Source organism: Sphingobium phenoxybenzoativorans, assembly GCF_018286635.1.
GTDB classification, from domain to species: Bacteria; Pseudomonadota; Alphaproteobacteria; order Sphingomonadales; family Sphingomonadaceae; genus Sphingobium; species Sphingobium phenoxybenzoativorans.
Genome location: NZ_CP073910.1, coordinates 2,040,876 through 2,095,942, shown reverse-complemented (window position 1 = coordinate 2,095,942; position 55,067 = coordinate 2,040,876). Strand labels below are relative to the sequence as shown.

The 55,067-nt window shown below is 63.4% G+C and carries 58 protein-coding genes, 1 tRNA gene, 1 other RNA gene and 1 pseudogene (2 of these 61 cut by a window edge); 33 read left to right on the top strand and 28 right to left on the bottom strand.

Translation table 11 applies throughout. The features are described 5' to 3' along the window. The 3 genes from gspE to KFK14_RS10200 all read right to left on the bottom strand — a co-directional run. A protein-coding gene (gene gspE / locus KFK14_RS10210) for a type II secretion system ATPase GspE (RefSeq protein WP_246524984.1) crosses the window boundary here: on the bottom strand, window positions 1-1,533 show its 5' portion. Its footprint begins 51 nt before the window's first position; only the first 1,533 of its 1,584 coding nucleotides appear in the window; it begins with the start codon at window positions 1,531-1,533; its stop codon lies off the left edge, out of view. A 151-nt stretch (window positions 1,534-1,684) separates the two neighbouring features. Further along, the gene (gene gspD / locus KFK14_RS10205) at window positions 1,685-3,964 is read right to left on the bottom strand and encodes a type II secretion system secretin GspD (protein WP_212610706.1); all 2,280 of its coding nucleotides are present in this window, start codon (window positions 3,962-3,964) and stop codon (window positions 1,685-1,687) included. Beyond that, window positions 3,961-4,833, bottom strand: a complete 873-nt coding sequence (locus KFK14_RS10200; protein ID WP_212610705.1) for a type II secretion system protein N — start codon at window positions 4,831-4,833, stop codon at window positions 3,961-3,963. Before KFK14_RS10200 ends, gspD begins: the two co-directional genes overlap by 4 nt. 170 nt (window positions 4,834-5,003) lie before the next feature. On the opposite strand from KFK14_RS10200, the gene KFK14_RS10195 reads away from it, so the two are divergent. Then, window positions 5,004-5,648, top strand: coding sequence for a prolyl hydroxylase family protein (locus KFK14_RS10195; RefSeq protein WP_212610704.1), 645 nt, complete (start codon window positions 5,004-5,006; stop codon window positions 5,646-5,648). Between the two features lie 50 nt (window positions 5,649-5,698). Here the strand turns inward: KFK14_RS10195 and KFK14_RS10190 are convergent, their stop codons facing one another. The 6 genes from KFK14_RS10190 to mscL all read right to left on the bottom strand — a co-directional run bounded on the left by KFK14_RS10190 (window position 5,699) and on the right by mscL (window position 12,414). After that, window positions 5,699-8,431 (bottom strand): TonB-dependent receptor domain-containing protein, encoded by a 2,733-nt coding sequence (locus KFK14_RS10190; protein WP_212610703.1) that lies wholly within the window; start codon window positions 8,429-8,431, stop codon window positions 5,699-5,701. A gap of 81 nt (window positions 8,432-8,512) precedes the next feature. Further along, complete coding sequence (locus KFK14_RS10185) at window positions 8,513-10,105, bottom strand: hypothetical protein (RefSeq protein ID WP_212610702.1); 1,593 nt, start codon at window positions 10,103-10,105, stop codon at window positions 8,513-8,515. 262 nt (window positions 10,106-10,367) lie between these two features. Further along, window positions 10,368-10,751 carry a tetratricopeptide repeat protein gene (locus KFK14_RS10180; protein ID WP_212610701.1) on the bottom strand — a complete coding sequence of 128 codons (384 nt, stop codon included), beginning with the start codon at window positions 10,749-10,751 and terminating at the stop codon, window positions 10,368-10,370. Window positions 10,752-11,069: 318 nt separating this feature from the next. Further along, window positions 11,070-11,413, bottom strand: a transfer-messenger RNA (tmRNA) gene (gene ssrA / locus KFK14_RS10175). 144 nt (window positions 11,414-11,557) lie between these two features. Then, window positions 11,558-11,815, bottom strand: a complete 258-nt coding sequence (locus tag KFK14_RS10170; protein WP_425516686.1) for a hypothetical protein — start codon at window positions 11,813-11,815, stop codon at window positions 11,558-11,560. 170 nt (window positions 11,816-11,985) lie between these two features. Beyond that, a complete protein-coding gene (gene mscL / locus KFK14_RS10165; protein WP_212610700.1) occupies window positions 11,986-12,414 on the bottom strand; it encodes a large conductance mechanosensitive channel protein MscL in 429 nt (142 codons plus the stop codon). 131 nt (window positions 12,415-12,545) lie between these two features. Between mscL and KFK14_RS10160 the strand changes: the two genes are divergently transcribed. From KFK14_RS10160 to KFK14_RS10145, 4 genes are read left to right on the top strand one after another with little or no spacing between them, the layout of a single operon-like run. Then, entirely contained in the window at window positions 12,546-13,169 is a 624-nt protein-coding gene (locus tag KFK14_RS10160) for a LemA family protein (RefSeq protein WP_212610699.1), read from the top strand. 13 nt (window positions 13,170-13,182) lie between these two features. Then, a complete protein-coding gene (locus KFK14_RS10155; protein ID WP_212610698.1) occupies window positions 13,183-13,977 on the top strand; it encodes a TPM domain-containing protein in 795 nt (264 codons plus the stop codon). Beyond that, window positions 13,977-14,660, top strand: a complete 684-nt coding sequence (locus KFK14_RS10150; RefSeq protein WP_212610697.1) for a TPM domain-containing protein — start codon at window positions 13,977-13,979, stop codon at window positions 14,658-14,660. Before KFK14_RS10155 ends, KFK14_RS10150 begins: the two co-directional genes overlap by 1 nt. Continuing rightward, entirely contained in the window at window positions 14,657-15,199 is a 543-nt protein-coding gene (locus tag KFK14_RS10145) for an NUDIX hydrolase (protein ID WP_212610696.1), read from the top strand. Before KFK14_RS10150 ends, KFK14_RS10145 begins: the two co-directional genes overlap by 4 nt. A gap of 147 nt (window positions 15,200-15,346) precedes the next feature. Here KFK14_RS10145 and KFK14_RS10140 read toward each other — a convergent pair whose 3' ends face one another. Genes KFK14_RS10140 through KFK14_RS10125 form a run of 4 tightly spaced genes read right to left on the bottom strand, consistent with a single transcriptional unit; the run spans window position 15,347 to window position 19,623 of the window. Beyond that, window positions 15,347-15,625, bottom strand: a complete 279-nt coding sequence (locus KFK14_RS10140; RefSeq protein WP_070151421.1) for an ETC complex I subunit — start codon at window positions 15,623-15,625, stop codon at window positions 15,347-15,349. A 53-nt stretch (window positions 15,626-15,678) separates the two neighbouring features. Beyond that, the gene (gene hrpB / locus KFK14_RS10135) at window positions 15,679-18,135 is read right to left on the bottom strand and encodes an ATP-dependent helicase HrpB (RefSeq protein ID WP_212610695.1); all 2,457 of its coding nucleotides are present in this window, start codon (window positions 18,133-18,135) and stop codon (window positions 15,679-15,681) included. A gap of 6 nt (window positions 18,136-18,141) precedes the next feature. After that, window positions 18,142-18,549, bottom strand: a complete 408-nt coding sequence (locus KFK14_RS10130; RefSeq protein WP_212610694.1) for a VOC family protein — start codon at window positions 18,547-18,549, stop codon at window positions 18,142-18,144. Between the two features lie 60 nt (window positions 18,550-18,609). Next, entirely contained in the window at window positions 18,610-19,623 is a 1,014-nt protein-coding gene (locus KFK14_RS10125) for a polyprenyl synthetase family protein (RefSeq protein ID WP_212610693.1), read from the bottom strand. Window positions 19,624-19,724: 101 nt separating this feature from the next. On the opposite strand from KFK14_RS10125, the gene KFK14_RS10120 reads away from it, so the two are divergent. Then, window positions 19,725-20,003 carry a chorismate mutase gene (locus KFK14_RS10120; RefSeq protein ID WP_070151178.1) on the top strand — a complete coding sequence of 93 codons (279 nt, stop codon included), beginning with the start codon at window positions 19,725-19,727 and terminating at the stop codon, window positions 20,001-20,003. Window positions 20,004-20,580: 577 nt separating this feature from the next. Then, window positions 20,581-20,850, top strand: a complete 270-nt coding sequence (locus KFK14_RS10115; protein WP_212610692.1) for a hypothetical protein — start codon at window positions 20,581-20,583, stop codon at window positions 20,848-20,850. A gap of 188 nt (window positions 20,851-21,038) precedes the next feature. Here KFK14_RS10115 and KFK14_RS10110 read toward each other — a convergent pair whose 3' ends face one another. From KFK14_RS10110 to KFK14_RS10095, 4 genes are all read right to left on the bottom strand, one after another. Beyond that, a complete protein-coding gene (locus KFK14_RS10110; RefSeq protein WP_212611109.1) occupies window positions 21,039-22,343 on the bottom strand; it encodes a sensor histidine kinase in 1,305 nt (434 codons plus the stop codon). 147 nt (window positions 22,344-22,490) lie between these two features. After that, window positions 22,491-23,156, bottom strand: coding sequence for a response regulator transcription factor (locus KFK14_RS10105; protein WP_070151174.1), 666 nt, complete (start codon window positions 23,154-23,156; stop codon window positions 22,491-22,493). A gap of 36 nt (window positions 23,157-23,192) precedes the next feature. After that, complete coding sequence (locus tag KFK14_RS10100) at window positions 23,193-23,504, bottom strand: hypothetical protein (RefSeq protein WP_070151415.1); 312 nt, start codon at window positions 23,502-23,504, stop codon at window positions 23,193-23,195. Window positions 23,505-23,773: 269 nt separating this feature from the next. Beyond that, a complete protein-coding gene (locus tag KFK14_RS10095; protein WP_212610691.1) occupies window positions 23,774-24,514 on the bottom strand; it encodes an SIMPL domain-containing protein in 741 nt (246 codons plus the stop codon). Between the two features lie 180 nt (window positions 24,515-24,694). On the opposite strand from KFK14_RS10095, the gene KFK14_RS10090 reads away from it, so the two are divergent. Next, complete coding sequence (locus tag KFK14_RS10090; protein WP_212610690.1) at window positions 24,695-26,476, top strand: ABC-F family ATP-binding cassette domain-containing protein; 1,782 nt, start codon at window positions 24,695-24,697, stop codon at window positions 26,474-26,476. Between the two features lie 155 nt (window positions 26,477-26,631). Here KFK14_RS10090 and KFK14_RS10085 read toward each other — a convergent pair whose 3' ends face one another. Continuing rightward, entirely contained in the window at window positions 26,632-27,096 is a 465-nt protein-coding gene (locus KFK14_RS10085; RefSeq protein ID WP_212611108.1) for a DUF6456 domain-containing protein, read from the bottom strand. Between the two features lie 91 nt (window positions 27,097-27,187). Between KFK14_RS10085 and KFK14_RS10080 the strand changes: the two genes are divergently transcribed. Next, the gene (locus KFK14_RS10080) at window positions 27,188-27,751 is read left to right on the top strand and encodes a helix-turn-helix domain-containing protein (protein WP_070151409.1); all 564 of its coding nucleotides are present in this window, start codon (window positions 27,188-27,190) and stop codon (window positions 27,749-27,751) included. Window positions 27,752-27,837: 86 nt separating this feature from the next. Continuing rightward, a complete protein-coding gene (locus KFK14_RS10075; RefSeq protein ID WP_212610689.1) occupies window positions 27,838-29,010 on the top strand; it encodes a glycosyltransferase in 1,173 nt (390 codons plus the stop codon). Between the two features lie 123 nt (window positions 29,011-29,133). Here the strand turns inward: KFK14_RS10075 and KFK14_RS10070 are convergent, their stop codons facing one another. The 3 genes from KFK14_RS10070 to yajC form a co-directional block, all read right to left on the bottom strand. Continuing rightward, the gene (locus KFK14_RS10070; protein WP_246525038.1) at window positions 29,134-29,442 is read right to left on the bottom strand and encodes an MTH938/NDUFAF3 family protein; all 309 of its coding nucleotides are present in this window, start codon (window positions 29,440-29,442) and stop codon (window positions 29,134-29,136) included. Window positions 29,443-29,516: 74 nt separating this feature from the next. Beyond that, a complete protein-coding gene (gene secD / locus KFK14_RS10065) occupies window positions 29,517-32,102 on the bottom strand; it encodes a protein translocase subunit SecD (RefSeq protein WP_212610687.1) in 2,586 nt (861 codons plus the stop codon). A gap of 23 nt (window positions 32,103-32,125) precedes the next feature. After that, window positions 32,126-32,461, bottom strand: coding sequence for a preprotein translocase subunit YajC (gene yajC / locus KFK14_RS10060; protein ID WP_070151166.1), 336 nt, complete (start codon window positions 32,459-32,461; stop codon window positions 32,126-32,128). Window positions 32,462-32,829: 368 nt separating this feature from the next. Here yajC and KFK14_RS10055 point away from each other — a divergent pair, with 368 nt between their 5' ends. From KFK14_RS10055 to KFK14_RS24215, 3 genes are all read left to right on the top strand, one after another. Next, window positions 32,830-32,967 (top strand): hypothetical protein, encoded by a 138-nt coding sequence (locus KFK14_RS10055; protein ID WP_212610686.1) that lies wholly within the window; start codon window positions 32,830-32,832, stop codon window positions 32,965-32,967. Between the two features lie 167 nt (window positions 32,968-33,134). Then, a tRNA-Pro gene (locus KFK14_RS10050) sits at window positions 33,135-33,211 on the top strand. Between the two features lie 255 nt (window positions 33,212-33,466). After that, complete coding sequence (locus KFK14_RS24215; RefSeq protein ID WP_269454155.1) at window positions 33,467-33,595, top strand: hypothetical protein; 129 nt, start codon at window positions 33,467-33,469, stop codon at window positions 33,593-33,595. Between the two features lie 192 nt (window positions 33,596-33,787). Here KFK14_RS24215 and KFK14_RS24330 read toward each other — a convergent pair. The 7 genes and pseudogenes from KFK14_RS24330 to KFK14_RS10010 form a co-directional block, all read right to left on the bottom strand. After that, window positions 33,788-34,723 (bottom strand): annotated as a pseudogene (locus KFK14_RS24330) (recombinase family protein); the annotation flags it as partial. Between the two features lie 306 nt (window positions 34,724-35,029). Then, window positions 35,030-35,299, bottom strand: a complete 270-nt coding sequence (locus KFK14_RS10035) for a hypothetical protein (RefSeq protein ID WP_066766979.1) — start codon at window positions 35,297-35,299, stop codon at window positions 35,030-35,032. 450 nt (window positions 35,300-35,749) lie between these two features. Then, a complete protein-coding gene (locus KFK14_RS10030) occupies window positions 35,750-36,025 on the bottom strand; it encodes an HU family DNA-binding protein (RefSeq protein ID WP_066766969.1) in 276 nt (91 codons plus the stop codon). A 54-nt stretch (window positions 36,026-36,079) separates the two neighbouring features. Beyond that, window positions 36,080-36,577 carry a Ros/MucR family transcriptional regulator gene (locus KFK14_RS10025; protein WP_066766966.1) on the bottom strand — a complete coding sequence of 166 codons (498 nt, stop codon included), beginning with the start codon at window positions 36,575-36,577 and terminating at the stop codon, window positions 36,080-36,082. 133 nt (window positions 36,578-36,710) lie between these two features. Continuing rightward, complete coding sequence (locus KFK14_RS10020; RefSeq protein WP_231736674.1) at window positions 36,711-37,175, bottom strand: MarR family transcriptional regulator; 465 nt, start codon at window positions 37,173-37,175, stop codon at window positions 36,711-36,713. Window positions 37,176-37,437: 262 nt separating this feature from the next. After that, on the bottom strand, window positions 37,438-37,863 hold the full coding sequence (locus KFK14_RS10015) for a helix-turn-helix domain-containing protein (RefSeq protein ID WP_066766963.1): 426 nt from the start codon (window positions 37,861-37,863) through the stop codon (window positions 37,438-37,440). Between the two features lie 95 nt (window positions 37,864-37,958). Continuing rightward, the gene (locus KFK14_RS10010; RefSeq protein WP_066766960.1) at window positions 37,959-38,435 is read right to left on the bottom strand and encodes a hypothetical protein; all 477 of its coding nucleotides are present in this window, start codon (window positions 38,433-38,435) and stop codon (window positions 37,959-37,961) included. A gap of 557 nt (window positions 38,436-38,992) precedes the next feature. Between KFK14_RS10010 and KFK14_RS10005 the strand changes: the two genes are divergently transcribed. The 20 genes from KFK14_RS10005 to KFK14_RS09910 all read left to right on the top strand — a co-directional run. Then, window positions 38,993-39,793 (top strand): DsbC family protein, encoded by an 801-nt coding sequence (locus tag KFK14_RS10005; protein ID WP_066766957.1) that lies wholly within the window; start codon window positions 38,993-38,995, stop codon window positions 39,791-39,793. A 175-nt stretch (window positions 39,794-39,968) separates the two neighbouring features. Next, complete coding sequence (locus KFK14_RS10000; RefSeq protein ID WP_066766954.1) at window positions 39,969-40,283, top strand: hypothetical protein; 315 nt, start codon at window positions 39,969-39,971, stop codon at window positions 40,281-40,283. Between the two features lie 131 nt (window positions 40,284-40,414). After that, complete coding sequence (locus KFK14_RS09995) at window positions 40,415-40,681, top strand: type IV conjugative transfer system protein TraL (protein ID WP_066766951.1); 267 nt, start codon at window positions 40,415-40,417, stop codon at window positions 40,679-40,681. A gap of 8 nt (window positions 40,682-40,689) precedes the next feature. Continuing rightward, window positions 40,690-41,328, top strand: a complete 639-nt coding sequence (locus KFK14_RS09990) for a TraE/TraK family type IV conjugative transfer system protein (RefSeq protein ID WP_066766948.1) — start codon at window positions 40,690-40,692, stop codon at window positions 41,326-41,328. Next, window positions 41,312-42,097: a type-F conjugative transfer system secretin TraK gene (locus KFK14_RS09985; protein ID WP_066766945.1), complete on the top strand. Its 786-nt coding sequence runs from the start codon at window positions 41,312-41,314 to the stop codon at window positions 42,095-42,097. The genes KFK14_RS09990 and KFK14_RS09985 overlap by 17 nt, the downstream gene beginning before the upstream one ends. Further along, window positions 42,094-43,476 (top strand): TraB/VirB10 family protein, encoded by a 1,383-nt coding sequence (locus KFK14_RS09980; RefSeq protein ID WP_246524983.1) that lies wholly within the window; start codon window positions 42,094-42,096, stop codon window positions 43,474-43,476. The genes KFK14_RS09985 and KFK14_RS09980 overlap by 4 nt, the downstream gene beginning before the upstream one ends. A gap of 35 nt (window positions 43,477-43,511) precedes the next feature. After that, window positions 43,512-44,156, top strand: a complete 645-nt coding sequence (locus KFK14_RS09975; protein WP_066768237.1) for a TraV family lipoprotein — start codon at window positions 43,512-43,514, stop codon at window positions 44,154-44,156. Then, window positions 44,153-46,693 carry a TraC family protein gene (locus KFK14_RS09970; RefSeq protein WP_066768225.1) on the top strand — a complete coding sequence of 847 codons (2,541 nt, stop codon included), beginning with the start codon at window positions 44,153-44,155 and terminating at the stop codon, window positions 46,691-46,693. Before KFK14_RS09975 ends, KFK14_RS09970 begins: the two co-directional genes overlap by 4 nt. Beyond that, a complete protein-coding gene (locus tag KFK14_RS09965; protein ID WP_066768222.1) occupies window positions 46,693-47,019 on the top strand; it encodes a hypothetical protein in 327 nt (108 codons plus the stop codon). Before KFK14_RS09970 ends, KFK14_RS09965 begins: the two co-directional genes overlap by 1 nt. Further along, window positions 47,016-47,276, top strand: a complete 261-nt coding sequence (locus KFK14_RS09960) for a hypothetical protein (protein ID WP_066768220.1) — start codon at window positions 47,016-47,018, stop codon at window positions 47,274-47,276. The genes KFK14_RS09965 and KFK14_RS09960 overlap by 4 nt, the downstream gene beginning before the upstream one ends. Beyond that, a complete protein-coding gene (locus tag KFK14_RS09955; protein ID WP_066768215.1) occupies window positions 47,273-47,512 on the top strand; it encodes a hypothetical protein in 240 nt (79 codons plus the stop codon). Before KFK14_RS09960 ends, KFK14_RS09955 begins: the two co-directional genes overlap by 4 nt. Beyond that, window positions 47,502-48,230 (top strand): conjugal transfer protein TraW, encoded by a 729-nt coding sequence (locus tag KFK14_RS09950; RefSeq protein ID WP_066768213.1) that lies wholly within the window; start codon window positions 47,502-47,504, stop codon window positions 48,228-48,230. Before KFK14_RS09955 ends, KFK14_RS09950 begins: the two co-directional genes overlap by 11 nt. Continuing rightward, entirely contained in the window at window positions 48,227-49,243 is a 1,017-nt protein-coding gene (locus KFK14_RS09945) for a TraU family protein (RefSeq protein ID WP_066768210.1), read from the top strand. The genes KFK14_RS09950 and KFK14_RS09945 overlap by 4 nt, the downstream gene beginning before the upstream one ends. Then, on the top strand, window positions 49,240-49,602 hold the full coding sequence (locus tag KFK14_RS09940; RefSeq protein ID WP_156448118.1) for a hypothetical protein: 363 nt from the start codon (window positions 49,240-49,242) through the stop codon (window positions 49,600-49,602). The genes KFK14_RS09945 and KFK14_RS09940 overlap by 4 nt, the downstream gene beginning before the upstream one ends. Beyond that, a complete protein-coding gene (locus KFK14_RS09935; RefSeq protein WP_212610685.1) occupies window positions 49,599-51,533 on the top strand; it encodes a hypothetical protein in 1,935 nt (644 codons plus the stop codon). The genes KFK14_RS09940 and KFK14_RS09935 overlap by 4 nt, the downstream gene beginning before the upstream one ends. Next, window positions 51,530-52,651 carry a conjugal transfer protein TraN gene (gene traN / locus KFK14_RS09930; RefSeq protein WP_082733563.1) on the top strand — a complete coding sequence of 374 codons (1,122 nt, stop codon included), beginning with the start codon at window positions 51,530-51,532 and terminating at the stop codon, window positions 52,649-52,651. The genes KFK14_RS09935 and traN overlap by 4 nt, the downstream gene beginning before the upstream one ends. Beyond that, window positions 52,623-53,516: a type-F conjugative transfer system pilin assembly protein TrbC gene (locus KFK14_RS09925; RefSeq protein ID WP_066768206.1), complete on the top strand. Its 894-nt coding sequence runs from the start codon at window positions 52,623-52,625 to the stop codon at window positions 53,514-53,516. The genes traN and KFK14_RS09925 overlap by 29 nt, the downstream gene beginning before the upstream one ends. Further along, window positions 53,488-54,096 (top strand): S26 family signal peptidase, encoded by a 609-nt coding sequence (locus KFK14_RS09920; protein ID WP_156448117.1) that lies wholly within the window; start codon window positions 53,488-53,490, stop codon window positions 54,094-54,096. The genes KFK14_RS09925 and KFK14_RS09920 overlap by 29 nt, the downstream gene beginning before the upstream one ends. Window positions 54,097-54,125: 29 nt before the next feature. Next, window positions 54,126-55,013 carry a conjugal transfer protein TraF gene (locus tag KFK14_RS09915; protein WP_066768233.1) on the top strand — a complete coding sequence of 296 codons (888 nt, stop codon included), beginning with the start codon at window positions 54,126-54,128 and terminating at the stop codon, window positions 55,011-55,013. Next, on the top strand, window positions 55,013-55,067 hold the 5' end (the start) of the coding sequence (locus KFK14_RS09910) for a hypothetical protein (protein ID WP_066768202.1). It continues 542 nt past the right edge of the window; the window shows 55 of its 597 coding nt (coding positions 1-55); it begins with the start codon at window positions 55,013-55,015; its stop codon lies beyond the right edge, outside the window. Before KFK14_RS09915 ends, KFK14_RS09910 begins: the two co-directional genes overlap by 1 nt.

Sequence of the window (55,067 nt, the reverse complement as noted above, 5' to 3'; positions counted from 1 at the left end):
AATGCGGATGGCTTCCTCCGCTGTGGTCTGCCCATCGCGGACGAGCGCGCGAGCGGCCGAGCCAAGATTGGGCGCATTGAGGAAAGCGTGGCGGGCGATGAGGGATTCGTCTCCGCCGTCATTGATCAGGCGGCGGATGGTATCGTCCACCCGGATCGCTTCGAACACGCCGATGCGGCCTTTATAGCCGGTGCCGTTGCATTCGCCGCAGCCCTTCGCCTGATAGACTATGGTGCCGGGGTCGAAGCCGAGCAGCGCGCTCGCCGACTTGTCCGCCTGATGCGGCTCACGGCAATGCTGGCAGAGGCGGCGGACGAGGCGTTGGGCGACGACGGCGCGCAGGGTGGAGGCGAGCAGGAACGGCTCCACCTTCATATCGCGCATGCGGGTGATCGCGCCCACCGCGTCATTTGTGTGGACGGTCGACAGCACCAGATGGCCAGTGAGCGACGCCTGCACGGCGATTTCGGAGGTTTCGCGGTCGCGGATTTCGCCGACCATCACGACATCGGGGTCCTGACGCAGAATGGCGCGCAGGCCAGCCGCGAAAGTCAGGCCGACCTTGGGATTGACCTGGGTCTGGCCGACGCCCTCAATCGCATATTCCACCGGGTCCTCGACCGTCAGGATGTTGCGGCTACCGTCATTCAGGTTGCGCAGGCCCGCATAGAGGGTCGTGGTCTTGCCCGAACCGGTGGGCCCCGTAACCAGGATGATGCCATTGGGTTCGGCCAGCGCCTCGCGGAAGATGCGGTCCGCAGCGCCTGTCATGCCGAGCACGTCCAGTGAAATGCCCGCATTCTCCTTGTCCAATATACGCAGCACAACGCGCTCGCCCGCGCGGCTGGGGAGCGTGGACACGCGCACGTCGAGCAGCTTGCCGCCAAGCGTCAGGCCGATGCGGCCATCCTGCGGCACGCGCCGCTCGGCAATGTCCAGGCGGGCCATGACCTTGATCCGGCTGACGACGACGGGCGCGACGTGCGGCGGCATGCGCAGCGTCTCGCGCAGCACGCCATCGATGCGCATGCGCACGACAAGGCCGGTCTCATAGGGTTCAATATGGATGTCGGACACACCCTGCCGCGCGGCCTCCGCAATGATGCCATTGATGAGGCGGATGGCGGGCGCGTCATCGGCGCTGTCGAGCAGATCGTCGGCCGTCGGCAGGTCGCTGGCCAGCATGTCCAGCTCATCCGCGCCCACCGCCAGCGTACCAGCGACCGCCGCGGCGCTGCCGTCCATCGCATAATGATCCGACAGATGCCGGTCGAACTGCGCAGCGTCGACAAATTCGATGTCGAAGCTTTGCGCGAGATGGCGTCGCACCTCCAGCAGCACGCGCGGATCGCCTCCCTCCCGCATGGCGACGGCGAGGCGGCCGGTATCCGTGCCATTCAGCAGCACCACTCCGGATTTGCGGGCGAATGCATAGGGGATGTCGATCAGCCGGGGGGCGATATGCGGCGTGATCGCAAAGCCCCCCTCTTGCTCGTTTGGAGCCTCAGGCTCGATTTCGGAGCCTTTTTTCATCAGGGATTACCCCCAGAGAAATGAGAATAGCTTAGTCCGTTCGCCCTGATCCTGCTGAAAGGCAAAGCCGAGCGCAACGAGGCACCTTCGCTTCGCTCAGGAGAAGGCTTCGACAAGCTCAGCCCGAACGGAAAGAGAGACGGCAGCCCGATCATTTCGGTTTCTCGCTGGGCGGAACATCGACCGGGCGAACGACTGTGGAAGATTGGCGTGACTGCGGGGTGATGACCTGCCCCTGCGCCGGCGCAGCGCCGACGGCTGGTGCCGCAGGCGGCGGAGCGACAGCGCCCGGACGAGACACGGGCGGTTCCACGCCCATATAGTCGCGCAACAGTTCATCAATCGTCGGCTCCCGATCCGGGTTGCGCAGCAATTGCTGGTTCTGGATATAGCCGTAACGCTGGGCGGTGAGCGCGCGGGCGTCCTCCCGGCTGCGCAATATGGTCGGGCGGATAAAGACCATCAGGTTGGTCTTGCTGCGGCTGCGGCTGCGCGATTTGAACAGTTCGCCAATGCCGGGAATATCGCTCAGGAGCGGAATGCGCTCTATGGTCTTGCGCTCATTATCGTCGAGCAGGCCGCCAAGGGCGATGATCTCGCCATCGTCGACTGTAACGGTGGTCTCAATCTCGCGCTTGTTGATGATCAGGTCATTGCTGTTGTTCGACACGGGACCGGCGATGCTGGAGACCTCCTGCCGCAAGAACAGCTTGATCGCGCCGCCGGTGTTGATCTGCGGCTTCACGTCGAGCTGGATGCCGACATTCTGGCGCTGGACGGTGCGGAACTGATTGTCGAAATTCTGGCTGAGCGCTTCGCCGGTAGTGACTGGCACTTCCTGCCCGACAAGGATCGACGCCTTCTGATTATCCAGCGTCATGACCGACGGCGTGGACAGAAGGTTGGAGCCGGTGTCCGACTTCACGGCGTTGATGATCGCACCGAAAATGCCGTTCTTGCCGATCTGTCCGCCAAGCCCCGCAATGCCGCCCGTCGCGGAGGTGAGCGAGTTGAACGCCGCCTCCTGCAGATTGGTGGCGAGGTCGCCGCTCTGAGGAACAGTCGTGGTGGTCGTGGTGCCGTCCGCCGCGACGACAGTCGTCGTCTGATTGCCGAGCTTGGTTGCGCCATAGGCCCCGGCCAGCGTCAGCAGGTTCGGCGTGGCGTTGGAGTAATTGGTTGCGGCAAAGCCTGTCTTGGTGCTGCCGATCAGGAACTGGACACCCAGATTCTTGGCGGCGACATCGCCGATCTCAACGATGATCGCCTCGACCAGCACCTGTTCGCGGCGCGTGTCGATCTGACGAATGGTTTCGCCCAGCATCCGTTGCACATCGCTGTTGGCGGCTACGATGATGGCGTTCGCGCCTTCATAGCGCGTGACGACCGCCGGGCCGCGCGTGGCGATGCCGCCGCCTGAACTGCCGGTAGCGGCTGGCGCTGCGGACGGTGCAGCAGATGGCGTAGGAACAGGGCTGGCGTTGCCCGCAGAGCTGCCGCCCATGCCGCGCGCTGCGGATGAGGTGATGAAAGAGGATGCGTCGGAGGAGCTGACGCCGGACACTGTAGGTGTCTGGCCGACAAGCTGTTGAAGGACCGGGAGCAGTTTCTCCGCATCGGCATGTTCAAGCCAATAGACGCGAATTTCCGTTCCACTTGCCGCCTGCTTGTCCAGATCGCGGGCGATGTTCGACAGCCGCGCCACGGTGCCCGCGTCACCACGAATGGCGACGCTGTTGCTGCTGTCGATGGGAACCACGGTTGCGGCGGCGGCAGAACTGCCCGCCTCGCCTGCTCCACCGCCGACCAGCGCCTGCAGGGACTGCGCAATTTCGCGCGCGCCTGCGTTTCGCAACGTCACGATCTGCGTCGAGGAGGAATCCCGGTCAACCCGCGCGATCACCTGACGGATGCGGGCGATATTGTCGGCATAGTCAGCGACGACAATGCTGTTGCCCGCCCGGTTGGCGGTGACGGAGCCGTCCTTACTGACCAGCGGACGCAGCGTTTCAAGAGCAGAGGCGGCGTCGATGGACCGCAGGCGGAAAACCTCTGTCACGAACTGATTGCGCGTCGCGCCCGCGCCGACCGCGCTGGGCTGGCCCGCCGCGCCGTCGGCTGGCTGAATGCGATAGGCTCCGCCCGGCGCGGGCACAGCGATCAGGCCGTTGGCGCGCAGGGTGGACAGCACGATCTCAAAATATTCCGATTTGCTGAGCGGGCGGTCGGTGACGACCGACACCTTCCCCTGCACCCGGTTGTCGATGATGAAGGTGCGGCCGGTGACGCGCGCCGCATCCTGAATGAAGGCGCGGATATCAGCGTCACGCACGTTCAGCGTCTGCTGCGCGAAGGCAGGCGCAGACAGGAACGGCGTCGACAGGATGAGAGCGACGGCAGCGCCGGCGTGAAGAAGGGTTCTGCTTTTCATTGGCCTTGCAGGATGAGAGCGATGGGCACGACGGCGGCGCCGCGCTCAACGGAAAGGGAAATACGCGCGCCTGGAGCAAGCTGCGACTGGAGCGCCTGCACATCAGCGGCCGAAGAAATGGGCCGGCCGTTGACCTGCGCGATGATATCGCCGGGCTGGAACCCCGCCGACTGGAAAGCCGGCCCCTTGGGCGAGAGCACAAGCCCGGTGACCTTGCCATTCTGCAGCCGGGGGGCGAACCCAATATCCGACTTGATCGACGCGACACTGGGGGAACGGCGCGCGCCCTCCGCAGCGACAGGCCCACCACCGCCCGGCGGAATGGGCGGAACGGCCGATTCCGGGGCAGAGGCATCCGAACCCTCCGGGTCGGCGACCGGCGCGGCGACCGACTGGTCCAGGAAGATATTCTCCACCGCCCCGCCCCTGTCGATCACCACATGGTCGAACGCCACATCCTTCAGGATGACGCCCGGCATGATCTCGTCGCCGACGGCGAAGCTGTTCTGTACGCCATCGGGCGTCGCGATGATTGCGGAGCCGATGCCCGACCCCTCATTGACGCGCGTGCCGTACAGCGTGAGGGCAAGCGAGGTCACCACCGAGCCGGGCTGCGCGCCACCCGCCGTGCGGTAAAAGGGATCGAATGCCGCAAACAAAGCCTGACGGGCCGCCGGAGCCGGAATCGCCGCCTGACGCCCGCGCCAGTCGCCGAAACTGCCCACCGGCGTCACAACCGCCCAGACCAGCCGCGCGAGCTGTATCGCCAGAAGCGCCAGCAGCAGCAGTTCGACAAGCGTCAGCCAGCGGCCGGACGCAATCGTCCTGCTTCCCCGGCCACGCAGCGTGTCGATTGTCGGCATGGGCATTGAAATAAAATGTCCCGGTTGATCGGCCCTCCCAGGGCGCGTTCGCATGACGGGGCCTAGGCACGCCTTCTTACGCTTGCATGACCAATTTGTGACGAAAATATTACGTCATGCAAGTGTCGCTTTACCATGTTTGCATAACGGCCGGTCGGCGTTAGGCGTCTTTCATCATGGAAACAGTCATTCCCATTGCAACTGACGCCGACCCCGTTCGCCTTTCCGGCCATGCGCGTGTGCAGCGATTCCCCAGCCGGGACCTGACCCTGTTTATCCAGCGCGATTTTCTGGACGCTGATGAATGCATGGGGCTGATCGAGCGGATCGATGCGAACCGCCGCCCCTCGACAATCGCGGATTCCAACGGCGACCATTATTTCCGCACGAGCGAGACATGCGACCTCAGCATTGACGACCCATTTGTCGCTGCGATCGACGCGAAGATCGCCGCCTATGCCGGGATCGTTCCCGCACATGGCGAACCGATCCAGGGGCAGCACTACGCCCCCGGACAGGAATTCAAGGCGCATACCGACTATTTCGATCCCAAGGGCGAGGATTTTGCGCGCTTCTGTTCGGTCGCGGGCAACCGGACATGGACCTTCATGATCTATCTGAATGAACCCGGCGCTGGCGGCGCGACCCGCTTCACCAAGGTAAACAAGATCATCCAGCCGGAACCGGGCAAGTTGCTGGCGTGGAACAACCGCCTGCCGGGCGGCGAACCCAACCCGGCCTCCATCCATCACGGCATGAAGGTGCGGGCGGGCGCCAAATATATCATCACGAAATGGTTCCGGGAACGGCCCTGGGGCTGAGCAGAGCCACGCCGTCACCCCGGCGCAAGCCGGGATGACGGCAAGGGTCGTTAGAAGTTTACGGACAGCGACGCGGCGTAGGACGTGCCGATGTCATACAGGTTATAATAGACCCGGTTGTCACCAAGGCTCTGGAATTCCTTATATTTCCGGCCAGTGATGTTGCGCGCCTCAACCTTCAGTTCGGCATTCACGCCGCCCAGGACGATGCCCTGACGCGCCACGAAGTCCAGGCTGAGACCCGGCTGTTCGATAATGTCCGGCTGCAGGTTAGGACCACGGCTGGTGACGCGCTTGCTGGCATAGGTCAGAAGCAGGGTCTGCTGCGACAGGCGATCCGTGTCCTCCAGGCCGATCTGCAGATTGACCAGGTGATCGGACTGGCCCGTCATTGGACGGCCATCGATGAAATAGTCGGACGCCAGAGGAGGCGCCGAGCCGTTGGCGGGATCGAAGGTATAAGGGATCGTCGTATCCGTATCCCCAACCTTAATCTTCGACTGGGTGTAGGTATAGTTCGCGATCAGCACTGCGCGGCGGCTGGCGAAGAAGCCGCTGCTCGACCAGTCGGAAAGATCGAAATATTTCTGTGTTTCGATTTCCGCGCCGTACAAGGTTGCCTTCGGTGCGTTGGCGAAGCTGGTCACGACGTCATAGCGATCGTTGATCGTGGTATAGGCTTCGATCGGGTTCTTGATGCTCTTGTAGAAGCCGGCGATCGACACCCGCTGATCACGCGCAAAATACCATTCGTAGCGCGCGTCCGCATTCCACAGGGTGCTGTCGAGCAGATAGGGGTTGCCGCGGAAGGCGCGGCTGGATTCCGTGTCGATATAGATCTGGGCGATTTGCTCACGGAACTGCGGACGGGCGATCGTCTTGGACCCGCTGAAACGCAGTTGCATATTGTCCTGGAATTCCCAGGTCAGCGTCGCCGCAGGCAGCCAATATTCCTTGCTGATCGTGTTGGATGGCACCGTGCCGGTCAGATAGATGTCACGGCCCGTGACCTCCTGACGGCCGGATTCAAAGCGGACGCCGCCGTTCAGCGCGATTTCCGGCGTGATCTGCGCCTGAAGCTGGCCATAGGCGCCATGCACCCGAAGCTTCGCTTCGTAGATCGGATAATTGTCCGAGAAGTCGAGCAGACGGAGGCCGAAATACTGGATCGTATAGTCCGATGTCAGATAATCAGGGCGCTGCTGCTGCACCGGGATCGGCAGATTGGTCGCGTCATAGTGCAGCTCGTAGCGCGAGGAGGTGCGCTCGGTATTCTGATAGGCGTAGCCGACCGTCGCCTTGATGTCCGGGGTCAGTTCGTAGGTAAGGTCTGCGCCGCCATACATCAGGTCTTCATTCAGATCGCTGAACGTGACGGAGGCGTCGCCACGCTGACGGTCCAGGCGGTTGATGAACCGGTTGCCCACCGGATCGATCGCCAGGTCCTGACTGGAGCGGACATATTCGAACTCGCGCTCATAGGGCGCTTCACGCTGCGAATTCGCATAGCTGGCGCGGACGTTGAACGAGAGCGGATCGGACAGCTTGAACTCGCCAGTGAACTGCAGGTCGAGAAGCTGGCGCTCGTACCAGGCGGTGTTCTGCTGCATATAGTCGGCGCCGATGAGGCCGCCGTCATTCTGGCCCACAGCGAGCTGGCCGCGCTTCAACGTGTCGCGAATGTAAAGCGCGGTCCAGCGCGCCTTGGCAACATCCGATTCCAGACCAACGCCGACCAGGCCGTTCACCGTGATCTCATTGTCGGTCGTGACCTGCTCGAACGACTTACCAGCCGGTTGCGTCAGGTCGATCGACGCCTGCTGCAGAGCGTCGCGCGTCCGCCACTTGTTGCTGATCGACGCCGTGGCGATGACGCCCAGGGTCGAGCCGCCCATGTCAAACGAGGTGCCGCCATTCAGGCTCGCCGACCAGTTGACGGGAATATTGTTGTTCTTCTGCAGCAAGGTGGTGCGCGCATTCTTGAACTGCATCGCAATGGCCTGCTGCTCCGTCACGGACAGGTCCGAAAGGCGGACGCGATCGTCGAATACAGACTGAAGCAGCGGCGGCACGTCGCGCGAACCGCTGTCAAAGCCGGTCCAGTCGGAGCCGCTGCCGAAATAGGTGTAGCCAAGCTTGCCGGTCGTCTCGCTGTTGCCGGATACGCCGCCGCTGATCTCCAGATAGCTTTCCGCCGGGATCGCCTTGGTCGTGAGGTTGATCACGCCGCCGCCAAATTCGCCGGGGAAGTTGGGCGAGAAGCTTTTCTGGACCAGGGTCGATGCGATGACGCTGGTCGGGAAGATATCGAGGGGAACAACGCGCTTGAGCGGTTCGGGGCTGGGCAGAGGCGCGCCGTTGAGCAGCGCCAGCGAGTAGCGATCACCAAGACCGCGGACATAGACATAACCGCCGCCAACGACGCTGAGGCCGGTAACGCGCTGGAGCGAGCCGGCGATATCGCCTTCACCCGTGCGCTTGATGTCGGCTGCGGACAGAACGCTGACCACCTGGGGAGCGGCGCGCTCGATATTGGCGCCGCGACGGCCGACCACAACGATGTCCGCGCCCGGAATGGACACGTCGACATTGCCGGACTGGTCTGCAGCCTCCTCCGCCGCCGTCGGCATGCCGGGATTGGCGGCGCCCGTGTTGGTCGTGCCGGTCGCCGCTCCATCGGCGGGCGCGGTGGGCGCAGAGACGTCCGACTGGGCGAGAGCCGCAGGAGCGACCAGCGCAGATGAGAGCAGAAGCAGGCTCGCCAGAGTCAGCGACTTCGACATGGAATTTCCCCCAGAGAGGTTAATAAAAATGGGGGCGGAGCGCCGGTCGTTGCCGCGCGCCCCGCCCTGTCAAACAAGAGTTCAGGTGGTCGGGATGGCCGTGCAGTTGCCGTTGCTGGTCCCGAAGGTCGCGGTGGCCGAGTTGCAGGTCCAGCCGGCATACCAGGTGTCCGTCGCATCCTTCACCGCACCAATATAGTTGGTGGTGTCGAAGTTCGTGTCGATCGTCTTCGGATCGGTCGCGACTACGGCGGTTTCGGTTGCGCCATTGATGAACAGGCTGGTCAGCGACGGCGTGTAGGCGAAGCTGCTGTTCGCGCCGGCGGCGAAGATGGCCTGCACTTCAGCATTGGTGACGCCGCGGGTTCCGAGGAACGGCGTGCTGGAGCACTGCATCACGACCGAGCGATAGCTGGGCGGGCCTGCATCCTGCAGCGCGCCGTCGGCAGCGCGGCTGGTCGTCGTGCTGGCAAGGTTGATGCAGGGATAGCTGGGGCTGACGACAATGCCGTTGACGAGCGTCAGGTCGGCGCCGCCGCGGATCATCATGCTGGCAAGGTCAGCGCCGGTGGTCGAACGCTGAATATGCGTGAAGTTCGCCATCTTCAGATACTGGCGGGGCAGCGCATCTTCACCGGCGTTGGTGTTCACGGTCGAACCGTTGGAGTCGGTCTCCAGGAAGGTGTCGCCGATATTGTTGTTCGCGCGCTGAACCGAGATCACATATTGCACAGTGCCGCGATAGCCGACGTCGCTGTCAAACTGATCGTCTTCGTTGCCGGTCAGCACCAGATATTTCAGGTGGGCGCTGCCGCCGAAAACCTCGATGCCGTCGTCCGAGCTGTTGTGGATCTGGATATGGTCGAGCCGGGTGCCGGTGCCGACGCCGGAGGGGGTCAGGCCCTGAAGCTCCGAATTGTTTGCGAGCACGAAGCCGGAATAGCGGATCTGCACATAGCTCATGCGGCCGCTGTCGTCGGCGTCGTTGGCGCCGCCGTACAGAGCGTTGCTGGTGCCCTCTGTATCGCGTTCGCACGCCGTGGTGCCGGGCGCAGCCGCAGGCGCGAGACAGTCGGTGATACGGGCGCGGCCGAGCAGCACGACGCCGCCCCACTGGCCGGAGGACTGATCATTATTCTGACCGCGGACATTGTCGCGGCTGGTAAAGATGATCGGCTGCGATGCAGTGCCGACGGCATTGATCTTGTTGCCGCGGTTGACGGCAAGATAGGAAGCGCCCGTGCCGCCGAAGATCACGACGCCGGGATCGATGGTCAGGGTCACGACGCTGCTGGTGCTTGCAGCGCCCTGGTCCGTGCCGACATCGACGCGGCCGCCGAGCGAATAGACAACGCCTGCAACCTTGGCCAGCGCGGTCGACGCCGTGAAGCGCGCCGGGAGCTGACAGTTGAGCCACGTGTTCGTGCCGTCGGTGATCGTGCTGAGGTTGGTAAGCTGATCAGGTCCAGCGATGGTCGGGCAGGCCGAAGCAGGCGTTACGCCCGCGCCAGGCGTGGGCGTAGGGGTCGGCGTGGGCGTAGGGGTCGGCGTCGGGGCGGGAATGACGACAGTGCCTTCCCCCGGCGATGCCACATCGTCAGCGCCGCATGCGGCGAGCGCCGCACAGCCGCAGCTTGCGAGCAACATCTTGGAAATGCGCGAAATCTTAGCCATATCTTCTCCGCTCCGGCAGCGCCGGGTTGTGAACAGTGATCGGAGCAAGAGAGGCGAATCGTCGCTGCCCCCCGTTTCCCCTGGGACGGGCCACTAGAGGCGGGGCATGACAATCAGATTGTGTTTGTGCGTCTTTGGAGTGACAGAAAAATTACTGTTTTATGTCATTGATGACGAACATGTGACATGGCCGGATAGGCATCGAGAAAGACACGAAAAAGGGCGGCAAAAGCCGCCCCTCTCCTTACATTACAAAAGCGGCTTAGCGCGCGGCGACCACCGCCCGCACCCGGCTCAGCGCCTTGCGGGCGACGGCGTGCGTGTTGGTTTCCGCGCCGTCCGCCGTCAGAACATCCACAGACTCTGCGTTGAGAGCCGCGACATAGGCCTTTTCAGCGTCGAACATCCGGCCGGTGCCCGCATATACATTGCCGAGATTGATCAGCCGCAGGGGATCACCCGCCGCAACGCCATCCATCCGATTGAGCTGCGCCTCGGCAGTGCGATAGTCAGCGGCGCTGATGGCGGACACGCCCAGCGCGCCCTGGCGATACCCTACCTCACTCGGCCCACCCGCCAGCGCGGGAGTTGCAAAAACCCCTGCAACAAGCAGGATACCCAGAGATGCAGAAACAGCGCGAACCATGTCACCCTCCAACGAAAAAAACTTCTTACTATAGCCAGAAGTATTTCACTTTAATGACATGACGACAAGATGGAGGGACCCAGTGTAACAAAACTAAGTTTTGTTGTTTTTCATAGCCTTAGGATATATTGGGGTTTATGTCATCAAACTGTAACACAAATAACAGGTCATACAAGCATCTGATTCGATGGTCGTAATATGACCGCGATGCGCGCACAAAAGATGCGCCTGCCCGCCAAATAGCGGAAAAACATCGCATAAAGGACAGTGCTTGAAGGGAAGTGGGGAGCTTCTGTTGCCCGGTGCTCCCCGTACCGCTGGAATCCCTTCTGTTGCCCGGTGGGTCCAACCGCGTTCTATTTGTGTAATGTCAGGGCGTGAGCCCCTCAATTACGCAGCAAGAGCAAGAGCCTCGTTATCGTTGGCACTTGTAGGTTTTGAACAGTTTCACGGCTTACTCGGGCCGGGCAAAAACACCGTCTTTGAACACACGTCGATCCTGGTTCGGCCCCGTCAGAGACCCTGATCGCTCAGGGCTTTTGGTGGAGCCGGCGGGTACTGCCCCCGCGTCCGCTGCGTCTATTACACGGCATACTTTATCACCATAGCCGGATTGCTCCGGCACCTTCCTATATAGGCCATTGCGCATGAATGAAAAGTGACCGGCGCAAGGAAAGCTGTCCGGGCGCGGTCCGCGCCACCCCATATCAGCGGCAGGCAGATGACATCGGCAAATGAAAAGGCCCCGCCATTGGCAATGGCGGGGCCTTTTCATGAAGCCTGGCGCCCATGACGGGCGCAAAGGCTTATTTCATCTTGTTTTCGACAGCATCGCCAGCTTTCTCGCCGGCCGCGCGGACGGCGTCGGCCTTATCCTCAAGAGCGTCGGCGGCATTTTCCGCAGCGTCGGCGGCGTTACCGGTCATGTTGTCCGCCATGTCCTCCACATTGTCGGCCTGATTGTCGATGATGGCCGCCTGATTATCATAGGCGTTCTCGACAGCGGTTTCCTGCTTGGAATCGCATGCGGCGAGCACTGCGAGGCTTGAAAGACCAAGCATCATTGCGGTGGTCTTGATGGCGATCTTCACGGCTCATTCTCCTGTTACGCCCCGGTGGGCTGACGATCTGCACACAAGCGGCGCGGGGTAAATCCCAGTCGCCGCTTGACGCCCATCAACCGGCAGGGGGACGGATGGTTCCCCATTTCCGCTCGGCTCGTCGCAACCCTTATCTATTTCTTAAGCGAATCCCGGATTTCGCGGAGCAGCAGAACATCCTCCGGCGTGGCCTCGGCTGCGGGCGCTTCGGGCGGCATCATCTTGTTGATCGCCTTGATCATCAGGAAGATGATGAAGGCCAGGATGACGAAGTTGACAAAGACGGTGAAAAATTCGCCCCACCCCAGCATCGCCACGCCCGCAGCCTTCAAATCGGCATAGCTTGCGGGATTGCCCTTGAAGGTGGCGGGAATTTCGCCAAGGCGGATAAAGTGGCTGGAAAAGTCCACGCCGCCGAAGATCGCCGCCACGACGGGCATGATGATGTCGTCGGTCAAAGACTTGGTGATCGTTCCGAAAGCGCCGCCGATGATAACGCCGACGGCCAGGTCGATAACATTGCCGCGCGCGATGAAAGTCTTGAATTCCGACACGATTCCCATGACCGGCTCCTCCTGTTGAGCCGGTATCTTGGAATGTTAACCCCGCGATGTCCAGTTGCGGGAAGGTCGGCCAATCCCTATTCAATGCGTCACGCACGGCGCCACCGCGCCAAATGGGAGGATGTTCGACCATGACCCAAGCCCACCGCTCCGGCAGATTTTTCCGGCGCTTTGCACCCGCGATATTGGCGGCGATCGCCGCGCTTTCGCTTAGCGCATGCGGCATCAACAGCGTGCCGAAGGCCGAAGAAGAAGTGAAGGCTAAGTGGGCCAATGTAGAGACACAATATCAGCGTAGGGCAAACCTGATCGACAATCTGACAGCCACGGTGAAGGCTGCAGGCAAGCTGGAACAGGGGACGCTCATCGGAGTAACCGAGGCGCGGTCGAAGGCGACCTCAATCCATGTCAGTGGCGACGATCTTTCGGACCCCGCCAAACTGGCGCAATTCCAGCAGGCACAGGCAGGACTCAATCAGTCCTTCGGCCGGTTGATCGCTACGGCGGAAGCTTATCCTGACCTTAAGACAAATGAGAATTTCCTAGAAATGCAATCGCAGATCGAGGGTGCAGAAAATAGAATATCGACCGCCATCATTGACTATAATGAGGCGGTTCGCGCCTATAATACGCGCATACGCACATTCCCCGACGCGATCGGCGCGAAGCTGATCCACGGGGCCAAGCCAATGTCGACCTATCAGGCGACGACGCCGGGCGCGGAGGAAGCGCCGAAAGTTGATTTCGGAAACTGAGGCAAACACCGCCATGATCCGCCGCATGCGCGCTCTATTGGCGTTAGCGGTGCTCCTGTGGGCGCCGCTGGCCGCCGCGCAGACTTTTCCCAAGCTGTCGGGGCAGGTGGTCGATGAGGCCGATCTGCTCAACCCGGCCCAGGAGCAGGCGCTGACCGCGAAACTGGCGGCATTGTCGGCGCAGAGCGGGCGGCAACTGGTCGTGGCGACCATTCCCGATCTCCAGGGCTATGACATATCCGATTATGGGTACCGCCTTGGCCGGGCCTGGGGCATTGGCGACAAGGGGAGAAATGACGGCGCGCTGCTGATCGTAGCGCCAAATGACCGCAAGGTGCGGATAGAGGTTGGCTATGGCGTGGAAGGCGTGCTGACCGACGCCGTGTCCTCCCGCATCATCCGCAACGACATAACGCCGCGTTTCAAAGCGGGCGACTTCCCCGGCGGGATAGACGCAGGCGCGGACCAGATCGGCAAGATACTGACCCTGCCTCCAGACGAAGCCGCCGCCTATGCCCGGCAAGCCGCAGCGGCGGAAAAGCAACGCGGCGACAGCGGTAATTCGGTGATGGTCATTTTCTGGATCGCCATCGCGCTGTTCATCATCCTGCCGATGATCTTCGGACGGCGCGGCGGGCGGCGCTATCGCGGCGGATCGGGGCCAGTGATCATCTGGGGACCGACGATTGGCGGTGGCGGCGGCTCCGGCTGGGGCGGCGGTGGAAGCAGTTGGGGCGGCGGGAGCGGCGGCGGCTTTTCGGGCGGTGGCGGCAGCTTCGGCGGCGGCGGCGCATCGGGGGGCTGGTGATGAGCGCCCTCCCCTCCCTGTCCGAAGCGGATCATGATCTGGTGACGGCCGCCGTGGCGCAGGCGGAGCTTTCGACCGACGGCGAGATCGTGACGATCGTGGCGCGCAGGTCGGATTCCTATCATGACGCCGGGTTGCACTGGGCGATCGGGACGGTCTTTCTCGCCATGTCGGTCTATGCCGCCTTTCCTAGCTTTTACCGGGAACTGATCCTGGCCATCATGGGTGGGTGGGAACATGAGCTGACCGACCGCATGTTCCTGACGGCGCTGCTCTGTGCGCTGATCCTGAAGTTCCTTTTCGTGCGCTACCTGCTGGCCTGGATGCCGCTGCGGATGGCGTTGACGCCGAAATCCACCAAGGCGCGGCGCGTCAGACGGCGGGCGATCACGCTTTTCCGGGCAGCGGCGGAGGGCCGTACGCGCGGCAGCACCGGGGTCCTTATCTACCTTTCGCTCGACGAGCACCGGGCGGAGATTGTGGCGGACGCAGCGATCACATCCAGGGTTGCGCCCGAAATCTGGGGCGACATCATGGCCGCCCTGATCAAACAGGTGCGCGCCGACCGGGCGGGACAGGGACTGGCGCAGGCGGTGACGAGCGTCGGCGCAGTCCTGGCCGAACATTTTCCGCGCAGCGCGGACGATCGCAACGAATTGCCGGACAGGTTGATAGAATTATGAGTGAAGCCGAAATGACCCTGCCTGAAGAAGTGAAGTGGCAGGGCAAGTTCATCGCCGCCAAGCAGCGTGGACGGTGGGAATATGTGGGCCGCAGCCGGGGAATCAGGGCCGCCGTCATCCTGGCCATCGAGGAAACCGCAGATGGCCGCCATGTCATATTGGTCGACCAGTTCCGCGTGCCGCTGGGCAAGCGCTGCATCGAACTGCCTGCAGGTCTCGTCGGCGATCATGGCGAGGATGAGGATGCATCCGTCGCGGCCCTGCGCGAGCTGGAGGAGGAAACCGGGTACAGCGCACAGGCCATGGAAAATCTGGGCGAATATTACAGCTCGCCCGGCATGGTCTCCGAAAGCTTCACCCTGTTTCGCGCATCAGGGCTGACCAAGGTCGGAGATGGCGGCGGTGTCGATGACGAGGATATTCGCGTTCATCGCGTTTCACTGGACGCCCTGCCCGCCTTCCTGTCGCAAAAGCGCGACGAAGGATATGCGATCGACGTCAAGATGCTGCTGATGCTTGGCGCGGGGATGGTGGGTTAGGGCCTACTTACGATTACCGTACCCCACCCCGTTCGTTTCGAGCGTAGTCGAGAAACGGATGCGCGAGGTTTCTCGACTGCGCTCGAAACGAACGGAGGTAGGCGCAACGGGTTTCCCGGGGTGTAGTTTAATGCCGACGCGAAACGCTCACCGGAAATTGTCGGCGTAGGCCTGAATCTTCAGCGTCTTGGGTGCGGCCGCCGTGACAGTGTAGGCAATGCCTTCCTTCTCCGCATAAGCCTTGGCCGCATCGGCGCTGGGAAATGTGAGGCGCAACTGCTGCTTCGTGTCGCCGGATCCGGCCCAGCCGGTCAGCGGATCGGGCTTCTTCGCCTCGGCAGGCACATATTCCAGCACCCATTTGTGGGTCAGCGCCTTGCCCGATTGCATCGCATTCTTCTGAATCTGGTAGATACGGGCGGCCACGGCTGTTCTCCGGTTCTTCGTTGCGCTGCGTTGCATCAAACAGCCGAGTCCCGTCAAGCCTTGCCGGAAAGCCGCGCGTCCGCATTTTTTGTCCGCAGGGTTGCGGACGCCTTCGCGGGATCGTCCGGCCAGGGGTGGCGCGGGTAGCGCCCCCGCATCTCCTTCGCGACCGAAGCCCAGTTCCCGGCCCAGAAACCGGGGAGGTCCCGCGTAGTCTGGATCGGCCGCCCGGCGGGCGAGGTGAGGCTGAGGACAAGGGGAATGCGCGCGCTGCCGACGCAAGGATGCTCGGTCAGCCCGAAAAGCTGCTGCGGGCGCAGCTCGACGCGCGGCCCGCCCTCCGCCGCATAGTCGATGGCGTGGCTGCTCCCGGCCGGCGATGTGAAACTGACGGGGGCGAGCCGGTCCAGTTGCTGTTTGCCATCCCAGCCGATCACGCCTTCCAGCATGTTCGACAAGGCCGAGCGGTCGATGTCCGGTAAGCGGCGGATACCCGCAAGCAAGGGCGGGAGCCATTCCTCCAGCGTTTCCGACAAGCCCTCATCGGACAGGGAGGCTATCCCTGCAAAGGCGGCGCGCATGCGCAGCGACTGGGCCGCTTCCGACCAGGGGAGCAAGTCGATGCCACCGGTTCGTACACCGGACAGCAGCGCGTCCGAAACGGCCTGTGGATCGGGCCTGTCGTCAGACCCGGAGGACAGCCGGATCGCGCCCAGACGCCGCTCCCGCACCGCTTCCACACCCAGTGTTTCCGGGCGAAAGCGGACGATGCGCTTCTCCTCCATACGGCCGGCAAAGAGGGTTTCGACGGCCGCCTGATCCAGCGGCGCGGCCGAGATGATGCGCGCTCCAGCGGCGCTGCCCTGCACCTCGCCAACCGCAAGCCACGCCTCACGGGCGAGAGGATTTAGCGGATCGAGACGGAAGCCCCGGCCGCCAATGCTGATCCAGTCGGCCCCATCGGCGGAACGGCGTTTCGCCACCCGGTCGGGAAAGGCCAGCGCGAGCGCCATGCCTACGCCGTTCGATGTCCAGGCGGCGTCGGCGTTGGGCTGAACGACCATGGCCGCCCAACGCCGGGCAAGACCTCTGCCCGCCTCAGCCCGCTTGCCGCTTTCCCGCCGCCAGCGCTGGAGCCGCGCCGTCAGGTCGGTATCGCTGCCGCCAAGGCCGCGCTCACCAAGCAAGACCGCGACCTCCGCCGCCATTTTGCCAAGACCCATCTCCCCCGCCCGCACCAGCATATGCCCGATGCGCGGTTCAACGGGCAAAGCCGCCAGCGCCCGTCCATGCGCGGTAATGCGGCCATCCGAATCCAGCGCATCGAGCGTTTGCAACCGCGTGCGCGCCTCATCTACGGCGGCGGGCGGCGGGGCATCCAGCCATTTGAGGTTCGCCGGGTCAGCGACGCCCCATCCGGCGCAATCCAGGAGCAGGGCGGACAAGTCGCGCTCCACTATTTCGGGCGGATCATAGGGCGGCATACCGCTGGTCGCCGCCGACTCCCACAGGCGGTAAGCGACGCCCGGCCCCTGCCGCGCAGCACGGCCCGCGCGCTGAGTAGCAGCCGCCTGACTGGCTTTCTCCGTGACAAGACGGGTGACGCCTGCCGCGCGGTCATAGCGGGGACGGCGGGCGAGGCCGCTGTCGACGACGATGCGGACGCCATCGATGGTCAGGCTGGTTTCGGCTATGCTCGTCGCCAATATGACCTTGCGCGCGCTGGGCGCGGCGCGGCGGATCGCAGCGCGCTGATCGGCGGGGTCGAGCGATCCGTGCAGGCGGTGGATAGCGACGGTCGCCGGCAACATGTCCAGACGCTCGGCCGTCCGCTCAATCTCGGCGACGCCGGGCAGGAAGGCGAGAAGGTCGCCCTCCCCTTCCTCGCCCAGCGCGCGGCGGATGGCGGCGGCCATGTCATCCTCTATCCGCTTCTCACCGGCGCGGCCGATATGGCGCAGATCGAGCGGGAAGATGCGGCCTTCGCTCTCCACCACCGGCGCGCCGTCCATCAGCGTGGAGAAACGCGCTCCGTCCAGCGTCGCCGACATGGCGACAAGCCGCAGGTCAGGACGCAGCGCGCCCTGCGCATCCAGCGCCAGCGCAAGGCCGAAATCGCTGTCCAGGCTGCGCTCATGCACTTCGTCGAACAGCACCGCCGAGACGCCGGATAGTTCAGGATCATCCTGTATCCGGTTGCGGAAAATGCCTTCGGTCAGAACGAGGATGCGGGTGCGGGCCGACTGGCGGCTGTCCATCCTTGTGGCATAGCCAACCAGACCCCCAGCCTGTTCGCCCATCTGCTCCGCAATGCGCTCTGCGGCGGCGCGGGCGGCGAGGCGGCGGGGCGAGAGCAGCAGGATTTGCCCCGCACACCACGGCTCCTCCAGCAAGGCCGGGGCGACCGCAGTCGTCTTGCCCGCGCCCGGCGGCGCGACGAGCACGGCGTTCGACCCGGCGCGCAGGACGGACCGGATATCGGGAAGAACGGCCTCTATCGGAAGCGGCATGGCATCCTAACGGAAGTTCAGTTCGACCAGCAGACCATTGGGATCGCGCACGAATATCTGGCGAAGCCCTGCCTGCGGGATGTCATTGAAGCGCAGTTCCCGACCCGACGCCTCAAGGTGCGCGCGGAACGTCTCATAGTCGCCGCAGTCCAGCGCCACATGATGGAGCGGTCCGGTGCCGGTGGCGTCGTCATCATCGACCTCCATGCTGCCGAGCGCGCGCACCGTCTGCCCGGCGGGCACCAGATGGATGATGGGACGGTCGCTCTTGTCGCAGATCCACGCCCCTTCCGAAATATCCGAAACCACCGGCGAGGGCCGGACGGACAGCCCAATCGTGTCCCGATAGAAATCCAGCGTCTCGCCAAAGCGCGTCGTGCGGATGTTGATATGATCGAGGGCGTTTATGCGCATCGGCTCTCCTTCCCCGCCACCTTTAGCGTCAGCGGGAAGCGTAGGCCATCCCGCCGCAGGTCAGTATGCCCGCGCGATCGCGAACTCCACCGCCTCGATCAGCGCCGCCTTCGCCTTGCCATTGCCGAACATGCCGAGTGCGTCGATGGCCCGCTGACCATAGTGACGGGCGCGGGCAAGCGTATCGGCGATAGCGCCCGTGCTGCGCAGCAGGCCGGTGGCGTGGGTAAGATCCTCGTCGGATATGCGATGTCCTGAGATCGCAGCTTTCCAGAACGCCCGGTCATCCGCACTGCCGCGCGCGTAGGCGAGGATGACGGGCAACGTCACCTTGCCATCGCGGAAATCGTCGCCTGCATCCTTACCCATGGTCGCGCCATCCGATTCATAATCGAGCGCGTCGTCGACAAGCTGGAACGCGATGCCGAGGTTGCGGCCATAAGCGTCCAGCGCCTGCTCCTGCTTCTCGTCGCGCTCCGCCACCACGGCGGCGATGCGACAGGCGGCGGCAAAAAGCGCAGCGGTCTTGGCGCCGATAATCTCCAGATACTGTTCCTCATCCGTGTCGATGCGGCGCTGGGCGGTAAGCTGGTTGACCTCCCCCTCCGCGATCACTGCCGAGGCATTGGAGAGGATTTTCAATACCTTGAGAGAGCCGTCCTCGACCATCAGCTCGAAAGAGCGGCTGAACAGGAAATCGCCGACCAGCACGCTGGCGCTGTTGCCCCAGATGATGTTCGCCGTCTTGCGCCCACGGCGCAGGCCCGAACCGTCAACAACATCGTCATGCAGCAGGGTCGCCGTGTGGATGAACTCCACCGCCGCCGACAGCTTGTGATGGCGCGTGCCGGAATAGTCGAGCAGCCGGGCGCTCGCCAGCGTCAGCATCGGCCGCATCCGCTTGCCGCCGCCGGCGATCAGGTGACCGGCCAGTTCGGGAATCAACGGAATGCGCGACTGCATCCTGTCCAGGATGACGGCGTTGACGCTGTTCATATCCTCCGCGACCAGCGCCATCATGGGTTCGAGCGAAGGGGCCTGATCGCGGCCAAGGCGATGGATCGTAGCGGTCATATCGACGCCGATGTGGCGATGCAAAATGCATTAGGCAAGCGGAATAGCTTGCCTGCGCGGCCATATCCGGCAAAAAGCCGGGCGAAACGACGGAGACGGCCTTGGACGAGACGCTGCAACGCTACCGCGAGAGCATCGACAATATCGACGCGGCGCTGGTTTTCATGCTCGCGGAGCGATTCAAGGTCACACAGGCGGTGGGCCAATATAAGGCGACCCATGCCCTGCCCCCCGCCGATCCGGGCCGCGAGGAACGGCAGATCGCGCGCCTGCGGCAACTGGCGCTGGACGCGAAGCTGGACCCGGATTTTACGGAGAAATTCCTGCGCTTCATCATCGATGAGGTGATCCGGCATCATGAGAGGATGCGGGAGGGATAGACGGCGCTTTGCCGGGCGGCGGCGACGCTGTTTGAGGGCGAAGTTGCGGAAGTTGCGGGTTGCGACGTGTTTTTGCCCGGAAGTCGCATGTTGGTCGCACAAAAGTCGCATGTAGGTCTCACCTAAGTCTCATCCACGTCGCACTTGCGTCTCATGTTGGTCTCACTTGCGTCGCATCCACGTCTCATTTGCGTCTCATGTAGGTCGTATGTCCGTCTCATCCGCGTCGCGCCTGCGTCGCAGCCGGGCCGCATCCGGAACAGGCTCCCGGTCATGGGCGTAGGGGAATGCAGGACGGGTCTGGCGTGCGGCTTCATGCGCGGCAGCGAAGCATGAACGCCGGGATGTAGGACAGGGGAATGGCAAGGCCCGCCGCGCAATGGCGGGGTTGTATCGCGACACTATCTTCCGTTCGGGCTGAGCTTGTCGAAGCCCTGTTCTTCTTGAACGGGGGAAGTGCAGCCCTTCGACAAGCTCAGGGCGAACGGCTTGGTGCGACCATTTATGGACGAAAATTGATGTGATGGCGTAAGTCAAAAGCGGTCGCTATTCTCGAGGAGAGCAGCGGGAGGTAGTCGTGTATCGGATCACATTGGAGTGCGATGGCGTGCCTGTCACGGCCGGTCAACAGGCGGCTCAGGACATCACCGAAGAGTTTCGGACGCATTACCATCATGAGAAGAATGTGATTTGTTGGTGGGATGGCAAAATGCTGCGGCTGGTATCGGAGAACGACTACGATCCCAAGAGCCTTAATCTAACTGACGAGTTTTCAGACGTTATCGCTGCATACATCGAACCGTTTGACGGGGACATTAGGTTAGTCAGCATCGAAACTATCGCTTGAACGACCGTAAGCTTTCCCTGTCGCCGCATCCGTAAGCCGCCAGTCCGCTATCCACCCCTTTCGTCATCCCTGCGCAGGCGGGGACCCAATGGGCCTTGGGCATGCAAGGCGTAAGAGGGGAGATGGGTTCCCGCCTGCGAGGGAATGACGGGATAAAAATTGAGGCAGGCAAGCCGCAGCACAAAAACTCACCCCGCAGGCAATCTTAGCCGCACCATCAACCCGCCCAGATCCTCGCTTTCCTCAAGCGTGACAGTTCCGCCGTAGATTTCGGCAACATCGCGCACGATGGCGAGGCCGAGGCCGGTGCCGGGCTTGCCGGAATCCAGCCGCGCGCCGCGGTCGAATATGCGGACGCGGTCGGCGGCGGGGATGCCTGCGCCGTCATCTTCTATCAGTATCTCCACCATATCGTCGGCGGGCGTGACGGTGGCGAACACGCTGCCGCCGCCATATTTTGCGGCATTTTCAATGAGGTTGCCGAGCAGTTCGTCCAAGTCCTGCCGCTCCACGCGGACGCTCGCTTCCTTGTCGCCATCCATGTCGATGCGGGCTTCGGGATAGAGCCGCCCGACGGCGCGCTCGACCGCCTGCAGGCTGGGCCAGACCTCCGCCCGGCTCTGCGCGGCACCTCGGCGGCCGACGGCGCGGGCGCGGGCGAGATGGTGGTCGACCTGCCGCCGCATCGTCGTCGCCTCTCGGATCACGGTGTCGCCAAGATCGGGCGACTGCGCCGTGGCGGCGTTCATGATGACAGTCAGCGGCGTTTTCAGCGCATGGGCGAGGTTGCCCGCATGGGTCCGCGCCTCCTCCGCCTGCCGCTCATTATGGGCGAGCAGCGCGTTCAGTTCCTCGACCATCGGCAACACTTCGGCGGGCATCGGTTCGGTCACGCGGCTTTGCTGACCACCGCGCATACGCACGATTTCCTTGCGCACCTTGCGCAGCGGCAGGAGGCCGTAGACGGTCTGAACCCCGGCGAGAAAGATGAGGCCGAGCGCGAGCAGTGCGAAGCTTTCGAACAGGGTGGAGCGCAGCGCCGCGATCTGATCGTCCAGGCTGGAACGCGCCTGCGCGACCATGAAGGTCCAGCGGGACTGCGACCCCGGGAGGATGATCGTCCGCTCCATGACACGCAGGTCCTCGCCCGGAAACTGCTTGCTGTTATAGGCGTGGAAATCCCGGTCGATATGGTCGGCATTGACCTTCAACGCCCGGTCCCACAGCGAGCGGGAGCGCCAGTCCTCATGCCCCGGCGCGCTGATCTGATAATAAAGGCCGCTGTTCGGCTCCAGAAAGCGCTGGTCGGCAGGGGCGCGATTGAACAGCACCTCTCCATCAGGCCCGATTTCGGCCGAGGCGATCATCGCCGTCAGCACATAATTCATGCCGTCGTCGAAATTGCGGGTGATCGCATCCGCCAGCACCCGGTCCAGCGCCACGCCGCCGCCGATCAGCAGCACGCTGATCCACAGCGCGGCGATGCCGATCATCCGCCGGCTGAGCGAGCCGGTGGATTTGACGGGGGGATTTTCGACGGAATCGTTCATCAAGCCGTTCGTGTCGAGCGAAGTCGAGACACGCTGCGCCTAGTCCCCGTCCCTCGACTTCGCTCGGGACGAACGGGGAAAGGTGGGCGACTAATGCGCCGGTTCTTCCAGGCTGTAGCCGAGGCCGCGGATCGTGGTGATCACGTCCGGCCCCAGCTTCTTGCGGATGCGCGTGACGAACACTTCGATCGTGTTGGAATCGCGATCGAAATCCTGATCGTAAATATGTTCGATCAACTCGGTGCGGCTGACGACCTTGCCCTTGTGGTGGAGCAGGTAGGACAGGAGCTTATATTCCTGCGCGGTCAGCTTTACCGGCTCGCCGTTCAGCGTGACCTTGCCCGACCGGGTGTCGAGGCGCACGTCACCCGCGATCAGCTCGCTCGACGCATTGCCGGAAGCGCGGCGGATGAGGGCGCGCAGACGGGCGATCAGTTCCTCGCTCTGGAACGGCTTGGCGAGATAATCGTCGGCGCCCGCATCAAGCCCCGCCACCTTGTCCGACCAGCTATCGCGCGCCGTCAGGACGAGCACGGGGAAGGTCTTGCCCTCCTTGCGCCAGCGGTCGAGCACGGTCAGGCCGTCAATCTCCGGCAGGCCAAGGTCCAGGACGATGGCGTCGTAATTTTCCGTCGAGCCGAGGAAATGGCCATCCTCTCCGTCCGTCGCCAGGTCGACGGCATAGCCCGCCCCCATCAGCGTGGATTTCAATTGCTGGCCCAGACTGGGCTCATCCTCAACGATCAGCAGCCGCATATGGCCCCTTTTCCTTCAATTTTCACCGGTTCCGCGTCAGCGCGCCCGGCCTATGATATCGCCCGTGCGCCCGTCCACATCAATCCAGACAACCTGGCCGTCCTTCACATATTTGAGGCGGTAGCGGTTATTTGGCAAGAATTCCGGTCCCAGATAGGTGGCGTCACCCATGGCGGCGTCCGCCCTGCGCTTCAGGATGGAAAAGGGCATGATCTGCCCGTCCAGCATCGCGCGGCGCGCTTCATCCTGCTCATCGCGGCGGCCGAGCGCATCCGCCTGCGGCGACACCGCAGTCAGGAAAAGGCCGGCGAAGAAACCGCCAATCAGGAGTTTTCCGGGCATGGACATGGTGAATGGCATAGCCGCGCGGCATTGAACAGGTGGTGAATGGAGCATTGCGCGGGTTGGGTGGTGAGTTTAGCCGACCCGATCCCAACCCCATCATCCCCGCGAAGGATCAAGAAATGCCTCCGTTCGGGCTGAGCTTGTCGAAGCCCTGCACTTCCTTTTCGAAACTACCAAAGAAAGTACGGCCCTTCGACAAGCTCAGGGCGAACGGAAAAAGAGGCCGGCCTTCTTACGAAGGCTCCACGTTCGCGGGGATGACGGTTCTTTCGCTACTTCTCCAGCGCGTATTGCACGGTCAGCGTTACGGACGCCGAAACCTGGCCCGGCTCGATCGGCGTCGAGGCGGCGGCGTCGGCCTTGAAGCTGCGCACCATCATCGGCATGGGCGGATTGCCGCCACTGTTGCTCTCCGAGATGGAAAGCAGGCGCGCGGACCGGTATCCGGCCGCCTGCGCGTAGAAATCGGCCTGCGCCCTGGCGGACTTGAGCGCGGCCCCGCGCGCCTGCACCAGCAGCGGCGCGGGATCGTCGATGGCGAAGTTCGGCCCGCTGATCGTCGTCGCGCCCGCCTCCACCATGCGGTCGAGAAGATCGCCGACCTTCTTCACATCGCGCAGCGTGACCGAAAGCTGGTTCGACGCCTCATAACCGATGAATTTCGGCGGGGCCTGCGTCCCGTCCGGGTTGCGCGGGCTGTAGTCGAACTGCGCGTTCAGGCGCACGCCGCTGGTCTGGATGTCCTTCTTCGCAATCCCGGCTTTCGACAGGGCGGCAATCAGCGCGGTCATTTGCTGCGCATTATCCGCCATCGCCTGCTTCGCGGTCGGGGCGCGGGTCTCTACGCCGGTGCCGACATTGACGACATCGGGCGCGGCCTCCACGCTTTCCGTGACGTTCAGCGTCACGACCGGTCCCTGATCAGCGATGTTGACGCTGGTCTGCGCCATCGCGGCGACCGGAATGGCGGCGCCCAGCGCCGCGGTGCAAAGGGCGAATGCGGCCAGTTTCATGTTCATCGACTCCTTACAGGCTTCCAGCCGCCCGAACCCTCGACCGGCCGTGGAAGTTTCATTGCCATAGCGTCATGACGGCTGAATGGCGGCTGACCCGTCCTTGCAGCATTGCGAAAGCGAAGGGGAATGCGAGGGTGGTACTTGCCCCGCACCGGCCAAACGCCTAGCTGCTCCGGCATGGCGGCACCCATTCTCTCTTTCGAAAATCTCGGCCTTAATCAAGGCAGCCAGTGGCTGTTCAGGGGACTGGACATCTTCATCGGCCAGCGCGACCGGCTGGCGCTGATCGGGCGCAACGGCGCGGGCAAGACGACGCTGTTGAAACTGCTCGCGGGCAGCATAGAGGCGGATGAGGGCACGCGGTCGGTCCAGCCGGGCGCGCGCATCATCACGCTGGAACAGGACCCGGACGTCCGCCCCTTCGCAACGCTGCGCGACTTCACCCTGTCCGGCGACAACGCGCCGCCGCTGCACGAGATTGAGGCGATCGCCGACCAGCTCGGCATCGACCTGTCGCGCGAGGCGGCGACGGCGAGCGGCGGCGAACGGCGGCGGGCGGCGATCTGCCGGGCGCTGGCGAGTGAACCGGACCTGCTGCTGCTCGACGAGCCGACCAACCATCTGGACATTGCGGCGATCGACTGGCTGGAGAGCTGGCTCAACCGCTACACCGGCGCATTCGTCGTCATCAGCCATGACCGGACATTCCTGACGCGGCTGACGAAACAGACGCTGTGGCTGGACCGGGGCAGCATCCGCCGCAACGAGATCGGCTTTGGCGGATTCGAGGCGTGGATGGAGGCCGTCTATGCCGAGGAAGCGCGCGCGGCGGAAAAGCTGGACGCGAAGCTGAAGATCGAGGCGCACTGGCTGGAGCGCGGCGTCACCGCCCGGCGCAAGCGCAACCAGGGGCGATTGTCGAAGCTGTATGAGATGCGGGCCGAACGGGCGGCGATGGTCGGGCCGCAGGGCACGGCGAAGATCGCGGTGGCCAGCGACGGGTCAAAGACCAAGAGCGTCATCACCGCCGAGCATGCGGGCAAGAGTTTCGGAGACCGCACAGTCATTCGCGACTTCAGCCTGCGGGTGCGGCGCGGCGACCGGATCGGCCTGGTGGGCGGCAATGGCGCGGGCAAGACGACTTTGCTGAAGCTGCTGACCGGCGAGCTTGAGCCGGACAGCGGAACCGTCACCCTGTCCAAGACGCTGGACATGATTTTCATCGATCAGCAACGCAGCCTGATGGCCCCGGAAAAGCGGGTGCGCGAGGTGCTGGCCGAGGGCGGCGACTGGATCGACGTGCGCGGCGTACGCAAGCATGTGCACGGTTATCTGAAGGAATTTCTGTTCGATCCGTCGCTGGCCGAAGCGCGGATCGGGACGCTATCGGGCGGCGAGCGGTCGCGGCTGCTGTTCGCGCGGGAATTTGCGCGCGAGTCCAACCTGCTGGTGCTGGACGAGCCGACCAACGATCTGGACCTGGAGACGCTCGACCTGCTGCAGGAGGTGATTTCCGACTATGACGGCACTGTCCTGATCGTCAGCCATGACCGCGATTTCCTCGACCGGACGGTGACGGTGACGCTGGGCCTGGACGGGTCGGGCGACGTCGATATCGTGGTCGGCGGCTATGAGGACTGGGTGAAGCAGCGGCGGCAGCGGAATGCGCCCAAGACCGCCAAGAAGGCGGAGGCCGAACCCGTTGCGCCCGTAAGAACTCGGACGAAGCTGAGCTATAAGGACCAGCGCGATCTGGAAATGCTGCCCCGGCAGATTGAGGAGATCGAAGCGCGCATCGCGAAGGATGAGACGGCGCTGTCCGATCCCGAACTCTGCACGAAAAATCCCGGCCGGTTCGCCGCGCTCACCACGGCGATAGAGCAGGCCCGCGCAGAGAAGGACGCTGCGGAGGAGCGCTGGCTGGAGTTGGCCGAGAAGGCGGAGGGCATGGCGGGATAGAGGGGGAGGAAGCTGCTTTTCAGCCTGTTTGGACAGGTCAAAAACGTGGCATGTTCCTGCGAAGGCAGGAACCCAGTTGCAAGCTCCGAACTGGGCTCCTGCTTTCGCAGGAGCACACCCCCTCTGAACATGGCAAACCCTGTTCGATCGGCAAGCTAATCCGGTATCCGGTAAAATTCCGCCACCCTGTCCAGCGCGAGCGTGAGCACAAGCTTGCCTGCGCGGGCCGGCCAGCCCAGCGCCTTTTCGGCCGCCGCCAATCCTTCGGCGCAGGCGACACGCCACAGCACATCGGCAAGCCCCGGCCCGGCCATCGCGATCGCGCCGTCGAACCGGTTACGCGCTGACATTTGCGACAATGTTGGATCCGCCGCCGATGGGGCGCCACGGCGCGCTTTTGATAGCGGAGCCGCGTCCCACCGCATCGTTATCCGTGGCCCCAGTCCGGCCTTCTCCCAGTCCAGCCGTATGGCTTCCCCTGCCAGGAACTGCCGATCGCTCAGTCTGCCGCGCGCATGAAGCCAGGAGAGCGGAGATTCACCCAGATTGACCCGAACATGTTGCGGTTGCCCCTGCTGATCCTGCACGCTGCGTTCCACATGCTGCGCCGATTGGGTCATATCGTCCGTCCTTTCCATCCGCCGCAGATCGCTTGCCACGCCCGGCAAAATGTAGGAAAGAATAAAAACCATATGGGTTATGGAGATCATCATGATCACACGTATCCGTGACATGCGCAAAGCCAAGGGGCTGACGCTTGAGCAGGTCGCCGAACGATGCGATCCCCCCACCACCGCGCAGACCATCGGACGGCTGGAGACCGGCACCCGCACCGTTTCGGTCAACTGGCTGAACCGCATCGCCGCCGCGCTTGAAGTGACCGCCGCCGATCTGGTGGACATGCCTGGTCAGGAATCGCTGCCCGTGGCGGCATTATTGGGTCAGGAGGGCGCGAAGGCCCCTACCCAGCCGCTGATGATGGCGCCGCCGCTCCCCGCGCCCGATATGGTGGGTGTCCGGTTGGCGACGTCGCTGGGCGAATATCGCGCGGGCGACGAATTGTGGTGCGAGAAGCTTGCGCCGGACAGCTATGGCTCCGCGCTCAATCGCGACATGCTGGTGCCCCGCCCCGGTGGCCGGTTCCTGTTCGGCCGGCTGATCGGGCGGGAGGGCGACAAGCTGCAGCTTCTGCCGCTCGAAGCAGGTTCGCGCCAACAGGTGGTGAACGATCCACCATGGGCTGCGGTGGTGTCCCGGCTGGTCCGCCGGTTGTAGAAAATCGCCATGACAGGACGCATGGGCACGGCTTGTTGCGTTTGCGCATCTAACGCTCGTTGATCCACGCTGGTATAGCTCACCCCATGACGCTTCACGTCCTCATGCTCTCCACCCTGTTCCCGGATGTGAGCAGACCCAATTTCGGTGTATTCGTCGAACGGCAGGCGCGCGAGCTGGCGGGAAGGCCGGGTGTCGAAATGACGGTGGTCGCGCCGATCGGCATTCCGCCCTGGCCCCTGTCCATGGCCGCGCCGTACAAGGAGCTGCGCTACATTCCGCGCATGGAGTTCTGGCGCGACCTGACGGTCTATCGCCCACGCTTTACCGTGATCCCCAAGGTCAGCGGCGCGATGAACGTGGCCTTCATGACCCGCGCCATCCTGCCGCTGGTACGCAAGCTGCACCGGCAGAAGCCGTTCGACGTCATCGACGCCAGCTTCTTCTATCCCGACGGACCGGTTGCCGCGCGGATCGCGAAGAAGCTGGGCATTCCCTTCTCCGTCAAGGCGCGCGGGGCCGACATCCATTATTGGGGCAAGCTGCCCTCCACCCGGCGGGCGGTGCTGAAGGCGGCGGATGCAGCGGCGGGCCTGCTTGCCGTGTCCGAGACGATGCGCCGGTCCATGATCTCGCTCGGCATGGATGGCGAGCGCATACGGGTCCATTATACCGGGGTTGATCTTGACCGGTTCCAGCCCGGCGACAGCGCCTCCGCCAAGGAGAGTTTTCAGCTTTCCGGCCCCGTGGTGCTGAGCGTTGGCGCGCTGATACCGCGCAAGGGGCAGGAGCTGCTGATCCGGGCGCTGAAACATCTGCCGGACGTCACCCTGATGCTGGTGGGTCAGGGATCGCACAGGCGCAGCTATGAGCAGCTTGCGGAGGCGGAGGGTGTGTCGAACCGCGTCGGCTTCCTTGGCGCGGTATCGCATGACCAACTGCCGCGCCTGTTCGCCGCCGCCGATGTGATGGCTTTGCCCTCCGCGTCCGAGGGGCTGGCCAATGCCTGGGTCGAGGCGCTGGCCTGCGGGCGGCCGATCGTCATCAGCGATGTCGGCGGCGCGCGCGAACTGATGGACCGGCCGGAAGCGGGCCATATCGTGGACCGCGAACCGGAGGCGATTGCGCTGGCGATCCGATCCCTGATCGATAATCCGCCCGATCCGGCGGCCGTGCGGGAAACGGCGCTCCGCTTCACCTGGCAGGCGAATGGCGATGGGCTGCTGGAGCATTTGCAGGGGATTGCGGGGAAGGGTTGAGCCGTCTCCGTTCGCCCTGAGCGAAGTCGAAGGGCAACGCTGAACGCAGTGAAGCGCCTTCGTTACACTGAGGCGAACCCTTCGACTTCGCTCAGGGCGAACGGATCTAGTTGAGGCTCAACCTCAAAGCGGCATCAACGCCGCGACGATCCACCGCTGCTCAGCGCGCAGCACGCCCCAGGCGCGAGCGGCGGCGCGGCTGTCCATCACGTCGACGCCAATGCCCCGCTCTTCCATCGCCCGCACGAAAGCGCGGGGCGGCTGGATGAGGCCGCCGCCCGTGCCCAGCAGCATGAATTCCGGCGCCGGATCGATATCGCATAGGGAGCCGAGCGCGCCCGGCGTCAACGCCTCCACCGCCGGGCAATCCTCCCACGGCAGGGCGCTTTCCGGCGTCAACAGCAGGCCGCCGGGAAACACGGTGTCGCGTATCCGGAAACCCCGCCCCGAAAAACCGGTGACGATCGGTCCCGCAGGCGCTTCGTCGCGGTTCAGTTCCATGCCGCTTATGGCTGCGCGCCGTCGTCCGCGGTCCGCGCCGTGACCCGCTCGCCCTGCCCGGCGATCCCCTTGGCCGACTTCTTGTCGGTCAACTGGGGCTTCAGGCCGAGCGTGATGAGCAGAGAGGAGGACACATAGACCGAGGAATAGGTGCCGACCACGATGCCGAGCATCATCGCGGCCGTGAAGCCGCGCAGCACATGGCCGCCAAAGATCAGCAGCGCGGCCAGCGCCAGCATCACCGTAACCGAGGTCATCACCGTGCGCGGCAGCGTTTCGTTGACGGACAGGTCGATCAGCCCCTTCATGTCCATCTTGCGATATTTGCGCATATTTTCGCGAATACGGTCGTCGATCACCATCTTGTCGTTGATCGAGTAACCAACGATCGTCAGCACCGCCGCGACGATGTTCAGGTCGAACTCCAGTTGCGTGACCGCGAAGAAGCCGAGCGTCATCAGCACGTCGTGCATGATCGCGACGAAGGTGGAGACGCCGAACTGCCATTCATACCGGAACCAGGAGAAGATCGCGATGCCAATCACCGCCAGCATCACGGCCAGGATGCCGTTTTGGATCAGCTCCCCCGAAACCTTGCCCGACACCGTGTCGTAGCGCGAAAAGACAACGCCCGGATATTCGGCCGTCATCGCCTTGCGCACCTTCTCCACCACCAGGTTGGATGCGCCCGCGCCGCCCTGATCAGGGACCGGCAGGCGGATCGACACCGTCTTGGGATCGCCAAACTGCTGCAGCGAGCTTTCGCCCACGTTCAACCGCTCAATGCTGGAGCGCACCTTGTCCAGATGCGGCGCTTCGGCGAACTTCGCCTCGATCATCAGACCGCCGACGAAATCGACGCCGAGATTGAGGTGCTTCACGCCCACCGCGCCGACCGCCAGCACCGTCAGCAGCGCCGTCAGGCCAAACGCCCAGTGCCGGATCGCGACGAAACCGATATTGGTGTCGTCCGGCACGATGCGCATGATGCCCATCTTGATGTCGGCCGGGCGTTCCTTGCGCAGCCAGTGGGCGGCGAGCATGCGGGTGAAGGTGACAGCCGTGAACACCGAGGTCGCGATGCCGATCAGCAGAACGATCGCGAAGCCCTTCACCGGACCGGAGCCGAGCGCGAGCATGATGCCGCCGGCAATGGCGTGGGTGACGTTCGCCTCAAAGATGGTGCGGCTGGCTTCCTTATAGCCGAACTCGACCGCCTGAACGACGCCCCTGCCCCTCCGCCGCTCCTCGCGGATACGCTCGTAGATCAGCACGTTGGCGTCCACCGCCGTACCAATAGTCAGCACGAAACCGGCGATACCCGGCAAGGTCAGGGTCGCGTTCAGCAGGCCCATGACGCCCAGGATGACGAAGATGTTTATGACCACCGCCAGGTTCGCATAGACGCCGAACCGGCCGTAGCTGAGGAACATGAAGATGATGACCGCCCCGGCCGCAATGGCGGAGGCGAGGATGCCCGCCCGGATCGAGTCCGCGCCAAGCTGCGGCCCGACCGTCCGTTCCTCAACCACCGTCAGCGCGACGGGCAGCTTGCCCGAACGCAGGGCGATAGCGAGCTGGTTGGCGCTCTCCACCGTGAAATTGCCGGAAATCTGCGCGGAGCCGCCCAGGATCGGCTCATTAATATTGGGCGCGGACAGCACCTTGCCGTCGAGGATGATGGCGAAGGGGCGGTTGACATTTTCCGACGTCACCCGGCCGAACTTGCGGCCGCCAGCGCTGTTGAAGGTGATGGAGACGACCGGCGTGTTGCTTTGCTGCTCATAGGTCTGCTGCGCGTCGATCAGGTCCTCGCCGCTGACCATGACCTGCCGCCTGACGGCGATGACCGGCGGACCGCCGCGATTGTCGGGATAGGGCAGAATTTCGCTGCCCACCGGCGCGCGGCCCTGCGCCACCTCCGCTGGATTGGCGGCATAGTCGACCAGCTTGAATTCCAGCTTCGCGGTCTGGCCCAGCAAGTCCTTCAGCGCCTTGGGGTCCTGAAGGCCCGGCACCTGCACAACGATGCGGTTCGAACCCTGGCGAATGATCGTCGGTTCGCGCGTGCCCATTTCGTCGATGCGCTTGCGGATCACGTCCGTCGCGACATCCATCGAATCATTGATCGCCTTGTCGATCCCCGCCTGGGTCGGCGTAATGACGATGGTGTTGCCATCCACAACCTCGACATTGAAGTCGCGCTGGCCGGTCATCCCCGCACCCTGCGTCAGCGGGCGTAAACGCTCCACGGCAGCGTCGACCTGGCTGTTGTCGCGCACCATGAAGCTGAGCTTGCCGTCCTTGCGCGAGATATCGCCGATGGCGATCCGAGGCTGGTCACGGCGGAGCGCGGTGCGGACCTGCTCCTCCATATTCTCGACGCGCTGCTTGGCCACATCGTCGGGATTGGCCTCCAGCAGCAAATGGCTGCCGCCGGACAGGTCGAGGCCCAGATTGACCCGCGTCTGCATGGCCGCGGGCAGTTTCGACACGATGCGGTCGGGCAGGAAGCTCGGCACGGCGAACAATACGCCCAGAGCCAGAGTCAATATGATCAGCGCCACTTTCCAGCGCGGGAAGACGAGCATGGCGGGTCTTTCGTCTCTGGCGTTCAGTCGTTGGCGGGCTTGGCCGACATCGGGTCAAGCACGTCGGTCAGCGTCGACTTGACCGCCTTCACCTTCATGCCAGCGGCCAGCTCCACATCGACATAAAATTCGTCAACGCGCACCACCTTGCCCACCAGGCCGCCGCCGGTGATGACCTGATCGCCCTTCTTCACTGCGTCGATCTTCGCCTTCTGATCCTTCATCCGCTTCTGCTGCGGACGGATGAGCAGGAAGTAGAATACCGCGAAAATGAGGACCAGCGGCGCGACCTGCGCAATGAAGGCGCCGGAAGAAGCGGATGCGCCCGCGGTCTGAGCAAAGGCAGGGGTTGAGAACATGGAGAAACTTTCGATGCCATGGGCGTTATGGGCGCGTCTGCACCCTTTGCCGTCAAGGGCGCGCGGCTAACACAAAGCAGGGCCGGGTGGCAACAGCATTGGGCGGATCGCGGGGATAAGGGGATTGCGGTCATGCCGTCCCACAGACCCGGCCAGCCTTATGGCGCATGGGTGAATTCATTGAAAATTAACCATGTATTCCTACATGGAGAGGGCGTTCGCGGATTGCGCGGATGGAGGCGGCCCCGAACCGGGGACCGGAAGGCGGCATATGCGCCGCCCGCCCAAGCCGCCGCCCATGCGAACCCTGTATAGTTTTCCGATTTTTGCTGGCGGACCGAAACGCCGCCCCGAAGGACCAGATTGATATGAACAGCCAAGCCATTTCCACCATCGGCCATCTGAAGCCGCTGTCCAGCCGCGCCTTGCGCCCCGCAGCGCGCCGCCATTCGCCCACCCTGTCGGGAAGCGAGTTGCGCAAGATCGTCGCCGACATGATCGGCTGACATCTTCGTCAGCCATCCTCTCGCGGGATTTCCGCTCTTGAAGGATTCCAGGCCATGCCGGGCGATCGCCCCGCATGGCTTTTTCATGCCCGGCGTCCAGGTCGCCGATTGATGCTGCCAAGGCCCTTGCATGTGACAAGACATCCGCCTAAATGCCGCCCTCCGGTCGGGGCGTAGCGCAGCCTGGTAGCGCATCACACTGGGGGTGTGGGGGTCGGAGGTTCGAATCCTCTCGCCCCGACCAATTCTCAATTTGCGGAATTTCGGCCCCGTCGCCCTCATTGGAGGGTGGCGGCGGGCTGAACATTTCAACAAGCATATCAAATGGTTGCCGGTATTCCGCTCGCAAATCGCCATACTGCCAAATGCAGTTCGATAGTACGAAATTCAGCAGTCTGCGCTTCTCGACAGAGGCTTTCGATTCGAACAGCCTGTGGGCCTTACGGGCAAGAGTAAGGAGCGCGACCCCTTCGTCCATATACGTGCTACTCGCCTCCAGATGACGGGTCATGTCACGCTGGCAACGATCGATCTCGTCGCGCCACTGGACCGACATTCGGCGGTAGAAGTCGTCGCTGACGGTCCCATCAAGCTTGTCGACGTAAACGCCTTCCAGTCGGTTCCGTAGCCGGTCGATCTCGGCACGAAGGCGAGCCACTGCCTCGTCGTGGTCACGTTTCTCAACGGAGTAGCCGTCGCGAAGCGCCTTGACGATAAGGTCATACACGTCCTCATCAAACCGCAACCGCGCCAGAATGGTCGCGAATTGCTCTTCGAGAACTTCTTCCCGGACAAAACGCTCCGGGCATTTCCCGTGATACCCCGTGCAATGATAATAGATGTATTTGCCCTTCTTAATCTCGGCGGTCAGCGCGCAACCGCAGTGCCCACACGAGATCAGACCGGTGAATGCAAAATCCTTGACCCCGCCCCCGGTCCTGGCGTGGCGGACATTGTTTCTACCGTCGAGAATGTCCTGAGCGCACTGCCACAGGTCGAGGCTGACCAAAGCTTGATGGCTACCCTTGTAAATCTTGCCCAACCATTCGAAGTCGCCCGTATAGAGACGACTGCGCAGGATTTTATGCACGGTGCTGACCGGAACAGAACGTCCGCTCTTGCGATAGACAAGTCCGGCGCCGCGGGCCATCGCGCCGATTTCCTTCAGGGAATAGTTGCCTGTAGCATACCACTCGAACATGCGGGCGATGATCGGCCCTTGATCAGGATCGACCACGATGACCTTCTTGCCGTCGGGTTCAGCGACGTTCCGGTATCCGAACGGCGCGGCGCTCGGCCAAAGGCCTTGCTCTGCCTTTTCCAGCATCCCCTTGCGGACCTCTTCGGAGAGATTGTCGATGTAGTTCTTCGCCATCAGCACTTTGATGCCGTGCATGAATTTTTCCGACGACCGAGATTCCCGCGACAGGACAATGCCCTCCTTCACGAGGTGGATCTCGGCTTCCAGTTCGTCGATCGTGACCCAATCCTTGAGATTGCGGTAGAGCCGGTCGGTTTTCTCGACCAGAACAGTGTTGATCACTTTGCGCTTTCGCAGGAACCGGATCATCTCGTTAAAGCTGGTCCGGCCGCTTTGCTTGGCCGTTTCGACATCAATATATTCACCTGCGACGACGAATCCATTGGCGACGGCGTGTTCGCGCAGCAGCTTGAGTTGGGCAGGAATCGAAAAGCCCTCGCGCTCTTGCTCGCGTGACGAAACCCGGGCGTAGATGACCGCCTTGGGCGTCTGCATGTCTTCGCGCTTCGCCCGAGCTTTCGACCTCGCCGTTGCCATGTCGATATTTCCTTCCAGTTGCAGGCACCTCGCGCCCGTCACTCACCAGGCCATTGCTCTTGCGACGCTCAGGGACTGCGCGGGATTGGCGACAAGCTCCCACGGCATCACAAGTCCGTCGGTGACGGTATCGAAAACCGATACGGGCTCAATCAACGGGTGAGGATCAATGACGTTAGCAACCTTCTTGCGCGAGCTGAAATGTGGCCTTCCAAACCAAATCGGTTGCTCGACCATAACGACGACGTGCGATCAACGACAGTATCAGTCGTCTGATCCGGGAATTTTACTGATCGCCGGTCCATCTTCATGGCCAGTCTTGGCGCTCGCATGATCCCACTCGTGCAGGGTCGAAAAGAAGCCCACAAGGTTCTCGAGAATCTGGCGGCCGTCTTCGTGCGTCAGTTGCCGATCGGTTCGCTTCTGGAACACCCTACAGGCTTCTTCTACGATCTCGTCGGAGAAGCGCCGGCTATGGCGCACTGGCTGATCAGAACAGCGGTTGTCCCGATACGGTGGAACCGACCGCGTCACTGGGACGCCTGCTTGCTGCGGTAAAGACTGATCAGGACACCGCGCACCTCGACGCCCACTTCTTCTGCCCCGACTCCCCTTCCCCTTCCATGGTCGAACTCGGGCAGACCTTGAGATTGCCCGAAACCATATGTCAGACACAATCCGAACAATAATCGTCCGGCGTAAATATGGGGAACCAGGTCGCCGGAGCACGCAGCATGCATGAGAGGTTTCCAACAGAAACCCTGTCGAGCGGCCAAGAAGCACCCGGACTATACTTCGGCGCGAATATATCGAAACGATAAAAACGAGGTTGGCCAGCCTGAAGCCACTAAGATGGCGAATTTGACGGAAAAGTGGCTATTGCTCCAGCGAAAACAACTCAAGCTCATCGGCAAGCGGCCTCGCACCCATGACGCGAGACTGCCTGAAGATAGTCGAATTGCCGGACAACGCAGACCAGGGGGATCACCCGTTCAGCTTGTCCTTGACCGCCTTGGCAGCGGAGAAGGTCAGTTTCTTCGACGCAGCGATCTTGATCGTCTCGCCGGTGGCAGGACTACGGCCCTCGCGTGCAGCCGTGTGCTTCACCTTGAACTTGCCGAACCCATTCAACGCGATCTCATCACCCTTGGCGGCGGCATCCGCAATGGCGCCGAACACCGAATCAACGATCTTTTTGGCATCGGCCTTGGTGATCTCATTGGCGGCGGCAATTTGGTCAACGAGGTCGGAATTGTTCATGACATGCTCTCCATTCGAGGGTTGGGGTCTGTAGAAAATGAGTGGGTAGGGTAGTCAGCCTTTAGCCGCAGCGAGGGATAACTTCTTGCGCGGCGCGCTGGCCTTCTTGGCAGGAGCTGGCGCTCGGACTGCCGCAGTCTTGACCTTGCCAGGCTTCCGTCCGAGCCCGATCTTCTTGGCCAGCGCGCGTCGCTTTTCGGCATAATTCGGGGCGACCATCGGATAGTCGGCGGGCAGCTTCCATTTGGCGCGATACTGCTGGGGTGTCATCTGATAGTGCGTCATCAGATGCCGCTTCAGCATCTTGAGTTGCTTCCCGTCTTCCAGGCAGACGATGTAGTCCGGCTTGACGGAGCGCTTCACCGCGATTGCAGGTTCCTGTGCGACCGTTTCGGGCTCATCTGTCGTTCCCAGACCAGCCAGCGACGCATGGACGCTGGCAATCAGGTTAGCCAAATCGCTGATCGCGACACTGTTGTTGCCGACGTGCGCGGAAACGATGTCGGCAGTGAGCGTGAGAAGGTTGATATCCTGATCCGACTGCGCTTCCATGGATATCCTTCCGATGAGAAATGGGGTGAGAAGAACTGAACAACGGATTATCGTTTCAGGCACCAATTGCAAATGCGTCGGCATCGCCCACAAACAGCCTGATAGGTCTGGGACGACTGGTGCCGCGAATAAATCATGCGGGAGCCTGCGGAACGATAGCGGCGGGAACAGCGCCGCCTCGGCTCAGCCGTGCGAGATAGCCCTCCATCAATGCAGTAGCGGCGCCGCTGAGGCTGACAAGGACTCTGCGCCCATCGCGAGGGTCCTTCTCCCGGACCACTATGCCGGCCTTCGCCAAGAGCTTGACCCAGCGAATCGCAGTGCTGTGCGGCACGCGCGCGGCATGGGCGAGACTCGATGTCGGCACGCGCTCGCCCCGTGCGGCGGCGCTGTAGAGGTCGAGCAATATATCCCAGGCTGGGTCGGCGAACAGGCCAGGCCCGAACGTCTCCTCACGCAGACGCCGCGCCTTGAGCCACCAACGGACGATAGCGAGACCAGAGTCGCGAAGGGCAAGCTCACCGGTTTCCGGATAGGCTCCTGCAAGGACATGTTCGGGCCGTGCAGTCGAGCTTGGTTCATCACGGCCATCGTTCACCGCCGATGCCTTGGGCGACAATAGCCGGAGATCCCCGAGACTCTGGAGAGGAGCCACTGAAGCACCGGTTCGCCACATGCCATTGCGTTCGTTGCAGACGACGTGTTTCCAGGCATGTGTGGCTCTCCTTGGGATGGTTGAATTCTGGTGGCGGGCTTACGGTCAATGCGCGCGGAAATCCGTTACACGGAGCTTGTGCAAATATGCTAGTGCGTCGCATTAGTGATAAAAATGCGGATTCCTCCGTTTCGGTCAGGGTTCGCTAGCGCAGTTGCGGAAACGCCGATTCAGATCCTTCGCCCAGGTCAGAACCCAGGCTGCGGCGCATGTCGGCGATGGTGTGGTTGACTATGAACTCGAGCAAATGACATTCGAGTTCATGAAGATTGCCAGCGAGGAGCTGGGGCGGGAAGGCCTTGCCGTGCGCCTTGAACAGCATGGGGATGAGAATGGTACAGGGCGGCATTCCAAGTGCGGTCACGCAGCGCAAATGATCGTCAATCCGGGTCCTGGGATTGCCGGACTCGATCTCGCGGATCCAACTCACGCTGAGACCGGCCCGCTTCGCGAGTTTGGGTTGGGTAAGTCCCTGGCGTCTGCGTTCATCCTCTATTCTCCGGCCTGACATCTGCTTGATTTCGGCAAGCGAAGATTCGTCCGGACCGGATGCCACGCTTTCGTGCGACATCGCCCACTCCTGACTACTGAATCTGGCCCGCCACGGCAGTACGACAGTCGAGGATTGGTGTTTCATACACAATTGGTCAACGCCAATTGTGGCCATTATTGCCCGATCGGGGAAAGCTCTGATCGTCGGACGCGTAATGTCTTGCCGACCTTCAGGCAGTCGCCGGCCTGAACGAGCATCTCGTCATAGGCTGTCATGATGGCTTCGGGCGATGCCAGACGAAATTGCTTCAGCGCGACAATGAAGAGCCGCGAGTTGAGTGCAGCAGGGCCTCGCCGCTGTGCCGCGGGGCCGAGCCGGTCTGCGAGTCTGGAAGTCGCCTCCGTCAGCGAGAGCGGCGCGCCTACAAAACAAACCCTTTCGCCGGCCAGGCCGGATTCCCTCAAGGTTTTCAGGTCGTCAGCGATGATACGCGTATCGACACACTCCAGATGGAGGAGTGCGCAGTAGAGCGTATTGCCGAAGGGAAGCAGCTCATTGACAAGATGGCCGAGCCGGCAATGGCAGTCGAGGAATAGCTCGACCCCGGCGGGTGACAGTTTCAGTTTGAAGGTACGCGATACCCTTCCCACTGCGCGATTCGCCCCTTTCCATCAAGTCGAGCCGATCGATCATTCCTCCTGACGGCCCTGACGCCGACCTCAAATACAACGAATTAGTAACCAAAAGCGTAACTCGCTGGCGCTTGTCAGAATGACGCAGCCACAGCGCCAAGACAATGGCCTGGCCCTTGCTCATTTGAAGTCAAAAACACCATTCCTGCCGCCACACAGCGCAGTCGATGCGGGTCAGGTTCCCTACCCGGGCTGTTCGCTCACAGGCAGGAGGCAGTCCATGTTCCTATGGGGATCTACAGGTTTGAGCATTGCAGTGCTGGCACTTGGCGCCAGCACTGCAAATGCCCATCCCGCCCCGCATGGAACGCCGACGCCCACCGCGCAGCAGCCGCGACCTCGTCTTGTTGTCGTAGAGCGCGAGGGCGGCTTCGTAATCCGCTGCGAAACCCGGCGCGGCCCGCAGAACCCCGACTTTCCCCGAGGTGCGATCCCGGCCCGTTCAATCCCATTGGGCTCCAGCATCCGCATCGATCGGGCGGCACTCCCCCATTCCAACCAGAAGGATAATGACCATGGCGAAATTCGCTAAGCTGCGGCGACTGCCGTTGATCACCTGCGCCCTCGCGGCACTCCTGGGCGGCACTGCAGCACTGGCCGCACCCGATCAGGACGGCAAGACCGAGACCAAGCTGCTCACCGAAGCCGCAGAAGCCGCGCAAGCCCAGCTCCGCCAGAGCTTCACCAACCTGCAATTCGAGGAGTTCGGCCCCGCGCCGGTCAAGGGCACGATCTATCAGGCGGTCGCGGGCGGACGCATCATCTATTATGCCCCGGCAAGCGAGCATATCCTGTTCGCCACCGTCTATGATCGCAACGGCATCAACGTCACCGCGCTGACGCAGGAAGCGAGCACGGCGAAGCGCCTGAAGCTGATCGATCCGGACAAGGCGCTGGCGATCGGTCCCACGGGCGCGCCCGATGTGATCGAGTTCACCGATCCTGACTGCCCTTATTGCCGGGCGCTCGACAAGTTCTGGACGGCCAAGGCCGCTGAAGGCAAACCGGTCCACCGTCTCGTCTATTTCGTGAGCGGCATCCATCCGCAGGCAGCCGCCAAGGCCGAACACATATTGTGCTCGGCGGACAAGGAAGCCGCATTTCGCGCGATCTACGCCGGCGCCGCCCCCAAAGCCCTCGAAAAATGTGCTGCAGGTGCGGCACGGGTCGCAGAGGACGCCGAGATTGTCCGCAAGCTCGGCATTGGCGGCACGCCGACGCTGATCGTCGATGGCAAGCTCGTCTCAGGCTTCCAGCAGGCCGAGCTCGAAGCCTTTCTCGATGGCGGCAAGGCGAGTGCCAATGCCGCGAAGTGAGGCGCCTATCCCATCTGGCGGACGCCTGAGTTCCTTCGCGGGACCATGCGGACCGGAATGCCGGCGCACGCGGCCCGTCAGGAGCCGCCCACCGCGCGCGTCGGCCGACAGCGATCATCCATCGATGCCGGCAGGCAGTGTCCCGGGAGGTTCCACGAGCATGGAGCATAAGCATATGATCAAGAAGATTGGCAACCAGGCTGTTGCCATCGCCAATGTCGGCGTCCCTTTGGCCCTCCTGGCCATGGTGAGCGGCGGAGCCCACGCCTTCACCGCGCCAGCGGCGGGCGATCTCGGCTACGACATTTACGACATCGTCGTGAACAAGGGCGTCAAGGGCCCGCTCGGCTTCGTCGGCGGCGTCGCGGCCTTTCTGTTCGGCGTCTCGCGACTGTTTTCCAACATCATGGTGGGCATCCCGACGATCGTCGCGGCGGTCGCCCTGATCAAGTCGGATTCGATCCTGCAGACCTTCGGGATGGTGATCTGAACCCCTTGGGAGTCAGCCGGTCGCCTGAGTGGACCCGCCGCCGGTGAGACCCCCGACACGCTGGAGGCCGATGGTCGGCCTTCGGAAATGACCCCTGGTGACGGGTGTCATGAAGCAGGAGGAGAAGGGCTTTGGACGAGCGTCTGCCCCAGTATCTGCACGGCCCGGTCCAGATCCTCTGGTTCGGCTCGGACGAGTTCGTACTGGTCATGTCGACCATCTTCGTCGCCGCGATCGTCGGCGGGCTGGTCGGCTGGGTGCTCATCTGCGCCCTTCTCCTTTTCATTCCGTGGAAGCGCAGCAAGCCGCGCGGTTTCCTGCCCCACCTCGCCTGGCGCTGGGGGCTGGTGCGCTTCCGTCATTATCCGGGTCCTACCCAGACCCGCTTCTTCGAGTGAGGCCGACGATGTCTTTCTTCAAGCGACGCGACCGATCCGAAAGCGATCCGCTCGCCGACAAGCCCGCCAGCTTCGGCCTCCACCGCTACCTCCAGGGTTCGGCCAACCTGTTCGAGGAGAACCGGCTGCTCAAATTCGCGATCGCCGGCATGTTCGGGGTCTCCGCGGTGCTCGGCACCCTGATCTACACGACCAACCAGAACCAGCGGACGGTGATCGTGCCGTTCGGGGCATCGGGCGACCTCTACGTCACCGGCAACGCGCCTTCGGCGGCGTACCTGCGTACCATGACCCGCAACGTGGTCAGCCTTTCGGGCACCTATTCTGCCTACAGCGCCGACAAGCAGTTCCAGGAACTGCTGAGCCTCGCGCATCCCAGCGCTTACAATGGCCTGCGCGACAGCCTTAACGCCATTCTCGACGAGCTCGCGAACAATCCGACGCTCTCGATTGCGACCTATATCAGGCCGGATCAGCCGGTCACCTGGACCTCGACCGACATTGTGGTGCCGGTCGAGAAGGTCCGCGTCATCGGCGGGGTCATCCGCAAGTTTCGCGGCAATCTCCACATCGGTTACGCCATCGACAATGGCCGCTTCTGGCTCACCCAACTCACCGAGGAAAAATTCGATGCCGAACTCCGGTAACGGACGCGCCCTGCGCGCGCTATCGGCGATGCTGCTCGCCACCGCAATCCTGACGCCGGTCCTGCCTGCCCGGGCGCAGGGGATCGTCGCCTATCCCGACCAGACCAGCACGGTTCGTCTCTCGAACCGCGACATCAACCATGTCGTCTGTGAGGGCGGCGAGATCGAGGATGTCAAGTTCTCAGCCGAGAAAGCGATCGCGGTCGAGAAGGCGGGTTCCGACGCCTGGATCAAGTTCCTGGTCAAGGAAACCGAGGATCTGGGCCAGACGACGCGCAGCTACGTCACCACCCCGTCGGAATTTTTCATCGCCTGCAACGGCGCGATCTACCCGCTTTATGCCGAGCCGTCCGACATCCCGGCGCAAACCGTGACGCTCACGCCGGGATCGATCCAGCGCGCCAAGGTCAACGCCGATCTCATGGGTCCGCTGGTCGAGGAAGACCGCGCCGTCTCGATCACGCTCGCCATGCTGCAGGACCGGGTTCCGGCAAGCTTCGCCGAAGTCGCACCGCGCGCCGGCAGGATCGTGCTTGCGGGACTTCCTGCGGCGATACTCACCGAACGGCGTCGCGTCTCGATCGAGGGCGCGGGGCTATCGGCCTCGGAATATCTGGTCGCCGCCAACGCCGATACCACGCTCGACGAGCGGACATTCCTCGACCGCAGCCTCGGCGCCAACGTGTTCGCGGTCTCGCTCGACCGATTGACGCTCAAGCCTGGCGAGACCGCGCGCCTCATCGTCATCCGCCGGGGAGAGGGACAATGAACAGCGACGACACACCCATGTCCGGCAAAGCCACGTCCGGCGAGAGCCGCCCGCTCGATGTACCTGCTGCGGAACTCGCCGACAGCCCTTACCGCACGCATCTGGCTGCCGAAGCGGCTGCCGACGAAGCCGGTGTCGACGGCATCCGTGGCGAGCGCGGCCCTGCGCCGCTTGCCTGGAAAGCGCGCTGGGACGCGCTCGGCTCGGGCGCGAAGCTCCGAATCAAGCAGGCGGCACTGGCCGGCGCGGTCGGCGTGCTAGGCTACGGCCTCTATTCGGCAAGCACCGGTAGCGAAAAGGGCAGCACGCCCGCACCCGCCGCCTCCAAGCTTGATATGGGCGCAGGCCTGCGCGGCGACAGCCTTGAGGAGAAGCTGCGCGGCGATTTCAAGAAGGTCATCGACGGCCAGCAGTTGCTCGGCGACCGCATCACCGCGATCGAGGAAGGCAAGGTCGTGCCCCACGGCGCCATGCCCAGCGGCGATGCTGCCGGAGCCGACAGCGGCGACCTGCCACCCGCGCTGCCGGGCAGTGCGCCGGCCTTCCCACCATCGCCGGGCGGTGCGCCTGGAGGCGTAGATACGGAACTGCCTTCGCCGCCGGTTCCGCCCGCACCGCCGGCCGCACCTCCCGCCCCACCGGTAGAAAAGGTCGTCGGCTCGATCGGCGGAGCAACCAGTCCGGTGCTGCCCAAGGATGCATCGGGAAATGGGCCGGATTCGAAAAAAAAGAATCGGACGATCTATTTGCCGCCTGGTTTCATGAAGGCGCGGCTGCTGACCGGGGTGGACGCGCTGGCGAGCCGGGACGCGACGTCGAACCCGGAACCGATCATCGCCCGCGTCCAGGCGCCCGCCGTGCTTCCCAATGACGTCAAGGCGAACCTGTCGGGCTGCTTCGTCGTCGGCAATGCGACGGGCAGCCTCGCCAAGGAGCGCGTCGAGATCCAGTTGGTCTCACTCTCCTGCGTCGATTTCGACGAGCATTCGGTGGTCGATCAGCCGGTCAAGGGCTTCTTCGTCGATGCCGATGGCAAGAAGGGCCTGTCGGGCAAGGTCGTCACCCGTGCCGGCGCCGCGCTCGCGCGCAGTTTCATCGCCGGCACCATCAGCGGGATCAGCCAGTCGGTCGAGAGCACCTTTGGCGAGACCTCGACTTCGGCATTGGGCACGGTGCGCACGCTGAACGCCGGCGATGCCGCCAAGACCGGGATCGCCGGCGGCCTATCCAAATCCTCGGACAAGCTGACCGACTTCTACCTCGATCTCGCCCGTCAGGCCGGCCCCATCGTCGAGGTCGGCGCGGCCAAGGAAGTGGTCGTCGTCATCCAGGAGGGCGTGACCCTCGAAATCAAGCCCAGCGCCGGAGCCAAGTTCTGATGCCCCGGCCCCACCCCAGTTTCGGAGAATCCGCCATGGAGCACCCGCCCGTCGTCCGGCCGCGCCTCAGCCGTCTGCTGCCGCTCACGCTCGTTGCGGCCGCGCTGCCGCTCGGCGGCTGTGCCACGGTCGGCTCGCTGATGTCACCCTATTCGGAGAAGTTCTCCTGCAAGAATAGCGATCACGGCCAGTGCATCCACCCTGAGAAGGCCTATGAGGATGCAGTTGCGGGCCGCAGCCCCCGCTCCGATCCTGCGGTCACGCGTGACAAGAAACTGCTGCGCGGAAGCAATGCGACAGCGGCCGACGCCACGACCGCGGCAACGCATGGCAAGGCCTATGGCACCTACCGCGACAGCGTCTATCGCGAGCTGCAAGGGCTGATAGACCAGCCCGTCACCCCGATGCTCAAGCCCAGCCAGGCCGTGCGCACCCTGATCCTCCCTTATGCAGACCGGCAGCGGCCCGACCGGCTCTATATGCCGCGCTACGTTTATTCGATTCTCGAGCGCCCGTCCTGGGTGGTCGGCGGCTATCTGGTCGAACCGGTATTGCCCGCCAGCCAACTTCCGGTGCTTGGCCAGCTGCGCGAAAAATCCGCCGACAGCATTGATCCGGCACCCGCACCTTTAGCGCCCTCGGTTGCAACACCACTGCCCCGCAAGGAGCCGCGCCGGTGAGCGCGCGGGCTCACGAGACCGGCGGGCTCAGCTTTGCCGCCTTGCGCCGGCATGTCGCGCGCGATTCCTATTCGGACCATCTGCCGCTGGTCGCCTGGGTCGAGCAGGAAGGCGCCTTCCTCACCATCGACGATGGCTGGGGCTATGCCTGGGAGCTGGTGCCCTCGGCCTATATGTTCGCACATGTTCACAGTGCCTTGCTTGGCCTTTTGAACATTCATTTTGAGCCGGGCTCAGTGCTCCAGATCATGAGTTTCGCCGATCCTTTGATCGACGATGCGCTCGATGCCTTTCTGGACCTCAAGACCCGCGATGATCCGCTGATCCAGGCCTCGGCGCGGAGGACCTACGAGTATCTGCGGCAAGGCCGCCACGGGCTGCGCGCACTCCACGGCATCCCGATCCGCAATTTCCGCACCATCCTTGCCGTCAAGACGCGGAAACCGCTGGGTCAGGATACGCGGCGACAGATCGAAGAGCAGCTCGCTAAGCTCGGGATCGTACCGCTGCCGCCGGAAGAGATGATGAGTTTTTACCGCCGCGTGTTCAACGGGGTATTCGAGGCCGCGCCCGGCAATTTCACGGGCGGCTCAAGCGATGGCAGCGAGCCCCGCCCCTTGCGCAAGCAGATCATCGATGCCGGTCCCAACCTGCTGTTCGAGGGTCCGGAAGTCTTTCTCGGCAATCAGGTTGCGCGCTGCCTCACGCCCAAGGCGCCGGCGCGGAGGATCAGCGCCGAGCGCGCCAATCGCCTGACCGGCGGCATGCGCGGCTCGTCCGAAGACAGCGACCAGATCGGCGGGCCGTTCCTTTACACCCTGAACGTCCTGTTCGATCATTCGGCTTTCGAGATCCACAAGCGCGCACAGATCCTCTCGGCGCAAAAGGCGGCAGGTTCCTTCGCGGTCGAAGTCGGCAAGCAGATTGAGGAGATCGGCTGGGTTCTCGACGAAGCGGGCAACAGCCGCTTCGTCCGGGTGATCCCGACGGTCTGGGTGTTCGGTCAGACCCGCGCCCAGGCGCGCGAGATGGCGGCGCGCGCCAAGCGGTTGTGGGAAGCGGAACCCCTACCCTTCATGATGCAGGAGGAAAGCTACCTCAATCCCGTGCTGCTGCCGATGAGCCTTCCGTTCGGGCTCTATCCCGACGGCAAGACGCTGCGCATGCTCGAGCGCGACTTTCGCATGCCGGTCAAGGCCGCGGTGCTGATGGCGCCGATCCAGACCGATTTTCGCGGCGGCGGGCGCCCGGCGCTGCTCTATACCGGCCGCAAGGGCCAGCTCATCACGCTCGATCTCTTCGACCCACGCATCAACAACTACAATTTCATCGTCTCGGCTGAGTCTGGTGCGGGCAAGAGCTTCCTCCTCAACAATCTCTGCCAGCAATATTACGCGTCCGGCGCGCTCATCCGCATCATCGATATCGGCGGCTCCTACCGCAAACTCTGCACACTGTGCTCGGGCCGCTATATTGACATCGGCGAGGAACGCCTCGTGCTCAACCCCTTCGACATGGGGTTCGCGCTCGACGGCGACGACCGCCAGTCGGCGATCGCCATGGCGGTCGCGATCGTCGCCGAGATGGCCAATGCCGCGACCCGCAAGGGGGTCTCGACCTCGGAATGGAACCTGCTCAAATCCGCCGTCCAGTGGACGATCGACTCGGGCCGTGCCGAGGACGGGATAGACGCAGTGCGCGACTGGCTCGGCGCCTATCCCGCCCAGACCACGAGCGACCTCGACCGGGTCGAGCATCTCGTGCCAGTCGCGCGCGAGCTGGCCTTCAACCTGCGCGATTTCGGGTCGGACGGCGCATATGGGCATTATTTCAACGGGCCGTCCACCCTCGATATTTCCAGCGACGAATTCGTGGTGCTCGAGCTCGAACGGCTCAAGAACATGCCCGACCTGTTCAACGTGGTCGTGATGGTGGTGGTGAATGCCGTCACCCAGGAGCTTTACCTCTCTGGGAGAGACCGCCCGCGCTTCGTGCTCTGCGACGAAGCCGCCCAGTTCATGACCCGCACCGACGGGCAGGATCTCTCGCGCCTCGCCGAAGCCTTCGGGCAAGGGTATCGCCGCGCGCGCAAATATCAGGGCAGCTTCGGCATCGTCATGCAGTCGATGAACGACCTGCTGCTGTTCGGCGGCACCGGCCAGGTCATCCTCGAAAACGCCGCGACCCGTTTCCTGCTGCAGGGCAGCACTTACGACAAGGCGGTCGAGAACAAGATCCTCGACTATTCGGGCTTCGTTCTCGAGCTGCTGAAATCGGTCCGCAACAACAAGCCCAACTATTCCGAAGTGTTCATCGATAGCCCGCTGGGCCTCGGCATCGCGCGGCTAGTGGTCGATCCCTTCAGCTACTGGATCAACACTTCTGCCCCCACCGAAGTCGCCGCCTTCGAGGCGCTGCTGCGCCTCGGTCGCTCGCCGCTCGAGGCGGTCTGCGAACTCGCCGGTGTCGATCCGGCGGAAATTCTCGGGGAGCGCGCACCGCTCCTCCTCGGCCAAGCCAACCGGGAGGCAGTGTGATGCGATTGAGGCCGACCCATCCCGACCAGATCGACCTCGACTGGAGCAAGGATCCCGAGATCGAGCGGATCATCGAGGCGCGCGTCGCGATCCGCGCCGAAGCCGCGGCGCTGCGCTGGCGGTTCCGGCTGATCATGATCGAGACGGTGCTGATGGCCAGCCTGGTCCTCGCGGCAGGCATCACGCTCAAGCAACCGGCAGAACTGGTGCTGCGCGGGGCTGTCATCGTCGGGGCTGCCTGCCTTGCCAGCGGATTGCTCCTGATCGTCCTGTCCGGGCTCACCGGGCGCCTCATCGCCCGCTATCGCCGCTGGAGGGGACAATGACCGGCCCGTCCTTGCTGAATGGCACGCATCGGCCGCAGGTCTGTTTATTCGCAGGTCGCCGCGCTGACGAGACGCTTCACGCCTTCCTGCTGCGCCGCCATCAGGAAATGGGTGACGAGATCACCGCGTTCGAGGCGATCACCGAACGGCAAGCTTCGATGCTCTGGGTCGAACGGGAGGCGCGCATCGCCCTCGTTCGCTTGCCATCCGCGTTTCGGCAAGCGCTTGGCCGCATCAGCAAATGGAGGCGGCGATGAGAGGCATCCTCTCCGCAGCGCCCGGCCCCTCGGCGATCCGCCTGATGGTCGGCACCCACCTCCTGCTGCTCATTCAGGCCGCGCTGGTGCTGTGGTCAGCGCCGCAGCTCGATGCCGTACTGCGCGTACTGGTGGCATTGGTGTTCATCCTGGCGGCGAGCGGCCTCGGCGCCGCGATCCACGGCCTGACGGACGATGAGCGCCAGAACTGGTGGAGGCGCCGCCATGGCCGCTGATCCCCGACCTCCGAGCCCCGATGATCGCCAGCAAGGCTGGGGCGTCGTGATTTTCCAGTCGGCATCGATCGCGTTGCTCCTTCTGGCCTCCGCCGTGGTCGCCGCCCGTGCCCATGCCGCGACCTCGACCATCGGGCGCACCTGGCCGATTGCTGAACCTGACGCGCTCGCCGAGATCGAAGCCCGGACAGCGCGGCTCCCGCCCGACATGCGCGAGAAATTCGGTCCACGTTCGTCGTGGTCGGCGATGAAATCGGCAAGTCTTGCGCCCGCGACGAAGAGCCAGACCCGCATCGCCGTCCCCTTCTACACGCTCGATACCGAGATCCGGCTGCCCAGCGGTGAACTGCTCTACCCCAAGGGCTACAGCTTCAATCCGCTCTCCTATGTGACGCTGCCGCAGCGGCTGGTGGTCGTCCACCCGCGCGATTTGGGCTGGGCACTGAAGACCGCGAGATTGACCGATTTCATCCTGCTGGCGGCGGGCAGCGCGCAGGACGACGATGCGATCACGCTGTCGGAGCGAACCGGTCGCCCGATCTTCATCCTCGAAGAGAGGATCAAGGAGCGGCTCAGCCTCACCGTGGCTCCTGTGATCATCGCCCAGGTCGGCCAAAAACTGGAACTTACCGAGGTCCGGTTGGATCGCTCACTCACGCGCAGCGCAGCGGGTGCATCGCCGACCAACCCGACATCATCGCGGAGGCACGGTCAATGACCCGGTTGTTCTCAAAGGCCCGGACGGTCGCGGCCGCCCTGTTGCTGGCAGGACTGGCTCCCGCAGCGCCTGCCCACGCCTCGTCCTGTCCGGCAGGCACCGTGTTCAATCCGATCACCAAGGTGCGGTGGAACTGCATTTTCCCGATCACCATCGGCGGGGTGCGGATCGGCAGCTTCGACAAGCTGTCGAAGGAACTCGACGCCCAGTCCTCTTCCAAGCCCCTATGCGCCTGCCGCAAGGGCGCGACTTTCTGGTTCGGGGTGAAGGTCAGCTTCTGGTCACCCAATCGCATGGTCGATGTCGTGACCGAGCCCGGCTGCATGATGGCGCTGGGGGCCGATCTCCTGCCCACCCATGGCAAGCTGCAGGGCAGCCAGAGTTCGATCTCTGACGGAACAAACACGCGCAAGATGTTCGCACAGATGCATTATTACATATCACCGGTCTGGAAGATGCTCGACATGTTCACTGACCTGCCCTGCCTCGAGGATGACGGTTTCGACGTCGCGCTGATCACCGAGGTGCTGCCGACCTGGCAGTCGGGCACGCTGGGCGCGATCATCCAGCCCGAGGGCATATTGTTCGGCAATCCCGCCGCCGGGCTTGCCTGCATGGCCGACAGTGCCGCTGCTGCCGCCGGCAAGGTCATCGATCCGCTGTTCTGGTGCATGGGGTCCTGGGGCGCGACCTATCCCATCGCCGGCGACATCCATTTCGACGACAGCGTCGAAGCATGGGCGGGCCTCGCCGCGCGCGGCACCTTCATGATGGGGCGGCTAGGTGCGCTCACCATTTCGTCGGCCGATGGCTGCTCGTTCAAGCCGCAGCCGATCTGGACCAAGTCTCGCTACAAGCTCCAGATCATGGAGCCCGTCAAGGGCGGCAAATGCGTCAATATCGGCCGTCCGGGCGCGCTCTGGTCAAGCGGCAAACACGCACCGGGCAAGGACAATGCCCAGTTCATGCTCTTCGAGAAGGTGATCTGCTGCGCCGGGATTCCGGTGCCATGACCCACGTCACCCCATTCATCCAAAATCGCCAACGTCTCGCGCAAGCCCCGGGTAAGCTATGGTCTGCCCGCCACAGCCAGCAAGGCTGCCAGGGTACGCGCGCGGCGGGAGCGGTGCCGCTCGCCCCCAGCGGCACCGCTCCAAACCCGGTCAGCACGGTCGTCAATCTCCCGGATGCGTTCCCCCTCTCAGACGCTCCGGCAAGGGTGATGGCCGTGCTGACCACCTTCGAACACCAGGCCATGTTCCGGATCATCAAGGGCGCCGATCGCGACAAGAACGGCGTGGTGCCGGGCGGAGACATTTTCCGCCTGCGCAAAGGGTCGCGCACCCACGCGCTTTGCGGGGTGACGTCATGAAGCCATCGATCATCGCCTTGACCAGCGCGGCGCTGTTGCTGCCCACGGCGCTGTTCGCGCAGACCGTCGAGGATCGCGCCCGGGCTGCGGCAATCGCCTCACGCGCCAAGACCAGCGACAGCGACACATTGCTCAATAACTATGTGACACCGGGGATGAGCGGGCAGTCGGTATCGACGGTCGATGGCAGCAAAAGCTTCACCCCGACCCTTGCCTGCCAGAAAACTGCGAACCTGCTCGAAGTGCTGATCCAGCCCTCGTCCACCGGCGATATCGGCCTGGTCCGGATTTCGCGTGACAAGGATCTTGACGGAACCTTCGACAGCAGCTCGACCCTGCCTGTGCCGGTATCGGGCATCTGCGCCAATGGCGTGATTTCCTGTGTGCCCGGCACCTGGAACCAGTGCCGCTCATTCCGCTGGGATTTGGATAGCGCGAAGGATCTCAAGCTGACCCAGGTCGACATGCCCGAACTCGCAGGCTGCTACTGCGTCAACGACAGCTGCGGCAGTAATCTGGTCTTCGGCAACCTTGCCTCCGTCCTGAAGGACCTGGGCGGCGGCATGGTCGGTGCGCTCACCACAGCCGACCCGCGCATCGGTGTCGCCGAGGCCCGGATCAACGGGCCCGTGATCGACTATGTCGGCGCGCAAACCACCGCCTGCACCGCGAGTCCCGCCATCGGCCAGACCAGCTATCGCAGCAATCCGGCGGCCATCCAGGGCGACGCCTTCGCACTGTCGTCGACCAATCGGGTGTTTCAGGCGCTCATCGCGTCACCTGCCGGAACGGGCAAAGCCCAGCAGCTGCGCGGTTGCACCATCACCCGCGAGGTGACGCTGAAGGAGATCAAGGTCGAGGACGTCATCGCCCGGACTGCCGGCGGCTATGCGACCATCGATGGCGGCGCGGGGATGGTCGATTTCCTGATGGGATCGCCCGCCGACAACAGCCTTAATGGCGGGTCCTGCACCCTGTTTGATTTTCGGATGACCCTCCATGTCGAGGATCCCGACCGGCTGAAGGCAGTCACCCTGCCCTTCTTCTTCGCCGATGACTGGGGGCAGGTCCGGGTCGATGGCGCGCTCGTCGCCTACGGCCCGGGGGCATGGACCGGTTCGGGCTATCCGCCTGGAAAATGCGAGCGCAAGCGCACCAGCTATTTTTCGCCGAACATCGATCTCAAACCCTACCTCACCAAGGGCGATCATGAAATCTGGCTGCGCGTCGCGGTCGGCAAAGGGGGCGAGGCGTTCGCGCAGGTCCACGCCGAGGTCGACACTAGCTGCAAGACCTCAGAGCGCATCGTGGATCTCTGCTCGGGCTATGGTGCCGATCCCAAATGCCATCTGTCCGAGGAACAGGTCGATGGCGTCCAGACTGTCCGGAGCGGTGTGGTGACGGGCCTCAGACCGCTACCACAGACGCGGCTGTTCGGCACGGCAAGCTGCACGCTCTCGCTCAGCCGCGATTTCTTCGAGCGCGACCGTACCTATGCCTGTACCACCGACAGCGCGGCGCTCCCCGAACCCGATCTCAGCCGCGGCGCCTATATCATCGACCATTCGACCGAGACGCTGCTCGCCGACCGGCAAAAGGCGAAGGACGGCAGCATATCGACCTCGGCGCGGAGCTTTTCGCTGCCCGCGCAAGGCGCGGTGCCCGCTTGCGAGCCGATCTGCAAAACCCGCGCGCCCAAGGCCAACACCGCCGCTGCGCCCGATGGCGTGGTCGCAAACCGGCAGAACACGCCCTCAGGCTATGACACCTTCTACCACAGCTGCGACGCCGCCAATGTCTGCCCCGCAGGCCCCGGTGAGGAGATCGTCTCGGCCTGCGGCTGCCTCGACGATTTTCCCGAAGCGGTGGTGATGATGCAGACCGTCCGGCTCGCCGGCGCCGACATGACTTGCACGAGTGCCGTACCATGAAGCGCCGGTCTTCTCCCCTCGCCTCCACTTTCGCCCCCAATCTCGCGATCGCCCTTGCCTTGTTTTTAGGCACAGCCTTTGTCGGCGTGTCACCGGCCCATGCCGAGCAGATCTGCGCCGCCGATTTGAACGGCAATGGCGATGCCGCCGACGCCGGCGAGACCGGCAGTTGCACGGCAATGGAGAATAATAGCTGGCAGTGCCCGATCCAGGCTGTGGCCTGCACGGTCACGGCTCCCGGAGCCTATGCCTGCCCGCTGGGCGCGCAATATCCTTGCGAAGTCCCCGCCTCGGGCGGCGCGCCGACCTGCTCGCCCAATGCCTGTCAGGATACCGGTGCCGCGCCCGTCACTGAGGAACCGCCAATGGGTGATCCCGGCGTGCCCGCCGATGGCGTCGTCGATGCCGATGGCAATTGCACGGCCAATATCGAGATATTCTCGGGCCGCGCGGTGCGCTGCCGCCCGCCCGGGCTTCTCAACACCTTCAGCAATTGCTGCAAGGACAAGGGCAAGATCGTCAAGGACGGAATGGGCTCGTCGCTCGGCTCGATCGGCACCAAGATCGCCGTCGCCAAGGGCGTGTTCACCGGCATGAAGGCCGCCTACACGGCCTTCAAGGCCGGTGCGACCGCGAGCCAGGCGGCAAGCGCCGGCGCCAATGCGATGATTGTCGGGATCGACCCGACCTCGATCGCGATCAGCCTCGCCGTCAATTTCATGATCGAGGTGCTCCTCCAGGGCTGCGACCAGGAGGATATGGAAACCGGCATGCTGCGCGGCTCGGGCATGTGCCACGAGGTCGGAACCTATTGCACCTCGAAGATACTCGGCATCTGCATTCAGAAAGCCAAGGGCCATTGTTGCTTCAACACCAAGCTCGGCCGCATCATCCAGGAGCAGGGCCGCCCGCAGCTGAAGAGCTTCAACGGCCTGGGCTGGGGTACACCCAAGAAACCCTATTGCCGCGGATTTACGCCGGAAGAATTCCAGGCGCTCGATTTCTCCAAAATGGACCTTTCCGAATATTACGCGGAGATCGAGGCCCGCACCCAGAGCCAAATCCAGATCGACATGAAGGACAGGATCGATGCCTACATGCAGGCCGTCGGCAAGTAACGCCGTGCGTGCTGGGCGCACTCTGCTGATGCTTGGCATTGCGCTCGGGTGCGCCAATGCCGCTGTCGCGCAGGGCAACGCCCCGCCGCAGCAAGCCACCCCGCACAGTGCTACGAGGCAGCAGGGCGATGCCGCGATGGAGCGGCTGAAGGACGCGGTTGCCCGGCAGAAGGCGGAAACGCCGATAGGCCCGACTGCGCTTCCGGAGTTACCCGAGGCCGAGCGCCGCCGCGCATTCGAGGGTTTGCGCAAGCATGCCCCCTCGCCCGCCATGGACGCGCGTGCGCGCGCCGCTCTCGAGACTGGCAAGGACGCCTTTGCCGCCCAGCGCGAAGCAATGGGCAAGCGCATCGCCCAAGCACTCGGCCTCGAAGCAACCGATATGGCAGCGGGTGAAGCCGGCGCGCCCAAGGTGGCCAATGCCTGGGTGCCGGTGCTGTTCGTCTCCTCCTCTATGCCAGTGACGACACTCCGCACCTATGCTGTCCAGCTCGAGAAGGTCGGTGGCGTCATGGCGTTTCGCGGGATGCCGGGCGGGCTTGCCAGGGTTGGACCGATGGCGAAGCTCTCGGCTGAGGTGTTGCGGCTCGATCCCGGCTGCGAAGGCCCGGCCTGCGCCATGCGCAATGTCCAGTTGATCGTCGATCCACTGGTGTTCCGCCAGCACGGGGTAAAAGCGGTTCCCGCACTCGCCATGATTCCGGGCGATCCCACTCAGCCCTATTGCGAGCGGGACGATGCCAGCCCTCTTGCCGCCCATGTGGTCTACGGCGACGCGGCCCTCTCAGGGCTTCTCGAAGAATATGCCCGTCTGGGCGGAAAGCAGGAGGTGGAGGGTGTTCAAGGTCGCCTTCAGGGCCGCTAGGGCGGCCTGGCCCGAGATCAGGCTGCTCCCGCTGCGTGCAGCGGTTGCACTCGGAAGTTCGGGACTCGGACAGCCGGTCCGCCCGGCGCAGCTGTGGAAAGCCTATGTCATCGTGCTGCCCATCGGCCTCGCGACGCTCTGGGCGATCCCGCAGCTGACCTGGGTGATGAGCCCTTCGATCGATGCGGTGGCAGTGCGCGCAAGTGCCGGCCCTATCCGCAAGGGGGACTATGTCATGTTCCTGCTCTCGCACCCGCTTGCAGGGCCGAAGCCCGTCAACGTCACCAAGCAGGCGCTGTGCATGTCCGGCGAGCGGATCGACATGATCGAGAAGCCCTCGATGATACCGGGCGCCCCAAACGGGCGGTACGACGGCTGGTATTATTGCAATGGGCGCCTGCTCAATGTGTCGAAGCCTTTCGGGCGGAATGGCATGAAGCTCGATCACTGGCAGCCGAAACTCGGAACGATCCCCCAAGGCTCTATCTTCGTCGGCTCGCACCATCCCGACGGGTTCGACAGCCGTTACTACGGCCCCGTCGCAATCAAGCGGCTCAAGCGTATGGAGAAAGTGCTGTGATCCGTCTCGCCAATCCCCGCGCTGCCACCATGGCCCTGTCACTGGCTCTGGCCATACCGGTGCCGGTCAGCGCGCAGGTGAGTACACCGTTCGCCGCGCCGATCAAGCAAGGCTATTGGTGGTACGCGCCGCAGCCAAAGGCCACCAAACCGGAGCAGCCCGATCCCGATGCGCTGGTGAGGCCTGTGATCCCGCCGATGGCTGAACTTGCGGGCTGGACGCCGCCCAAAATTCGCAAGCTGATCGAGCAGCAGCGCGACTATGCGGCCACCGTCCTCACCGTCGATGCGGTGGCGGACTTCTGGCGGTTGCAGGATTTTGCCCGAAGGAAAGCGCGCGCCTTTGCCGGGGTCACCCAGATCGCGATGCTGCAGCACCCCGAACTCAATTCCAAATCCGCCAATCCGATGGTCGGCGACGCGCGCGCGGAGCTTACCGCCTACAAGGACCAGGTTCGCCGCTCCTATCTGCGCGCCCATGCCCAGGAATTCGCGCTGGTGATGTTTTCGCGTTCGACCTGCGGCTATTGCCGGGTGCAGTGGCCGATCGTGCAGCGTTTCCAGGACGAGATGGGCTGGCAGGTGACGCTGATGGACATCGACCGGCGCCCGGAGCTGGGACAACGCTTCGGGGTCGAAGTCACGCCGACCACCATGCTCATCCGACGGGGTAGTCAGCAGCGCATGGTGATCGCCGCCGGCGTCGAGACCTACCCCAATCTCGCCCAGATGGCCTATCAGGCGGTGCGGCTGCTCTCCGGCGATATCCGTCCCGAGCAGTTCATGACCGGGGCGGGCGAAGAAGACGGGTTCTTCGATGCGCTCGCCAATGGCCCGGTCTCGGCCAGCGATCCGCGCGCGCAGGCACGTGAAATGCTGGGCGGCGATCTCGTCGATCTACCCGCAGGGCCGAAATGATGCGCCGGTCGGACTATCTCGCACTTGTCGCACTGGCTTGCGCCGTTGCTGGTC

Bases quoted from the DNA above. Each gene is read 5' to 3' on its own strand.
- KFK14_RS10110 (WP_212611109.1), bottom strand. From the start codon at position 22,343: ATGATCGGCATCGCCGCGCTGTGGATCAGCGTGCTGCTGATCGGCGGC.
- KFK14_RS10200 (WP_212610705.1), bottom strand. From the start codon at position 4,833: ATGCCCATGCCGACAATCGACACGCTGCGTGGCCGGGGAAGCAGGACG.
- KFK14_RS10145 (WP_212610696.1), top strand. From the start codon at position 14,657: ATGAGTGAAGCCGAAATGACCCTGCCTGAAGAAGTGAAGTGGCAGGGC.
- KFK14_RS09915 (WP_066768233.1), top strand. From the start codon at position 54,126: ATGGCCCTGTCACTGGCTCTGGCCATACCGGTGCCGGTCAGCGCGCAG.
- KFK14_RS09940 (WP_156448118.1), top strand. From the start codon at position 49,240: ATGACCCACGTCACCCCATTCATCCAAAATCGCCAACGTCTCGCGCAA.
- traN (WP_082733563.1), top strand. From the start codon at position 51,530: ATGAAGCGCCGGTCTTCTCCCCTCGCCTCCACTTTCGCCCCCAATCTC.
- KFK14_RS10195 (WP_212610704.1), top strand. From the start codon at position 5,004: ATGGAAACAGTCATTCCCATTGCAACTGACGCCGACCCCGTTCGCCTT.
- KFK14_RS10030 (WP_066766969.1), bottom strand. From the start codon at position 36,025: ATGAACAATTCCGACCTCGTTGACCAAATTGCCGCCGCCAATGAGATC.
- KFK14_RS10170 (WP_425516686.1), bottom strand. From the start codon at position 11,815: ATGATGCTTGGTCTTTCAAGCCTCGCAGTGCTCGCCGCATGCGATTCC.
- KFK14_RS10180 (WP_212610701.1), bottom strand. From the start codon at position 10,751: ATGGTTCGCGCTGTTTCTGCATCTCTGGGTATCCTGCTTGTTGCAGGG.
- gspD (WP_212610706.1), bottom strand. From the start codon at position 3,964: ATGAAAAGCAGAACCCTTCTTCACGCCGGCGCTGCCGTCGCTCTCATC.
- KFK14_RS09925 (WP_066768206.1), top strand. From the start codon at position 52,623: ATGCCTACATGCAGGCCGTCGGCAAGTAACGCCGTGCGTGCTGGGCGC.
- secD (WP_212610687.1), bottom strand. From the start codon at position 32,102: ATGCTCGTCTTCCCGCGCTGGAAAGTGGCGCTGATCATATTGACTCTG.
- KFK14_RS10090 (WP_212610690.1), top strand. From the start codon at position 24,695: ATGGCGGCACCCATTCTCTCTTTCGAAAATCTCGGCCTTAATCAAGGC.
- KFK14_RS10125 (WP_212610693.1), bottom strand. From the start codon at position 19,623: ATGACCGCTACGATCCATCGCCTTGGCCGCGATCAGGCCCCTTCGCTC.
- KFK14_RS24215 (WP_269454155.1), top strand. From the start codon at position 33,467: ATGACGGGTCATGTCACGCTGGCAACGATCGATCTCGTCGCGCCACTG.
- KFK14_RS10085 (WP_212611108.1), bottom strand. From the start codon at position 27,096: ATGACCCAATCGGCGCAGCATGTGGAACGCAGCGTGCAGGATCAGCAG.
- KFK14_RS09950 (WP_066768213.1), top strand. From the start codon at position 47,502: ATGGCCGCTGATCCCCGACCTCCGAGCCCCGATGATCGCCAGCAAGGC.
- KFK14_RS09985 (WP_066766945.1), top strand. From the start codon at position 41,312: ATGCCGAACTCCGGTAACGGACGCGCCCTGCGCGCGCTATCGGCGATG.
- KFK14_RS10095 (WP_212610691.1), bottom strand. From the start codon at position 24,514: ATGAAACTGGCCGCATTCGCCCTTTGCACCGCGGCGCTGGGCGCCGCC.
- KFK14_RS09975 (WP_066768237.1), top strand. From the start codon at position 43,512: ATGGAGCACCCGCCCGTCGTCCGGCCGCGCCTCAGCCGTCTGCTGCCG.
- KFK14_RS10155 (WP_212610698.1), top strand. From the start codon at position 13,183: ATGATCCGCCGCATGCGCGCTCTATTGGCGTTAGCGGTGCTCCTGTGG.
- KFK14_RS09965 (WP_066768222.1), top strand. From the start codon at position 46,693: ATGCGATTGAGGCCGACCCATCCCGACCAGATCGACCTCGACTGGAGC.
- KFK14_RS10190 (WP_212610703.1), bottom strand. From the start codon at position 8,431: ATGTCGAAGTCGCTGACTCTGGCGAGCCTGCTTCTGCTCTCATCTGCG.
- KFK14_RS09980 (WP_246524983.1), top strand. From the start codon at position 42,094: ATGAACAGCGACGACACACCCATGTCCGGCAAAGCCACGTCCGGCGAG.
- KFK14_RS10150 (WP_212610697.1), top strand. From the start codon at position 13,977: ATGAGCGCCCTCCCCTCCCTGTCCGAAGCGGATCATGATCTGGTGACG.
- KFK14_RS10160 (WP_212610699.1), top strand. From the start codon at position 12,546: ATGACCCAAGCCCACCGCTCCGGCAGATTTTTCCGGCGCTTTGCACCC.
- mscL (WP_212610700.1), bottom strand. From the start codon at position 12,414: ATGGGAATCGTGTCGGAATTCAAGACTTTCATCGCGCGCGGCAATGTT.
- KFK14_RS10130 (WP_212610694.1), bottom strand. From the start codon at position 18,549: ATGCGCATAAACGCCCTCGATCATATCAACATCCGCACGACGCGCTTT.
- KFK14_RS10005 (WP_066766957.1), top strand. From the start codon at position 38,993: ATGGCGAAATTCGCTAAGCTGCGGCGACTGCCGTTGATCACCTGCGCC.
- KFK14_RS10080 (WP_070151409.1), top strand. From the start codon at position 27,188: ATGATCACACGTATCCGTGACATGCGCAAAGCCAAGGGGCTGACGCTT.
- KFK14_RS10015 (WP_066766963.1), bottom strand. From the start codon at position 37,863: ATGTCGCACGAAAGCGTGGCATCCGGTCCGGACGAATCTTCGCTTGCC.
- KFK14_RS09935 (WP_212610685.1), top strand. From the start codon at position 49,599: ATGAAGCCATCGATCATCGCCTTGACCAGCGCGGCGCTGTTGCTGCCC.
- KFK14_RS10105 (WP_070151174.1), bottom strand. From the start codon at position 23,156: ATGCGGCTGCTGATCGTTGAGGATGAGCCCAGTCTGGGCCAGCAATTG.
- KFK14_RS10100 (WP_070151415.1), bottom strand. From the start codon at position 23,504: ATGTCCATGCCCGGAAAACTCCTGATTGGCGGTTTCTTCGCCGGCCTT.
- KFK14_RS10075 (WP_212610689.1), top strand. From the start codon at position 27,838: ATGACGCTTCACGTCCTCATGCTCTCCACCCTGTTCCCGGATGTGAGC.
- yajC (WP_070151166.1), bottom strand. From the start codon at position 32,461: ATGTTCTCAACCCCTGCCTTTGCTCAGACCGCGGGCGCATCCGCTTCT.
- KFK14_RS10185 (WP_212610702.1), bottom strand. From the start codon at position 10,105: ATGGCTAAGATTTCGCGCATTTCCAAGATGTTGCTCGCAAGCTGCGGC.
- KFK14_RS09945 (WP_066768210.1), top strand. From the start codon at position 48,227: ATGACCCGGTTGTTCTCAAAGGCCCGGACGGTCGCGGCCGCCCTGTTG.
- KFK14_RS10055 (WP_212610686.1), top strand. From the start codon at position 32,830: ATGAACAGCCAAGCCATTTCCACCATCGGCCATCTGAAGCCGCTGTCC.
- hrpB (WP_212610695.1), bottom strand. From the start codon at position 18,135: ATGCCGCTTCCGATAGAGGCCGTTCTTCCCGATATCCGGTCCGTCCTG.
- KFK14_RS09990 (WP_066766948.1), top strand. From the start codon at position 40,690: ATGTCTTTCTTCAAGCGACGCGACCGATCCGAAAGCGATCCGCTCGCC.
- KFK14_RS09960 (WP_066768220.1), top strand. From the start codon at position 47,016: ATGACCGGCCCGTCCTTGCTGAATGGCACGCATCGGCCGCAGGTCTGT.
- KFK14_RS10000 (WP_066766954.1), top strand. From the start codon at position 39,969: ATGATCAAGAAGATTGGCAACCAGGCTGTTGCCATCGCCAATGTCGGC.
- KFK14_RS10025 (WP_066766966.1), bottom strand. From the start codon at position 36,577: ATGGAAGCGCAGTCGGATCAGGATATCAACCTTCTCACGCTCACTGCC.
- KFK14_RS09955 (WP_066768215.1), top strand. From the start codon at position 47,273: ATGAGAGGCATCCTCTCCGCAGCGCCCGGCCCCTCGGCGATCCGCCTG.